Raw genomic sequence first — 56,853 nt, forward strand, 5'->3', positions numbered from 1 at the left:
CCCCGCGGACGGCGGCGGACGCCTCGGCGAGGCTCCGGCGTCCGCGCTCGGTGAGCCGGGCGGGGAGCGCCTTGCCGACCGGAGCCGCGTCGGGGCGGGTGACGACGCCGTCGCGCTCCAGAGTCTGCAGCAGGACGTTCATCGACTGCCGGGTGACGAAGGCGCCCCGCGCGAGCTCCGAGTTCGAGAGGCCCGGCCGCTGGGCGAGGAGCTCGAGGCAGGAGTAGTGGGTGACCGTCATCCCGAGCGGGCGGAGCACGGCCTCCATCGCCGCGCGCAGGGCGCTCGACGCCTCCTTGAGGAGGTAGCCGAGCGAGGTCTCGAGGTCGATGCCGTCTTGACTCATGTCAGTATTCTGACATACGCTCCTGTGTGTCAGAAAGCTGACACAACCGAGGAGGAACCCCATGCCCGTCACCGGCCCCGACTTCGTCTCGCTCCAGGTCCGCGACCTCGCGGCGTCCCAGGCGTTCTACGAGCAGTACCTCGGCCTGGTCCGCTCGCCCGCCGGCCCGCCGCACGCCGTCGTCTTCACGACGACTCCGATCGCCTTCGCCCTGCGCGACCTCGCGCCCGGCATCGACCTCGACTCCGCCTCCCGCCCCGGGGTGGGCGCCGCGATCTGGCTGCACGCGACCGGCGTGCAGGAGATCCACGACGCGCTCGTCGCCGACGGGCACCCCGTCGTCGCGGCTCCGATCGACGGCCCGTTCGGGCGCACCTTCACCTTCGCCGACCCGGACGGCTACCACGTCACCCTGCACGACCGCGCCTGAGCGGGACGGTGCGGACCGAGCCTGAGCTGAGCGGGGCAGAGCGGGACGGGACGGGGCAGAGCGCCTCAGCCCATCGCGCGCAGCTGAGCCGCGAAGAGATGCAGCGAGCGATCGACCTCGGGCAGCGCCGGCGTCCGGTTGAGGTGCCCGTGGGGCATGCCGGCGGCCAGGTGCCCGGTCACGGCGACGCCCGCCTCCGCGAGCTGGCGCAGGAGCAGCTCCGCTGACCCGCGCAGCTCGTCGTACTCGTCCACGAGGACCGTGACCGGAGGCAGACCCGCGAGCGGCGCGGAGCCGGGCAGCGCCTCGACGGGGAGGTCGGAGATCCGCCCGAGGTAGGTGCGCACCATGCCCTCGATGCTCGACGGAGGGAAGCGGAGGACCGGCGGTAGCTCGCGCAGCTCGGCCGCGATCGCGTCGTCGACGGCGGGGTTGGGGAAGTGGGCGAAGGGGTAGGCCAGGAGCACGTGCTCCGGCAGCCGCGCACCGGCGTCGCGCTCGCGGAGGACCGCACCGAGGGCCAGGGCCGCTCCCGCGCTCGCGCCGCCGATCGCGACGGGTGTGGATCCGGACTCCGTGCTGCGGAGGTGCCGCCAGGCGGCGTGCACGTCGTCGAGCGGGACGGGGTAGCGGACGTCGGGGCCGGCGAGCCGGTAGTCGACGGAGACGACCCGGGCCCGCGCCCGGTGGGCGAGCTCCGCCGCGACGACGTGCGACTCGCGCATGTCGATGCTCCCGGCGGCGAACCCTCCTCCGTGCACCCAGAGCAGAGCGCGCTCGGGCGCGGCGGGCGAGTACACGCGCAGCGGGACCGGTCCGTGCGGGCCGGACGCGGTCTCCGTGACGACGTCGATCCCCTCGGGCAGCGACCAGGGCCCCGGATCCTCCTCGAAGGCGGCCATGCGGGCGGCCTGCTCGGCGTCGAGCGGATACGCGAGGCCGGCCAGGAGGGGCAGCCGGGCGGCGAGGTACGGATCGAGCGGCATCGGCGCCTCCTTCGGGGTCGGGATCGCGGACCACGCTAGCCCGGCCGCGGGTCCTCGAGCGGCGCCTGCTCAGCCGCGTCTCTGCAGGAGCAGCACGCCGTCCAGGAGCACGGCGGCCGTGCCGTCGGGAGCGGTCACGGCGCGCTCCCTCGTCTCGACGAGCTCCGCGGTCCACTCGGCGGGGTCGAGGGCCAGCTCGGCGAGCTCCTCCTCGGGGCCGACGAGGTGCATCGCTCCGTGGCGGTGGTCGTCGCCGCTCGCCCACGGCGGGGGCGCGGCGTGCGAGACGACGGCGAGGCGGCCGCCGGGAGCGACGACGGAGGCCGCCCGCCGCAGCACGTCGATCCGCGGGAACTCGGCCATCGAGTGCAGGAAGCTCGCCGTCACCAGATCGAACTCCCCCACGACCGGCCAGTCCTCGGCGAGGTCGGCCTGCACGAAGTCCACGTCGGCGCCCCGCTCGGCCGCGGCCGCGCGCGCCCGGCCCAGCGCCGTCTCGGAGAGGTCGAGCCCGGTCACGCGCCAGCCGAGCGACGCCAGCCACAGCGCGTCCGCCCCCTCACCGGCGCCGAGGTCGAGGGCGCGGCCCGGCGGCAGCGAGCCGACCAGCCCGACCAGCGTCGCGTTCGGCCGGCCCGACCAGATCCGATCGGAGTCGGCGTAGCGCGCCTCCCACTGCTCGCGTGCGGTGCTCATGCTGCTCCTCGTCCCCGGGCGCAGGGGCACCCGCGTCGAGGATGCCGCGCCGCCGCTCCGGCCGCCAGCCGTCGTGCCGAACCGGCACGGGCACCCGTCCCGCGGACGACACGGCCGGACGGAGCCGCGGCGCCGCGCGGACCCGCCGGACGCACTTCCCCGACACGCCCCGCGCCGATTAGCGTCGGTGCATGGCCCTCCGACTCGAAGAGATCATCGTCGACTGCACCGACTTCCGGACCCTCGGGCACTGGTGGCAGGAGGCGCTCGGCTGGGACGTCGTGGACGAGGACGAGGACGGCATCGAGCTGCTCGCCCCGTCGGGCCGCGGGCCGAGCCTCCTCTTCCTCGACGTGCCCGAGCGCAAGACCGTGAAGAACCGCCTGCACCTGGATTTCGTGCCGGACGACCAGGAGGCGGAGGTCGCGCGGCTGGTCGGCCTGGGGGCGACGCGGTCCGACGTCGGGCAGGGCGAGCAGTCCTGGGTCGTGCTCGCCGACCCGGAGGGCAACGAGTTCTGCATCCTCTCCGCTCGGGAGTGAGCGCTTCCACTTTCCAGGACGGTTGTCGGGAAAGCGCTTCCATGCGCATGCATCGAAAAAGATTCTGAAATGTCAAGGGTAGAACGATCGTTCTCGACTCCCTAGCATCGCCTCCGACGCGTTTCCCGACCGGGAGCGCGCGGAGCCGAGGAGTCACCGTGACCACCTACGACAGACCCGTCGCCGCCGTCGGCATGACGCAGTCGCAGCAGCAGGGCGAGCTGCTCGCCGGCCGCGCCCTCGAGAACCGCGCCGTCGGCCTCTACGCGTACGCCTACCGCCTCACGCTGTCGGACTCCGCGGCGAGCGCCGCCCTCCGCCACGCGGCGGTCACCGTCCGCAGCGGACGGCCGCAGGGACTCGACGACACGGGCGCCCTCGACCTGATGCGCTCCGAGGTCGGACGCGCGAGCGTGCAGCGCGGCGGCTCCGCGATGGAGCGCGCCGAGCAGGCCCCGTCGGCGATCCGCGAGGACGACCTGCTGCGCTCGGGCTTCCACCGCCGCCTGCACGCCCTGCCGACGCTCGAGCGCCAGGCCTGGCTGCTCCGGCACACCGGCGGTCACGACGTCGACGCGATCGCGGCGATGCTGCAGGAGCCGGCGGAGCGCATCCGCTCGGCCCTCGCCTCGGCCGCCCGCACGCTGGTCGAGGGCGAGCTGGCCGAGAGCGAGTCCGCGGAGTAGCGCGGCACGAGGTGCCCGAGAGACGCCGGGTCCAGCCGGCGGCGCCCCTCAGGCGTCTGGGACCCGGCCGCGACTCGGCGCGACCGGGAGGACGGGGTCAGTCGAGGTAGTCGATGTCGTCCCACGGCTGGTGGACGTCACCGGTGTCGCGGTCGTCGTCCGGCACCTCGAGCTCCTCGAAGATCACCGGAACACCCGTCGAGATCAGGACGCTGACCTGGCGGTTGCCCACGATCACGAAGTCGACGAGGCCTCCTCCGGCCTGCGTCGCCTCGGTCGCCGACCGCTTCAGCTCGGCGACGTCGGTCCCCTGGGACAGCCCGTAGGTCTTGCCCTCGATGGTGACGGTGGTGCGGATCATGTGGCGCTGCTGCTCCTCGGCTCGATGGGTTCAGCGTACGAATCGAGACAGAGCGCTGCCAGGCCTTGCGGTGGACGCCCGCGGCTGCCACGGGTGAAGGGGCCGGCTGAGGCGAGCGGCGTCCGGAGCCGCGGCCGGAAGCAGCGTGACGGGCCGCTCGGGCGGATCCGCCGCTCCTGACCTCGGTTCCGGACGTCGGGCGGCGGAGTCAACCGGGCGCGCTCCACGGAGCTCCCGCCCTAGCGTGGAATCTGTCCGCACGTTCCGCATCCAGCGACAAGGAGGATCCGATGACCGAGAAGAACACTCCCGAGGACCCGCAGACCACCGACCCCGAGCACGTCGACCCCGAGACGGCCACCGACCCCGAGGGCGACCCGGTCGAGAACCCGTCGGGCTGACGCCCGCACCGGAACGGCCCGCGGCCGCCGGGACACCGCTGAGAAGGCGGCGTCCCGGCGGTCGCGGGCCGTTCCCGTGTCCGGCGCCGCCATACTGACGGAGTGCAGGCCGAGGACGACGAGCGCAGGGATCTCGAGCGGATCCTGTCGGCCCGACCCCGCGACGACGGCGCCGACCGGGACGAGCGGCGCGAGGCGCTGCGACGGCTCGGCGAGCTGGAGGCGGAGGACGCGCCTCCCGGAGTGACGCAGACCGGCGCCGCGCCGTCCGGAGCGCAGCCGGCCGCGGCGCATCCCGGGACGGCGACCGACTCGCGCGCCCCCCTGCCGGCGACCGCACTCCCGCTGTCGGCGACCGCCGGCTCCGGGACTCCGGAGTCGCCCGCCGAGCACCCCGACGGGCCGGCCCCGCGGACGCCGCACCCGCGCCGCCGCCGCCTCGTGCTCGCTGCCGCGATCGTCGGCGGAGCCGCGGTCGGCGCGATCGTCCCCACCGCGCTCCTCCTCCCTCCGCCCGCGGACCCCGTCGCCCCGCCGACCGCCTCCGCGGATCCCGCCGACCGCTTCGCCGCGCTCGTCGAGGGCTGGGAGCCGACCACCGACGTCCCGCCGGGCCTCGCCCTGCTCGCCGGGGAGGCCGTCGTCTACGGCTCCGGGTTCGACACCGCCGAGAACGACCGCCTGCTGATCACCGAGCCGAACGGCACCACGGTGTGCCTCGCCGTGCAGCGCCCGGACGCGTCCTTCTTCGCCGGCTGCACCGGCTCGGAGGCGTTCTTCGCCGGGGAGCCCCTCCGGGTCAGCGGCACGACGCTCCGCAGCGGCGCCCCGGTGTACACGCAGATCCTGCTCCGCCCGGACGGGACGATCGAGGGCGGCTACCAGCTGGTGCCGGAGTCGCCGCAGCCCGAGGCGGAGGACCCCGGAACGGTGGAGTCCGGGTCGGCGGACCCCGCGACCAGCGAGCCCTGAACCGCCGGGCCCGCGACCAGCGAGCCGTGAGCCTGCGGCCAGCGAGCCGCTAGGCGCGCGTCGCCTCCGCCGCGTCCGCGATCACCTCGGCCGCGGAGGCCGTCCGCTCCCACACCGCGCGCTGCCGCTCGGCGCCCGTGCCCCGCGCCAGGACCCGCTCGACACCGCACGCCGCGACCTCCTCGTCGCCCGACTCCGCCAGCGCCCGACCCGCGTGGTCGAGCAGGCGCGCCAGTACCGCGGAGGCGGGGGCCGGGCAGCCGTCGACCGGATGGATGAGGTCGCCGGTCGTGCCGTGGCGGCTCGCCAGCCAGGAGGAGACGGCGATCACCGGAGTCGGCAGCGGCACGGGCGGGACCCCGGCGCCCGCGTCGCGCACGGCCGTCTCGGCGAGCGCCCGGATCAGGACGGCGATCAGCGCCGAGTCCTCGGCGCGCAGCGGGACGTCGGCGATGCGCACCTCGACGGTCGGGTGCGCGCGGGAGAGACGGGCGTCGAAGTAGAGCATCCCCTCGTCCAGCAGCACGCCGCAGGAGGTGAGGGAGGCGACGACGCTCCGGTACTGCTCGAGGTCGCCCCAGATGCCGACCGGGCCGGCGGTGGGCCAGCGCCCCCACGACTGGTAGCGCCAGCTGGCGAAGCCGGTGTCGACGCCGGCGCTCAGCGGGGAGTTGGTGCTCAGGGCGAGGAGGGCGGGCAGCCAGCCGCGCAGCCGGTCGAGGACCGCGATGCCCTCCTCCGGCGACCCGATCCCGACGTGGACGTGCAGGCCGCAGGTGAACTGCTCGCGGGCGACGAGGCCGAAGCGCTCGGCCATCCGGTCGTAGCGCTCGTCGGCCGAGAGGTGCGGCTCGAACGCGGCGGGGCTGGTCGCGACCGCGACGGCGCGGGCACCGACCTCGCGGGCGGAGTCGTCGGCCAGGCGGCGGCCCTCGCGCAGTCCGGCCAGCAGCGCGTCGTGCGTGCGGGCGGGAGCGCCGACCGCCTCGATCTGCTCCGCCTTGAGCTCGGCGGCCAGGGCGACCGCCGCGGAGCCGCGGACGGAGCCGAGCAGCAGCGGCGCCGCGGGCGTCGGGAGGAACGTGCCGGCGTCGACGAGGAGGTACTCCTCCTCCACCCCGAAGGTGCGGGCGCTCATCGGAGCGCCTTCCGCCCGAGTCCCCCGCCGCAGCCCACCCGGTCATCCCACCGTGCCGGGCGCCCGCCGAGCAACCGTCCTCGGCCGATGTTCAGCGTCGGGACGCCCGCGACGCCGGTCCGCGGGCGGGCTGTCAAGGCCGGGTGCAGCGGGGCGCGGAGCGGCAGGATCGGAGCACACCCAGAACCGGAGGTCCCCGTGCCCGACAGCACTCCCGAGCAGGCCGAGTACGACGTCGCCGTCATCGGCGCAGGACCCGCGGGGACGGCCGCCGCCCTCCGCGCCGCGGAGCTGGGAGCGCGCGTGGTCGTGCTCGAGGCCGCGCGCGTCGGCGGCACCTGCGTCAACACCGGCTGCGTGCCCACCCGCGTCCTGGCGAAGACGGCGCGGATGATGCGCGAGACCCGCTCCGCCGGCGACTACGGGATCGAGATCGGCACTCCCGTCCTCGACTGGGCCGCGACCGTGCGCCACGTGCACGAGCGCGTCGACCTGGTGCGCTCGATCAAGCGCGAGGCGCAGCGGTTCGAGGAGGCGGGGGTCGACCTGATCCACGAGGGCCGCGCCCGCTTCGTCGACGAGAGCACCCTCGTGCTCGACAGCGGCCGGCGGATCCGCGCGCGCTCGATCATGGTCTGCGTCGGCGGGCACTCGCGGCGGCTGCCGATCCCGGGCGCCGAGCTCGCGACAGTGCCGGAGGACGTGCTCGGGCTGACCGAGCTGCCGCGCCGCGTCGCCGTGATCGGCGGCGGCAACACGGGCGCCCAGCTCGTCACCGTCTTCAACGCCTTCGGCTCCGAGGTGACGCTCCTCGACGTCGCCCCGCGGATCCTGATGACCTCCGACTCCAGCATCTCCGAGCACGTCGCGTCCGCCTTCGAGCGCCAGGGCGTCCGCGTCCGCACCGGGATCGAGACGGTGTCGGGCATCGAGCGGCAGGACGACGGCTCGCTCGCGATCGCGTGGCGCGAGGGCGGTGAGGACCGCACGGCCGAGGTCGACGTGGTGATCATGGCCACCGGCTGGCCCGCCGACGTCGAGGACCTCGGACTCGAGAACGCGGGCATCGAGGTCGTCCGCTCGGCGATCCCCGCCGACCAGTACTTCCGCACCGTCGTGCCGCACATCTTCGCGGTCGGCGACGCGAACGGGCGCGACATGCTCGTCCAGGCGGCGCAGTTCGAGGCGGAGGCCGCCGCCGAGAACGCGGTGCTCGGCGCGAACCGGCGCACGCCCCAGTTCCTCCTGCCCGCGGGCGGATTCACGGACCCGGACTACGCGGGCGTCGGCTTCACCCAGGAGCAGGCCCGCGAGCGCGACCCGCAGTGCGTCGTCGCCTCGGTGCCGTTCTCGCACCTGGACCGCGCCGTCATCGACGACCGCGAGAACGGGTTCCTCACGCTGATCGCCGACCGGCGCCGCGAGCTGCTGCTCGGCGCGCACGCGGTCGGCGAGAACGCGATCGAGGTCGTGCAGTCGGTGACCACGGCGATGGCGGCCGGAGTCGACCTCGCGACCCTCGCGAACGTCCGCTTCGCCTACCCCACTTACAGCGCGGTGATCGGGATGGCGGCGCGCGCCCTGCTGGCCGAGCCGGCGCGCCCGACCGAGCTGGACTGACGCGCTACCCGATCCTCGGAGGCGGCGCCAGCCCCGAACCGGCGGCCCGCCGCCTCCGAACAACTGGAGACGGGCACTCCGCCCGCCCCGCCGAGAGGAACCCCTGTGCCGATCCCCGCTGTCGACTACAACCACGTCCGACTCACCGTCCGCGACATCGCCGTCTCGCGCCCCTTCTACGACTCCGTCTTCGGCTTCGACGTCGCCTTCGAGGCGCCGCCGGCCGACGCGTCGCCGGAGGAGAAGGAGCAGCTGGCGTTCGTGTTCGGCGGCGTGATCTACCAGTTCCCGGGCGGACTGCTCGGCCTGCGCCCCGTCGCGCCCGGCGACGACCGCTTCGACGAGGACCGGGTCGGGCTCGACCACGTCAGCTTCACCGTCCCCGACCTCGACGCGCTGAAGGCGGCCGCGGCCGTGCTCGACGACCTCGGCATCGCCCACGAGCCGATCAAGGACGCCGGCGGCATGAGCCTCCTCGAGTTCCGCGACCCCGACAACATCGCGCTCGAGATCACGTCCCCGAGCTGATCGGAGCAGCGCGCGTATCGAGATCTCCACGCACGAACGGGCAGGTCTCGATACGCCGCTTCGAGCTACTCGACCAGCAGAAGTCCCCGACATGCTGATCGAGTAGCGCGCTCAGCGCGCGTATCGGGATCCCCGCGCACGCCCGGAGAAGCGGACTACGGACGACGTCGACGGTACGGAGTCGTCGTCGACACCCGGACCAGGCCCGCGCGCTCCAGGATGGGCCGCGAGTACTCGGTCGAGTCGCTGTGCACGAGGGTCTTCCCGAGTGCCTGTGCGGAGGCGGCGCGGGCGGCCGTGACCAGGCCGTAGAGCCCGCGTCCGCGGTACTCCGGCAGCGTCGCTCCGCCCCAGATGCCGGCGAAGGCGGTGCCCGGTACGGGCTCGAGACGGCCGCCGGACGCCATCCGCCCGCCGACCTCGGCGACCCACAGCTCCATGCCGTCGCCGCGCGCGAGGCGGGCGACGAGCGAGTCCGCGATCGACACGTCGACCTCCTCCTCGAAGGCGCCGTCGATCATGGCGCTGAAGGCGCGGACGTCCGGCTCGTCGACGACCCGGCGCAGCACGACCCCCTCCGGGACCGGCCGGTCCGAAAGCAGCGCCTCGACCGGACCGATCATGATCGACTCGGCCTCGTCGGGCGCGAAGCCCTGAGCGACCAGCGCCTCGTGCAGGCCGGGGGCCTCGTCGTGGCCGCGGGTCTTCCACTCGACGCGGGTGATGCCGGGATCGGCGTCGAAGTGCGCGCAGGCCGCGGCGACCAGGCGGGCGATCTCCGCGGAGGAGGCGCCGGCGAGGTCGCGGTAGGTGACGAAGCCGCGTCCGCCGGCGAAGGTCACCAGACGCAGAGGCCCTTCGCGCGTCACGGAGACGGCGCTCGGGGTCTCTGCGTCGGAGCGGAGCTGGTCGTCGTAGGCGCGGAGGTAGTCGGAGCTCATCGCCCCGACGCTACCCCCGGACCCGGGCGATCAGGTCCTGGATGAAGGGAATGACGTCCTTCGCCTGATCGACGCTGGCGAATCCGGTGGCGACGAGCGGCCAGATCGAGCCGATGAGCGTCGCGATCACGGCGGCCACCGCGGCGACCCAGGCGAGGGCCGCGTTGCGGGAGAGGAACGCGACGGCGAGGCAGGCCAGGCCGACCGCGTAGCTGAGGACGATCGAGAGGACGATCGCGCCGACCGGGACGTCGAGCGCCCCGGCCGTGGTGCCGTCCGCCGCGCCGATCAGCCCGAGGACGGGCAGCAGCACGGCGACGACGACCACGAACGAGAGCACGACGCCCGTGCCGAGCGCGATCCAGGCCGCACGCGGCTTGCGTCGCGCGCCGTACGAGCGGGTGCGCACGGGACTACTCCCGACCGGCGGCGGACGACGCGCGGTCGTCCTCGGAGCGGTGGGCGTCGGCGTCGTCGGACGCGTCGTCGCGATCGGCCGCGGCCTCGTCGCGCTCGGACTCCTCCGCCGGAGCGACCTCGACGGTCGCGGTGCGGGGGTCGCCGTCGTCGTCGACCGGCTCGACCTGGACGCGGACCACGAACTCCGCGGTCTCGACGACGGCCGGGGCCGCGTGCGTCTCGACGCGGGGGTCGTCCTCGTCGCGCTCGGCGGCGCGCTCGTCATCGGCCGTCTTCTGGGCGGCTGCGCGCTCGTCGCGCTCGTCGGCCGCGCGGTCCATCGCGTCCGCGGCGTCGTCGGCGGCGTCCGCCAGGCGTCCGCGGGCGGAGTCGACGGCACCGGAGACGGCGTCGCGGGCGTTCCCGGCGGCCTCCTTGGCGGAGTCGCGGGCGTCGGACGCGGCGCGCTTGGCGGTGTCGACGAGCGGCTCCTCGTCCTCCTCCGGCTTCTCGATCGGGTCGAACGGGCCGTGGACGTCGGTCGCCTCGACGTTGACGACGACGTGGCCGCCGGCGACCGGCTCCGCCACGCGCTGCACCTGATCGCGCACGGCGTCCAGGACCTCGCTGACGGGGTGGGGGTACTCGACGACGAGGTCGATGTCGACGGTGGTGACGCCGTCGGCCTTCGAGACCGTGACTCCGGGGACGGTGCTGGTGCCCAGCACGCGGCGGGAGGCGCGGTCGAGGCCGCGGGCGACGGCTCCACCGAGGTGGTGGACGCCGGACACGCGCTGGGCGCTCTCGCCGGCGGCGGTCGCGACCCGGCTCTCGGTCGACTCGGGCTCGGACGGCTTCCCGTCGCGGCGGGCGGACTCGCGCCGACTCTGCTCGTTCGGGGTCGGCTGCTCATCGGTGCGGATGCGCTCGACGGTGCCGGGCTCCATCGGATCGGACATGGGGTGCTCCTTCAGAAAGACTTCCATCCCGCCTGAGCGGGGCTCTCCGGCCCTCCCGATCGGGAGGGCCGGACGGTGGTGCCGGCGGCTACTGCACGCGGGCGGTGCCGCTCATCTTCGTCCGCAGACCGCTGACGATCTGGATGACGACGGGCGTCTCCTCGCCGAGGAGGGCGTCCCACTGGCGGACGGCCTGGTCGACCGTCTGCCGGGTGCGGGCGGGCGAGGCGCCGCGGCGGGTGTGCGCGGTGACGCGCAGCACCTTCTGGTGCTTGATCTCGAACGCGGTCACGTCGACCGCGACGATGGACGGCTCCTGCGACAGGGCCTCCTCGAGGACCTGCTCGGCGACCTTCGCGTCGATGGTGACGGAGCCGCCGGTGGGCGTCCCCGCTCCCTCTCCCGAGCCGACGCGCAGCAGCGTGGAGGTGCGGCCGCGGCCCTGGCGCACGATGAAGCGCACCAGCAGCAGGATGAGGACGAGCGCGACGACCGCGATGACCCAGAGGATCCACGGGGTGCCGCCCGAGAGGGCCTGGCTCGTGGGGTCGGCCGCGTCCTGCGCGGCGGTGGACACGTTCTCCTGGACCTGCGGGAGCAGCGACCCCACCGCGACGGCGCCGCCGGCGAGGAGGAGGACGAGGCCCACGACGAACAGGAGCAGCCGGTTGAGGAATCGGTTCGTGGTGGTCATCAGCGGACCGTTCCCTTCTCGGACAGGCGCACCTTGGAGCGCAGGCGCGGGGTGCAGTCGAACGTGGCGAGCTCGGCGTCGACGGCCTCGCGGATCGGCGTGACGTCGACGCTGCGGCCGGAGGTGCGGGAGACCGTCACGTCGACGACGCGGGATCCGACCGACACCGACACGTTGTCCGGGTCGACGTCACCGGCGTAGCCGGCGGTGCGGGCGACGGCCTGCGCGATGACGCGGTCGTCGACGATCGCCGCGGTGCGGTCGGTGCTGACGGCGCGACGGCCGCGACGGCCGGGCTTGAGCGACACGACGATCAGGACGAGCCCGATCAGCGCGAGCACGGCGCCGGCGGCGGCGGTCAGCGCGATGGGCGCCGCGGCCGCGTTGAGCAGCGAGGACGCTCCGTCCTGCGGGGCCACGAGCAGCGCGGGCTGGCCGAGGACGGCGAGGACCGCCTCCGTGCCCAGCCACGCGAACAGGAGGATGAGCAGGACGGCGAGGACGATCGCCGGTCCGGAGCGGGACGAGTGCGTCTCGCGCCGCACCAGGCGCGGGTAGAGCGCCCGGTCGGCAGTGGTGGGAGTCGTCACGACACCCTCCTTCGTTCTCGGAGGTCGGCACCGGTGATCCGGAGGTCGACCCGGCCGATCGTGGAGCCCGTCAGTTCGAGGCAGCGCGAGCGGATGGTCGTCTGCGCCCGGCTGAGTCGGTCCAGCAGCGTCCCGGAGGAGCGGCGGCCCGTCTCGCCCAGGGGCGTGACGTGGATGGGGGCGTGCGCGACGACGTGGAGGCGTCCTCCCTCGTCGTCGAGCTCGACGGACACGTCGGACGAGTTCACGTCCAGCGCCTCCGCGGTGACGGCCGACACGACTCGGCGCACGGCGCGCGAGCTGATCGTCGTGCGGCCGTGGCTGGCCTCGTCGGCCATCACCGCCGCGGTCACGAGGACCGCCGCCCGCGGAGGGTGTCGCCGAGGGAGCGCAGGTCGAGCTTGCCCTCGACGACCCGCCCGACGCCGTAGCCGATCGCCATGGCGAGGGCGACCCAGAGGAGCGCCCAGAAGCCGAAAACGAGAGCGGTCAGCGCGAGGACCGCGCCGAGGACCAGGCCGATGTGGGACGGAGTCACTTGACGCGGCTCTCGGTCTCGTCGTCCTTGTCGTCCGAGGGGATGAAGACGTCGGAGATGGTGACGTTCACCTCGGCGACCTCCATGCCGACGACCGAGGAGATGGCCTCGGAGACGGCGGAGCGGATGCTGTCGGCGAGCTTCTGCAGCGCGACGGGGTACTCGGCGACGACGGTGATGTCGGCGGCGACCTGCTTCTCGCCGACCTCGACGGAGATGCCCTGGCCGCGGTCCTGCGCGTTGATCGCGTTGCGGATGGCGCCGATGGCGCGGGCGGCGCCGTTGCCCAGGTCGTGCACGCCGGGGACCTCGCGGGCCGCGATGCCGGCGACCTTCTCGACGACGCCGTCGGCGATCGTGTTCTTGCCGGCCGAGGTGGCGGTGCCGTGCTTGGCCGAGGAGGCGTTGGCGAGGCTGGTGGGGGTGACGTTGGTCATGATCTTCTCCAGATGGTCAGAGGTCGTGGCCGGGGCCGCGGTGCTCACGATCCGTGGCACATGATGAAGACGTGGCCCGGGGCCCGGACGTCCCGGTGGCTCAGCCAAGGTGCAGGGAACGTCGAGCGCGGATGCGTTTCGCGGCCAGCGGGCTGCACAGGCCCCCGCGGAGCACTCGCGGAGCGGCCAGCCGAGTGCACAAGAGGTGGAGCACAAGGGGTTCGCGCGAGACGGGTGAGCGGAGTTCGCGGAGCCGGATTGCTCGGTACTCGCCGTGGGCACGCCGCCGCCAGCTAGAAGGCGCCTCCGCAACCGCCACCCGCGCCAAATTTGAGCCGGGAGCGTCCCAAGCACGTAGGGTCTCATCCGAGCGATGCTCAACAGAGCGGAACTTATGCCGATAATTCTGAGGAATTCGCGACGAATGAAGCGCGGAGCCGTTCTCGTTACCCTGCTGCTCTCAATCGTGACGGGTTGCTTCGTTCCAACCGCGACAGCTGCCGCGGCCGACGGAAGCACAATCGTCTTCCAGTGGAAGAATACCGAGAAGCGATCCCTGTTCGTCCGGTCAGGGGCTTGGAACGGAAACAAGGGCTTCGGTTGGGTAAAGATCCAGACCAAGCACAACATTCACAAATTTCAAACGCTCCGCTTCATCTCGAACAACCCAAAAGGTGCGACCTTCCAGGGGTCGGATGCTCTCTACGAGGCATACGCCAATAAGAAGGTCTGTACAGACGGGAAGTGCACCTACACGGACAGCATCCCCGTCAGGCTCGTCATGGCGTTTGAATATGTGTCCAATTACTACGGCGTCGACATCAACGGGACTCTCGGCGTGAAGACGAGCTACTGTATTGCGGACGATCGGTCAGGCGACTGCCCTGACTGGGTGGATCTAGCCTTCGCCGGTACCGTCTTTTCCACCAGTTCGGACAAATACCCTTCGGCGATGACCACCACCGTCGAAATGAGCTATTCGCCTCGAACTCGATTAAGCGACTGAAGGAAGGCAAGGAGAAGCAGGTGACTTCTTCCGACGTCGCCCGGTTCCTCGAGCACTTGCGGGCGCGAGTCGTAGACGTTCGCGATCCGCGCTCTGCAGCCCTCGTGTGGGTACTTGGAGTCGAGGACACGGAGGGTGATGCAGTCGTCCTCTACCGCGAGAGAGCGGGAGGTCCACTACTCGGGCGCCGCTACCGACTTCCTGAGTACGCGGCTCTGTTCGATATCGGGTCCTCGCCGGAGCGATTGGCCGACATTGCCTTCACCGACGATGTTTCTGACCCTACCGGCGGAGGAGTCGAGGATGCGGCCGCAGAAGAGCGAGCCGGGCTAGAGCCGGGCAGCGGGGTCCAGTGGGTATAAAGAACGAGAGTCATGACGTAACCGACGGACGAAACCAAACCGACACTATGCAAGACGGCTCGTAGGCGGCGGACGATCAGAACCCGATAAGCGTAGAAGATCCAACTGAGGTGCCACAAGATATGGCGCTGTGCTCTGGTCTTCGCGGCAGACATACCCGGTTGCCGGACAAGTACATTGTATCGGTTGGCTTCGGTAGACGGCTCAGGGTTATTTCGCCGTGACGGATGGTGGGGAAGAAGTTGCGAATCAAGAGGAGGTCGAACTCGAAGCCCTCGTGAACGGCATCGAGGTCATGTCGGTCTGCTGTGCGGAGGATGCGCGGACGGGATCCCCTGCTACGAGTCCGCGAGTGAGACGTTCTCGACGGAGTGAACGCCTCCTGCCGCGCCGTTCTTGCGTGGAGGCGCGCCGACACGATGCCCCCACCGGCGCCGGAGAGGCCTCGCGCTCCTCGATGAGCGAGAGGACATAAGCTCCCACACGTGGCAGCCGGCGCAGTGATGTACAACTTCGCGATACAGCTGGCTGATGTGGACCGCGGCGTCTACGAGGACATCACGTTGCGAGCCGCTCGGCACCCCTCCGAGACCGACGTGTACATGATGACGCGCGTGCTCGCGTACTGCCTCGAATACGTGGAGGGGATCACCTTCAGCGAGGGGATCTCGTCGACGGCGACCGAGCCGGCGGTGCTGGTCCGCGACCTCACCGGCAGGCTGACCACGTGGATCGAGGTGGGCGCGCCGGATGCCGAGCGACTGCACTTCGGGAGCAGACTGGCCGACCGCACGACGGTCTACACGCATCGCAACCCGGAGAAGGTGATCGCGGCGTGGTCCGGCAAGCGCGTCCACCAGCTCGAGCAGATCACCGTGCAGAGCTTCGACCAGGGGTTCCTGGATGCCGTGGTCGCGGTACTGGAGCGCCGCAACACGCTGACCGTGTCGGTCGTCGAGGGGCAGCTGTATCTCGAGTTCAACGGCGTGACGTCGAGCAGCGACATCCACGTGCATCAGCCGGGCTGAGCCGGCGCCGAGTGTCACGAGGTCCGTGTCCGGAAGACCGGTCGGAGGACACGATGGAGCATGACGGCAGAGCACTCGCCGCCGACGAGACCGATGTGCATCACCGGCCCTCACCTGTCGCGAGCGTGCACGTCCGGGCGGTGGTGACCTGGCTGGCGATCTCTCCTCTGGTCACCATCGGGATGACAGTGCCGGCCCTCGTCGCGGACGAGTGGCCTCCTGTTCTGCGGGCCTTCGTCCTGACCGCCGTCGTGGTGCCGCTCGCCGTCTACCAGGTCGTGCCGCGGCTGCTCCTCCTGCACGGCCGGATCGTCGCCTTCCGCGGACGTCGCCGAGCGGCCCGAGGCTGAGGTCGGACGCTGACGACTCCGGACGCCGAGGGGCTCGAGGCCGCTCCGAGTCGAGTGGGGTCCCGGAAGCCGGTCGCGGGCGATGGTCGCGGGGGATGCCTGCTCCTCGACGCTGCGGGTGTTGAGTTCGAGGAGTCCCTCGGGGGGTGAGCTCGGCGCTGATCGAGTCGATGATCCTTCGCTAACGCCGAGGGCCGCTTCCCTGAGGAAGCAGCGTAAGTGGCGGCGGAGTACCGGGCGCTGTGCCGCGGGTGAATGAGACGCTGCGACGACTGGCCGACCAGTGATCCCCAACGTCGCGTACGGCGGGGACATGGGCGGTCTCGTGCGCTACCTCGCGGGCGAGGGGGGCGCGAACGAGCACACCGAGCAGCACTTGATCGCGGGGAACCCGGCGATCATGGCGATGCACGGTGAGAGCGTCCTCGACCAAGCCGAGGCCGCCGCGATCGCGGCAGAGTTGAACGAGTACAAGAACTTCTTCGGCGTCGAGGTGACCCGCCACGAGAAGGTGTTCGACAAGGACTCCGGCGAGTAGATCGGCAGCAAGCGCGTCGCCGCTGACGTCTGGCACTGCTCCCTCTCGCTGCGTGCGGAGGAGGGGCAGCTCACCGATGAGCAGTGGGGACGGATCGCGACCGATTTCGTGGACCGGATGTGGTCCGCCGGCGAGTCCTCCGCAAAGGCGGACTGCCGGTGGATCGCCGTGCGGCACGGGCTGTCGAAGAACGGCAACGACCACATCCACATCGCTGTCTCCGCGGTGCGCGCCGACAGGACGAAGGCGCACGTCGCGTATGACAAGGCGCTCTCGCAGACGGTCAGCCGTCAGCTGGAGAAGGAGTACGGGCCTGCGGCATGGGCGCGTTGAATGCTCGCCTGGTGTGCGTCGGCAGCCATACGTGCTTTTTCGACCACTCCGGGCGGGAATCGGACGCCTGAGGCGGCCGCCTGGATCACCTGCAGAGGCGCTTGCAGGGTCGGGACCAGGAATGCTCGCTTGTCGAGGAAGAGCTGTGCCGTGGGGTCATCGAGGAAGATACCGTGCTCGATCGAGCGCACACCTGCTCGGAGCGCCCGAGCGATACCTGTCGTTCCCTGCGCGTGTGCGAGGACATACTTGCCCTGCTCCTCGGCCTCCTCCACGATCACGCGCAGTTCTTCTTCGGTGTACTGGGCGTGGCGCGGGTCATCGCTGGGAGTGAGTACGCCACCCGTTGCGCAGACTTTGAGGTGGCGCGGAACAGATCGCCGCCGCGCTCGACTGGGGCGACACCGGAATCTCCTGACGCCACGAGTGGTGCGCCGCGGGCTTCGGGACGGTCAGCACGCCCGAGTCCATGCCGGAAGGATCCCCCCCTCCCCCGGCGCCCGCCGTCGGATTCGACCAGGGTCTTCGATGACATGGAGAGCGTCCACCAGGATGGCAGCGACGGGTACGACAGCCAATCTCATCGGTGGTCGTTCAGTTGAGAGATCGAGAGAGGTTCCGGCAGGTGCCCGATCGCGGCGGCGTTGTGCGCCTCTAGCGCTTGGGAGGAGCGGACAGGTCCCAGCGGACCGGCTCATCCACTCAGAGTCCGACCGGACTTCGGTACTCGTATGAGACGGCGCCGGTCTGTCCTGAAAGCCCATGCCATAGATTCGAGACATGGTGAGCGCAGCCGGATCAGCACCAGGGCAGAGTCCCCTGCTCGTCCTTTCCAAGATCACCGACATCCTCGACGCCTTCACTCTCGAGTTCCCGGTCCTCACGCTCTCGCAGATCCGGGAGGCGACGGGCCTGCCGGTGTCCACCACGCAGCGGCTGGTCGTGAACCTGGTCGCCCAGGGCTTCCTCGACCGAGACGGCGACTCGTTCCGCATCGGGCTGCGGATGGCCTACTGGGCGGCGCCGGCGGTCCGCGGCATCCGCGCGGTCGACGTCGTCGCGCCCCTGCTTCGCGAGTTGCGCGACAGGACCGGAGAGACGGCGAGCCTCTTCCGATCGGAGGAGGACTACCGCGTGTGCATCGCCCTCGAGGAGACCCATCACGAGCTCCGGCAGGACAGCTACGTCGGCAAGGTCGCGCCGTTGACCGCCGGCTCAGCGGGCCGCGTCCTGCTGGCATGGAACGACGCGCTGCGGGCCGAGGTGCTGAACCGCTCTGCCTCGGACCTCGCGCACGAGAGGATCGCAGACCGGACCGACCTCGGAGACCTGCTCTCCGAGACGGCTCGGCTCGGCTATGCGATCACCGGCAATGAGCGCGTCGACGGGCTCACCAGCATCGCCGCCCCGGTGTTCGACCCGGACGGCCGCGTCCGGATGGCGATCAGTGTGAGCGGGCCGGTCGCCCGCATCGCCCCCGACGACCTCGGCCGGTGGACACCCCTGGTTCGGGAGGCGGCCGGGCAGGCGACGCGGCTCCTCGGGGGGCGTCGACCGGCGGCGGTCAGCTGACCGTCGCGCTGTCCCCCACCACCCACGGGAACGCCTCGGCCTTCGAGCGTGCGCCCTGGCGAGCCTTCGAGCGGTTCGGCTCGTCCAGCTCGGTCAAGAGGCTCTCGGATTCGCGCACCAGTCGCCCGAAGGCCGCGGTGTCCAACCACTCCGGGCGCATCGCGAAGAGGAGGTCCTCGGAGGCGGTGTTGCCGCTCGCTCCCGGCGCGAAGGGGCAGCCGCCCAGTCCGCCGAGGGCGCCGTCGACGACCGTCGCACCGGCCTGCACGGCGGTCAGCGCGTTGACGACTCCGGCGCCCCACGTGTCGTGGCCGTGGAAGACGATCTCCCGAGAGGGCGTCTCGGCGAGGACGCGGGAGACGAGGGACGCGACCTGACCGGGGTGCGCCTGTCCGAGCGTGTCGCAGATGACGATGTCCTCGGTCCCCTCGGCCCGGGCGTCGTTCGCGATCTCGATGATGCGGTCCTCCGGAACCATGCCCTCGAACGGGCAGGTGAAGGAGGTGGCGATGCACAGCTGGATCCGGCCGCCGACGCCGTGGGCGAGTGCGACGGCATCGGGCATGGCGTCGAGGCTGGCCTCGGTGGGGCGGCCGATGTTCGCGCGGTTGTGCGAGTCGGAGGCCGAGAAGCAGTACTGGAAGTTGCGCGCCCCGGCCGCCGCCGCCTTCTCGATGTGCCGCGGGGTGGCGACCCAGACCCAGCTCCGCTCGAGCTCCTCGGGAGTCAGCGCTTCGATCACCTCGAGCGTGTTCGCCATCGGAGGCACGACGTCGCCCCGCGCCATCGAGCCGATCTCGAGCTCGGGCACTCCCACGGCGAGGAGCGAGCGGGCGAGCCGGACCTTGCGCTCGACCGAGAGCATCCGTCCGGTGAGCTGGAGGCCGTCGCGGAGGGTGACGTCCCTCAGCCGTGCCGTCATCGGAGGTCCGCCCCGGAGTAGGTGCGAGTGGTGGGGGTGCTGCCCTGGATCATCGCCAGGACCTCCTCTGTGTCGTGCCCCAGTTCGGGAGCGAGGGTGCGGAGAGGGAGGGACCGGCCTCCGAGAACCGGGACGACGCCGGGGAACCCGACGCCCTCGATCGTGCCGGCGCCGGTCTCGACGTCGAACTTCTGGATCATGTCGCGCGCGGCGTACTGCTCGCTCGAGCTGATGTCGGCCGCCGTGTAGATCGGCCCGGAGGGAACGCCGCACTCGTCGAGGATCGCGAGCGCCTCGACGGAGGTCCGCGTCGCCGTCCAGGCGCCGATCGCGGCGTCGAGTTCGTCCCGCCGCGCCCAGCGCAGGTCGTTGGTCGCCAGCCCCGGGTCGGCGGCGAGATCCGCCCGGCCGATGATCTCCATGAAGCGCTGGAAGATCGCGTCCCCGTTGCCCGCGATGACGATGCTCGACCCGTCCGAGCAGGAGTAGGCGTTAGTGGGCGCGATGCCCTCCATCCGACCGCCCACGCGCTCGCGGACGATCCCGTGGGCCTGGTAGTCCGGGATCAGCGACTCCATCATCGAGAACATCGCCTCGTTGAGGGCGACGTCGATGACGCGCTCCTCAAGCGGAGCAGGTCCGAGGCCCGCCGCCCGTCGCGTCTCGCGCTGGAACAGCGCCATCATCACGCCGTACCCGGCGTACAGTCCCGCGATCGAGTCGCCGATCGAGATGCCGACGCGCACGGGTGGGCGGTCCGGGTCTCCGACGAGCTCGCGGAAGCCCCCCATCGCCTCGGCGACGGCGGCGAATCCGGGTCGCTCGGAGAGGGGCCCGGTCTGGCCGAACGCCGAGATCCGTCCGACCACGATGTCCGGGTTCGCCTCGTTCAGCACGTCCGGTCCGATTCCCCACCTCTCGATCGTTCCCGGGCGGAAGTTCTCGAGCACGACGTCGCACTCGGCGGCGAGCCGGCGCACGGCGTCGCGGCCCTCCTCGGTGCGGAGGTCGAGGGTGATCGACTTCTTGTTCCGGTTGATCGCGTGGAAGAGCATCGACGTCGTCGAACCGGCGTGCAGGCGCCACTTGCGCAGCTCGTCGCCGGTGCCGGGCCTCTCGACCTTGATCACCTCGGCTCCGAAGTCGGCCAGCAGCCGGCCGGCGGTCGGCGCCGCGATGAAGTTGCCGAGCTCGAGCACTCGGAGGCCGTCGAGCGGCGCGATGCGGGGTGCGGTGGTCATGATCCGGATTCCGATCGGGTCAGAGGAAGATGCTGAGGACGAGGGTGACGCCGAGGGCCACGATCGAGGCGACCGAGACCCCGACCGTGCACGTCTTGAGAGTGCCCCTCGTCGTCTGGCCGAGAAGCGACTGGAGCAGCCAGAACGTGTTGCTGGTGACATGGACGGCGAAGAGCGAGCCCGCTCCGGCCGCGAGGGCGATCAGGATCGGGTCGAGCCCGATGACGGGGGCGATGGGCGCGAGGATCCCCGCCGCGGTGATCGCCGAGATCGTCACCGATCCGACCGCGATGTGCAGCACGGCCGCGATCGCCCAGACGATCAGCAGAGGCGCGAAGCCGTTGGCGCTGAAGGCACCGCCGAGGATGTCGCCGAGCCCGGTGGCCGCGACGGTCGCCGCCAGAGAGCCGCCCACTCCGGTCAGGATCAGGATCTGGCCGCTCTCGCGGAATCCGCTGATCACCGACTTCTCGACCCGGGGACGTCCGACGGTGAAGCGTCCGACCGCGCTGGTGCCCAGGACCGCGAGCAGCAGAGCGAACACCGGGTCGGTCACCAGCTCGAGCGGAGCGACCGACACCTGTGCGATCTGCAGAACAGCGCCCGCAGCGATGAGAGCGAGGCAGGTCAGAAGCGGCGCGAAGAGCAGGAGCAGGGCCGGTTCGGTCCGGACGGCGTCGCGCTGCGCGGCGCCGACGCCCCTCGGAACGCCGCCGACCTTGCTGAGCCGCTCCCCCGCGGGAAGCGACGAGGTGTCCAGCGGCACGGCTGCGGGCACAGCCTCGTCGGACGCCTCCTCGTAGGGCGCCTCGTCCTTCTCCGGATTCCAGAACCCGAGACGGAAGAGGGTGCTCATAATCAGGATCGAGATGACGATCGTGGGCACGACGACGACCAGGCCGAAGAGGAGCATCGTGCCCAGCGGGACCTCGAGGACACCCGCGAGGGCCAGCGCGGCCACACCGGGGACCATCAGGACGATGCCGCACTCGAGACTGATCGCCATCGCCGTCGCGATGCGCGGAACACCCAGCCGCCCCAGGTGCGGAGCCATCCGGCGCGCAAGAGGAGCCGAGATCACGAGGAGCACGTCGAGGAAGATCGACTGCAGCAGCGTGCCGATCGTGAGCCCCATCGCATAGGGCAGGCCCTTCGCGCCGAAGATCCGGAGCAGGTGGGACACCAGCCGCTGGATCGCGTTCAGCTCGCTCAGCATCGAGCCCAGCAGCACGCCGAACGTGATGAGGAGCCCCACCTCGCTCATGATCGAGCCGAAGCCTCCGGTGATCGTGCTGATGGTCTCCGCCGGACCCAGCCCGGTCGAGAGGCCCAGGAAGATCGAGCCGATCACCAGCGCCACCGCCGGATTCAGGCGGAACCGCGTGATCAGCACGACGACGCCGAGGATGGCGACCGCCGTGATCACGAGGGTGAGAGTGTCTGACGTCATCGTCGTCCCATCAGGTATGTGCTCGACTCCGCCGTCCACGCTCCCCTCTGGAGCGACCCGACTCGGCAGTGCATTACCTACATTATGGACCTGAACCCACGATGTAAGCAACTGAGCGTGTGGCTGACGCTCGGTTGACAGATGCTCTCGACGAGCTGGGCGCGGGCAATGCCGTCTCGGTCCTCGATGCAAACGTCGACGACATCGAGTGCGCTCGCCTGACAATGAACCACCTGTTCGACCTCGGCCACGAGCACGTTATGAGGCAGGAAGCCTCTACAGTCGCGACCGGCGCGAACGCACACTCCGTTCGTCTGGCCGAGTGCAGCTAAGACCGAGGAGGGCGCGACCGGGCGCTGGCCTCGCCCTGAGCCTCGACTATCCCGGTGCCGTCGACGGTTGAGCTCGTCGATGGGCTCGTCGCGAGCAGCCTGGTCGTCCGCGAGACCGATCGGGCCGACCAGCGCGTCCGCCACCCACGCCACTGACCTCGGCCGCCCCGTCGTTCGCGAGCTGATGGCCGCTGGTCTCGAACTGGGCGAGGACGTGCTTTCAGGCCTGTCCCACGAGGAGCTCGAGACAGGCCTACGGACGATCAGCCGCGAGCTGTGTACCGCGCGCGACTGATCCCCGCGAGGCTCACCTGGCCGGCGCGCTGCTGTTGACAGGGGTCGCTCGCCCCATGGTGATCCCGTTTTCATTGAACGCGTCGACGGCGATCCAGTAGTCGTACCCGGCGTTGAGGTTCGGCAACCGGAGCGAGGTCTGTCCGTAGAGAAGCCAGCTGTTGTACAGCTTGTCAGGTGCGATCCCGTAGCGGACGTTGTAGCCCTGGGCGCCGTCACTCGGCTCCCACTCGAGCTGCGCGATGAGCTCATCTACTCGACGGGCAGCGGGAGCCGCGGGTGCCGGCGCGTCTCCGTCCCCGAATCCGAAGACGCGGAGTCCGCCGACGGCCAGCGGGCCGCCGAACGGCATGCGCCCACCGGTCAGGCGGACGTAGCGTGCCGCACGGGCGTCTCCAGGACCGCGAAGGCATGGGGCGCCTCAGCCGAACCCGCACCGTGGTCGACGACGGTCGTCCAGTTCACTCCGTCGACCGAGAGCTCGATGCGGAATTCGGTGGGATGATTCCCCGCGAAGTGACCCCGGTACTGGCAATCGAACTGCTGCCCCGAGTCCGGCAGAGGTGCGATGGCGGCGAGGTCGTCGACCGCGAGGTTCACCTGGATCGCGTGAACGGTTCGCTCCGAGTGAAGCTCGAGGTGTAGCCACTCTCCGGGCGCTGCCGAACCCGCCACCCACCAGTCGCGGATATCCTCGTTGACCGCCGAGGCGGGATTGCAATCCGCCTTCGACGACGAGGCCGTGACCGTTGCTCCGAGCGATTGCAGCATCCACCCCGCGAAGGTGTCCGTCCAGGGATCGACGAGGCCGTTCGGGACGAGTGCGGGGTAGTCACCGAAGTTCTGAATGGAGAACAGCACGCCGTCCGAATCGAACCCACGAGACGAGATCACTCGAGTGCCAGAACCCACCGGACTGCGATGCGAAGAGGAAGAAGCGGTCCTGGAACCACACGATCGACGGGTCCGCCGCTTCAAGGTGCACCGTTCGGCCGACCCGATCAGGCCCGCCTTCGTGGATCTCCTGGAACCGGTAGGCGAGATTCAGCGAATTGCACACCAGTACCCGCGGATCGAGGGGTCGTCCTGTGCTGCTCCTGCGTGCTCATCGGGTGCGGGCCGGAGTGATGGTGAGAGTGATGTCGAGAGGGACCGTCGACGAGGGGCCGATGCCGATGTCGACCGTGGTCGCGTCCTGCGTGTCGGACCGCGTGGCGGCGCTCCAGTAGCGCAACTGCTCGGGGCCGATGGGGAAGGTGACGGTGCGCTGCTCACCGGGCGCGAGGGTGATGCGCTCGAAACCCTTGAGCTCGCGCAGAGGGCGGGAGGACGCACCGTGCCGCTGGTGGATGTAGAGCTGCGCGACGTCGTCCGCGGTGCGATTCGACGTGTTGCGGACGTCGACCGAGACCAGTGCGATGTCGCCGATGGTCATCGTGTCGCGATCGACGCGCAGCTCGGAATACTCAAACGTCGCATACGAGAGACCGTGTCCGAACGGGTAGAGCGGCGTGCTCTCCTCCTCGAAATACCGCTTCGCCTGGTCTTGTGGCGCGAAGGTACGCAGGTGCGAGTGGATGATCGGCACCTGCCCGACGTGGCGCGGCCAGGTGAACGGAAGGCGGCCCGCCGGCGAGTGCTCGCCGAGCAGGGTCGCGGCGATGGCGTCGCCGCCGCGCGTGCCGGGGTACCAGGCCTGCAGGATCGCGGGGACGTTCTCGTTCGCCCAGCGCAAGTCGACGGGACGTCCGGTGACGACGACGAGGACGACGGGTGTGCCGGTGGCGGTGATCCGCTCGAGCTGCTCCTGCTGGCGGCCGGGGAGATCGAGCGTCGACGTGGAAGCTCCTTCGCCGGCCTGGTTCTGCCGGTGGCCGACCACGACGACTGCGACGTCGGCCGCGGCGGCAGCGGCGACCGCGCGCTCGATCTCGCTCTCGTCGTCCCAGTCGTCCGGGGTCGAGGCGATGCTGGGATCCGCCTGGTCCATCGCTGTGGGGAACCTGCGCTCGAGGATTCCCGCGCCGGGCGCGTGGGTCACGGCGTCGCTTCCTAGCCGGGAGCGGAGACCGTCCAGGACGGTGACGGTCTCTGCGGTGTCGTGGTTGAAGACCCACGGCCCGAGCATGTCTCGGGGGCTGTCGGCGAGCTGCCCGATGACCGCGACCGTGCGGAGGCGCTCCGCGGAGAGCGGGAGAGCATGATCGGTGTTCTTGAGCAGGACGAGGGACTGCTCCGCGGCCACGCGAGCGATGTCCCGGTGCTCGCTCGCGCCGAGCACGTCGTCGACGGTCGAGGCGTCGGCGTAGGGCCGCTCGAACAGACCGAGGCGGAACTTGGCCTCGAGCACGCGACGAACAGCGGTGTCGAGGACGCTCTCGTCGATGCGCCCCTGGGCGACGGCCTCGGGAAGACGGGAGAAGGCAGCATCCGAGATGGCCATCTCCATGTCGAGTCCGGCCTCGAGGGAGCGGACCGCAGCGTCTTCCAGATCGCTGGCGAAGTGCTGCGTCTCGAGAGAGCGCACCGCATTCGCGTCGGAGACGACGAAGCCCTCGAACCCCATCTCCTCGCGCAGGACCTCGGTCAGCAGCCACCGGTTGGCCGAGGCGGGGACACCATTGAGGTCCATGTAGGCGCTCATCACGTTCGCCGCACCGGCGTCGATCGCCGCGCGGAACGGGGGGAGGTAGACGTTGCGCAGCTCGGAGTCGGAGACCTCTGCGTCGTCGTAGTCGCGTCCGCCTCGGGCGGCACCGTAGCCGGCGAGGTGCTTCGGGCCGGCGAGGACGCGGTCCTCTCCGAGGTCTCCCTGGAATCCGCGGACCTGCGCTGCCGCGACCTCCGCTCCGAGTACCGGGTCCTCTCCGGCGCTCTCGACGATGCGTCCCCAGCGGGGGTCGCGGGCGATGTCGATCATGGGCGCGAACGTCCAGTGGATTCCGACTGCTCGCGCTTCCCGGGCGGCGACCGTCTGTGCCCGCTCGATGATCTCCGGGTTCCAGCTCGCGGCGAGAGCGATCGGAGCGGGGAAGACGGTGCGGAAGCCGTGGATGACGTCGAAGCCGAACAGCAACGGAATCCCGAGGCGCGTCTGCTCAACGGCGACCTTCTGCAGCCGGGTGGTCACTCTTATGTCCGTGACGAAGAGGATCGATCCCACTGCACCCTTCTCCAGCACGCTGTCGACTGCTCTGGGCTGCTCGAGGAAGGCGCGGTGCTCCGGCGGAAGCGAGTCGATGTCGACGTCCGCGGGCGCCTCGGGAACGCCGAAATAGAAGTACTGCGTGAGTTGCCCGGCCTTCTCCGCGACGGTCATCCGCCCGAGGAGGTCATCGACGCGCGCGGATACGGACGCCGAGGCGTCACGGTACAGAGGAGTGGTCATGTGGGTCTCCAGTAGTGGAACGTCGGTCAGGCGGGAAGGACTCCGCGTCGGGCCTGATTCGAGGTGTTGAGCGCCGACTACGCCTGACCTCCCGGGGGAAGACCGCTGAACTCCGTCGGCTTCGCTGTCGAGGGTGGGTCTGCAGGGCGACCGGTCAGAGCATTCCATTGTCACGTGGCACTAAGTATTGGTGACGGGGGCGTCGCTCCGCAAGGTCGCTCGAGACGTCCTGCCGGAAGCAAGGGCATGCCGGTATGAGAGACTCCCAGCGTGACCATGGAGAGCTCGAGTCCTCGCGCCACGAGCCGAGATGTGGCCAAGCTCGCGGGTCTGTCCCGGACGACGATCAGTCAGATCCTCAACGGCAACGATGCCCGATTCCCGCAAGAGACCCGCGACCGCGTGGCAGCGGCCGCCGCCCAGCTCAACTACCGCCCCTCCCGCGCCGGGCGAGCGCTGGTCTCGGGAGTCAGCGACCTCATCGTGATCGTGGTGCCGAACATCACCTTCGGCACCCGCCTCCAGCAGACGATCGAGCGCTACTCAGCCGAAGCGGAACGGCTGGGTCTCAATGCCGTCGTCCGCTACGTCGGAAGCGACATGGCGGCAACGCTGACCACCATCCTCGACCTCCGCCCCGCAGCCGTCTTCCATCTCGCCGTCTTCGACCGCGAGACGACCGCCGAGCTCGAAGCCGCGGGCACTCCAGTTCTGCCGAGGTCCACCGGGAACCCCGGCGACTCGAGCGGCTTCGATCACCTCGTCGGCCGGATGCAGGCACACGAGCTCCTGAAGGTCCCAGCACGCCGCCTCATCTACGCGATCCTCGACGACGATCGGGTCGGTCCCTTCGGCATCCGTCGTGCCGAAGGAGTCGCAGAGGGTGCGGCGGACGCAGGCGCACCGGCGCCCGAGGTGGTGGCGGTTCCCCTCGATCTGGAGGGCGCCGTTGACGCTCTCGGGCCAGTCCTGCAGCGGATCGACGGACCAGTTGGCATCGCCTGCTACAACGACGAGGTCGCGATCGCCGTGCTCGCCGTCGTCCGCAGCCTGGGATGGAGCGTTCCGGACCGGGTCGCGGTCGTGGGAGTGGACTGCATCGACGTGGGACAGCTCATCTCGCCCCGGCTCACCACCATCGCGATCAACTTGGCCGGAATCGACGCGCAGTTCGTGGTGGAGCTCAACCACCTTCTTGGCCAGCCCGAATCCGACGGAGAAGCCGAGGCGCCGGTCGCGAACGAATCGCTCGTAGCGCTGGTACATGGCGAATCCAGCTGAGTAGCGCGTCGGTCTGGGACGGATCGGACAACAGGGGCGCCCGTCGGTAAAAAGTTTTACATCGAGAAATCTTTTACACCGTGCAATGATGCAGCTGTGACAGAACCCGGGCGCCGAGAACGCAAGAAGCAGGCCACTGCCGTGGCGATCCAGAGGGCGACCCTGGAGCTGGTCCGTGAACTCGGGCTGGAGGAGACGACGGTCGAGGCCATCAGCGATCGAGCGGACGTGACCAGCAGGACCTTCTTCAACTACTTCACCGGCAAGGAGGACGCAGCCCTCGGGAACATCAGGAGTGCCGGAGCGCACTTCGATCGCGATGCCATCCTCGCCCGTACCGGCTCCGCCTTCGATCGCGTGCGGGAGACGATCCGCGAATCGCTCGCCGACACCGGACCAGGAGAGGCGGAGCGGACGTGCCTCCGCCGAGAGGCCATGGGCCGCTACCCGCACCTCATCGCCCGTGACCACCGTCGGATGAGCGACGTCAGCGACGAGCTGCTCGCCATCCTCGAGGGGCTGCTCTCCGTCGAGGACCCCGACGCTCTGCCGGCCACCGTGCACCTCCGGGCCGTCACGATCATCACGGTCATCGGCGCCGCGTACAGCATCGCGGCGCAGCTCTGGAGCGGTGACATCGCGGGAACGAGGACTCTGGCCGAGCACTTCGACACCGCCTTCGACTCGATTGCCGAGATCGGGTCGCGGGTGCGCGCATCATGACGTCTCGGACTGTCGCCCCGAACCTTCCCGGCGACCAGGAGGCGCCCCGGCCTCGAGTGGTCTGGGTGTTCGTCGCCGTGCTGGTCACCATGCTCCTCGCGGCGCTGGACCAGACGATCCTGGGCACTGCGCTGCCGACGATCGTCGGAGAGCTGAACGGCGTCGATCACATGCTGTGGGTGGCTACCGCTTACATCCTCGGGGTTACCATCACGATGCCGATATACGGCCGGCTCGGCGATGCGATCGGCCGGAAGGGCCTCTTCCTCGCGACCATCGCGATCTTCGTCCTGGGATCGGTGGTGGGCGGCTCCGCGACTTCGATGGAGATGCTCATTCTGGGACGAGGGATCCAGGGCGTGGGCGGCGGAGGAATGATGCTCCTTTCGCAAGTGATCATCGCCGACGTGATCCCCGCCCGCGAACGAGGCAAGTACGGCGGCTACATCGCAGCGGTGTGGGGCCTGTCGTCGGTCCTCGGTCCGCTTCTCGGCGGCTGGTTCACAGATGCTCTGACGTGGCGCTGGGCGCTCTGGATCAACATCCCCCTGGGTTCCGCGGCCTTCCTCATCTCCTGGCGTCTCATCCGGCTGCCGGAAAAGCCCCGCCGACGGCCGCGCATCGATGTCGCCGGAATCACGCTGCTCGCTGTCGCCGTCTGTTGCGTCGTGCTCGTCACCTCCTGGGGCGGAACGCAGTACGCCTGGGGCTCCCCCGTCATCCTCGGCCTCGTCGCCGCATTCGTCGCCGCCGCAGCGCTGTTCGTCTGGGCCGAGCACCGAGCGGCGGAGCCGGTCGTCCCGCTCTCGCTGTTCCGGACACGCGCCTTCACGCTGCCCACCATCGCGGGCCTGATGTTCGGGCTCACCATGTTCGGCGCGCTCGGATACCTCCCGACGTTCCTGCAGATCGTGAACAGGATCGATGCGACCGCGTCCGGGATGCTGATGCTCCCCATGGTCGGCATGCTGATGATCACGAGCATCGTCGGCGGCACCCTCGTGACGCGGACGGGTCGCTACAAGTGGATGCCGATCGCCGGCTCCTTGACGGTGATCGTCGCGCTTCTGCTCTTCTCCACGATGAACGCGGCGACTCCGCCGGTGCTCGCCGCGGTCTACGTCGGGATACTCGGCGTGGGGATCGGCCTCGGCATGCAGGTCCTCGTACTGATCGTCCAGAACTCGCTGCCGGGCTCGATGCTCGGAGTCGCGACCGCGTCCAACAGCTTCTTCCGTGAAGTCGGCGCCCTCGTCGGGTCGGCGCTCGTCGGTAGCCTCTTCGTCGCGCGGTTGACCACGAACCTGCAGACCGGCTCGAGTGGCTCCAGCCTGCCCGAGGCGAACAGCCTCACGCCCGCCGCCATCAACACGCTGCCGGCCGCTCAGCATCTGCTCATCGTGGATGCGTACACCGACGCGCTCGCACCGGTGTACCTGTTCCTCGTCCCGCTGATGGCGCTGTCCGCCTTACTGATGTGCTTCGTCAAGGAGATCCCGCTCTCTACCCGCGTGCCCGACGAGATGACGGATTCGTCCGACAACCCGGTCTGAGACCGGATCTGGAGCCGAGCCCGGATCCGTCCTCAGAACCCGAGAGAGAGCAGGAATCGGAGCCCGCGCTCGACCTCCGGCACCGGATTCCCGTTCATGAAGACGTGGTTCACGCCGGGAAGGAGCACAAGCTCTGTCGACACTCCGCGCGCGATGAGCGCTGAGGCCAGGGCCTCGCTCTGCTGCGCCGGGACGATCCAGTCGCTGTCGCCGTGCACGAGCAGGAACGGCGGCGCGTCGGCTCGCACGTGACTGAGGGGGGAGGCGACCTGCCGACCCCGCTCGAGGACGAGCGCCGAGCCCTCGAGCAGTGTGCGCATCGGATCCGCAGCGTCCGGACCGGGATCCGGAAGCAGGGAGCGGTACTCAGCGGGGAACGCGTCACCGAACCGCGGCATGGTCTCCACATCGGAGACGCCGTAGAAGTCGATCACGGCAGCGACAGCGCTCGACACGTCGGTGACACCCGTGACGCCTTCCAGAGCGGAGTCGTTCTGAACGAGTCCGAGAAGCGCAGCCAACTGTCCACCGGCAGACTCCCCCCACGCAGCGATCCGGGTCGAATCGATGCCCAGCCGCTCCGCGTATCGGCGCACATACCGGACGGCAGCCTTCACGTCGTGAAGCTGGGCGGGGAAGGGGGCTTCTTTCGCGTGCCGGTAGTCGATGGAGACGACTGCGATGCCGGCGTCGATGAGCGGCTGGAACAGCACGCCAGGCGCCCACTCGAGCGGAGGATGCTGTCGACTGCCGGTGAGGAAGCCTCCCCCGTGGATCCAGACGACGGCGGGAGACGCGCTCTTCGCGTCAGCGGGTACGAACACGTCCAGCTCGATCGGCCGGTATCCCTCCACGACGGAGTAGATGAGGGAGCGGTGCTCGAGGGCGCCGTTCGGTCGCTGAGCGTCGATCGCTCCGGGCGGGAAGTGAGTCGACGGCGCCGACGCCGCGGGCGTCGTTGCGGAGCCGTCTCGGAAAGACGGCGAAGACGGCCGACCTGCGCGGGAGGACTGCATTTCGGTCATCGGATCTCCGCAGCCAGTCGTCGGCGCGCCTCGCGGCGCTCTCTTTGTCGGTCCGGGTCGGCCGTCGGCGCGGCCAGCACCAGGCGACGCGTGTAGTCGTTCTGCGGTGTGTCCGTCACCTCGGCGACCGGTCCGGTCTCGACGATCTCGCCCTTGTAGAGCACCGCGACACGGTGACTGATGTGGCGCACCACCGAGAGGTCGTGGGTGATGAACAGATAGGCGACGCCGGTGCTGCGCTGCAGCTCGATCATCAGATCGAGGACGAGGGCCTGTGTCGTCAGATCGAGAGCCGAGACGGGTTCGTCGCAGATGACGAGTCGCGGCTTCAGCGCCAGTGCCCGCGCGATGGCGACGCGCTGGCGCTGCCCTCCACTGAATTCCCTCGGGTAGCGGTACGCAGCATCCGCGGGCAGCCCCACGCGGGCCAGGAGTCCACCGACCGAGGCGCGGGCTTCCTTGGGGTCGACTCCCTGCCCGATCAGGGGCTCGCTGAGGATGTCGTCGATGCGCAGCGTCGGGTTGAGCGACGTGTACGGGTCCTGGAAGATCACCTGCACGTCCGTGGCCAGACCACGCCGCCCAGCGGCGTCGAGGCTGGTGATGTCCCTGCCGTCGAAGGCGATCCTGCCCCCCGTCGGCTTCGCCAGGCCGAGGATCGCGCGGCCGAGTGTCGTCTTGCCGGATCCCGACTCGCCGACGAGGCCGAGCGTCTCTCCAGCGGCGATCTCCAGTGAGATGCCTTTGAGCACCTCAGTGGCCTGGGACCGGAAACCTCGGCCCGGGTAGCGCAGTCGAAGATCCTCGACCGTGAGCAGTGGGTTCATTCTGTGCTCCCTGTGGTCTCCGTCTGAACGCGCGGAGGATCGGTGCGAACGGTGTCCTCGTCGAGAATCGCCCCGATGAGCTGCTGGGTGTACGGGTGCTGCGGGTGGTGGAACATCTCCCGCACGCCCCCGGACTCGACGAGCTCGCCCTCCCGCATCACGATCACGCGGTCGCAGAGGTCCGCGACGACTCCGAAGTTGTGAGTGACGAGGAGCACGCCCATGCCGTACTCGGCCTGCAGATCACGCAGGAGATCCAAGATCTCGGCCTGCACGGTGACGTCGAGCGCCGTCGTGGGCTCGTCGGCGATGAGGAGCTTGGGACGCGAGGCCACCGCGCCGGCGATCAGGGCACGCTGCGCCATGCCGCCGGAGATCTGGTGCGGATAGGAGTTGTAGGTCCGCTCGGGATCGGCGATGCCCACCCGGGCGAGCAGACCGATGATCGTGTCCTTCGCCTCCTTGCGCGACATGCCGGCGGAGATACCGGCGATCAGCTGATTGCCGACGGTGAACGACGGGTCCAGGTTGGACATCGGCTCCTGCGGGATGTAGGAGATCACGCCGCGTCTGAGCCGGCGCATCTCCTTCGAGTCCTTGCTCAGCAACGACTCTCCCGCGAGCTCGAGGGCGTCCGCGACGACGGTGGCCTGCTTGGGGAGGACACCGAGGATCGAGAAGGCCGTCTGCGTCTTGCCCGAGCCCGATTCGCCGACGAGTCCGACGATCTCGCCGGGCGCGACGTCGAGGGAGACGCCCCGGACGACGTCCTTCCTGCTCCCGTCCGACTGCGGATAGCTCACGCGCAGTCCCCGCACCGAGAGCAGACCGTGCGTCGGCGGGGTGTCGGACGCGGGTGCCTTCGCCTTCTCGACGACGGCCTCCCCCGTCTTGACGCGCTTGCGCTTGGCCTTCGCCTGCGGAGCGGAGAGGACGTCGCGGTAGGCGTTGGCCAGCAGGACGAGTGAGCCGTTGAGAAGGGCCAGGAAGCCGGCGGACCACAGGAGCTGCTCGGGGGCGACGTAGATGTTGACGAAGGCGTCCGAGGTCATGCCCCCGAAGCTCGGCTGGCTGACCGCGCCGAAGCCGAGGAAGGCGAGGCCCGCCTGCACACCGATCGCCGCTGAGGCGAGGAAGGCGAGGGCGATGACGATCGGACCGCGCACCACGTAGAGGACGTGGCGCGTCAGGATCCTGCGGTTCGACAGACCGGCGACGCGCGCCGCATCGACGTACAGCTCGTTGCGCACGCCCTGGACGAGGTTGCGGACGAGCCGGAAGATGCCGGGCGACAGCAGGAAGCCGAAGACGAACATCGTCGCCTGATAGGTGCCACCGGTGACCGGGAACAGCACGATGAGCAGAACGATCCCGGGAAAGCTCATGACGAGGTTGAAGACCCAGGACGACGCCGCATCGGTCCGCTTGCCGACGTATCCGGCGATGAGGCCGAAGGTCGTCCCGACCACGACGGCGATGCCTGCACCGAGGAGCGCGGAGATGAACGACACCTGCAAAGAGCTGAGTGCTCGCGCCCAGATGTCGCGACCGTACTGGTCGGCGCCGAGAGGCCACCCCGGTGTGCCCACGGGGGCGTTGATCTGCTCGAGGGAGGCGTAGGCGGGCGAGTGGGTGCTGAGCACGGGGGCCAGGATCGCGAGGACGATCAGCACGACCAGGATGAGGAGCGGGATGACCCCCATCGGCTTGCGCAGAAGGCGGATGAACGCCCCCGCCGGGCGTCGGGGGCCGGACGTGTCGGGTAGAACGGTTGCGAGGTCGGCTGCGGTGGTCACTGGGTCCTCACCTTGGGATTGAGCCATCCGTTGAGGATGTCGACGACGAGATTGACGATGACGAGGAGTCCGACGGCGAAGAGCGCGACGCCCATCATCGCGGGGAGGTCACCCTGGATCGACGACTGGTATCCGAAGGTTCCGAAGCCCGGGAGCGCGAAGACCTTCTCGATGAAGAGCGCGCCTCCGAACATGCCGATGAACTCGAGCGAGAAGACGGTGAGCCCCGGGGCGGCTGCGTTGCGGAGCGCGTGCTTGAGGAGGATCTTCCGCTCCGAGACGCCTCGGGTCCGGAGGGTCCGGACGTAGTCCCGCTCGAGCTGGTCGGCCATCGCTCCACGGATCTGGGCGCCGAGGGACGCGACTCCGCCGATCGCGAGCAGAAGGGAGGGGAGCGCGATGGACGCGAACCAGGCGGACGGCGACTCGGCGAGCGGAGTGAATCCCACCGCCGGCACCCATGCCAGCTGGATGGCGAACACGTAGACGAACACGATCGCGAGGACGATCCCCGGGAAGACGAACGCGATCGTGGAGATCCCCTGGAGGATCGTGTCCACGATCCCGCCTCGAGCCGCGGAGACCACTCCGAGGAGCGTGCTCAGCAGGATCACGAGGACCGACGCGACGAGGACGACGGAGAGGGTGACCGGCAGCCGCGTCGAGAGGGATGCGACCACCGGCTCGCTCGTGAAGTACGAGGTGCCGAGATCTCCTCGGAAGACTCCGGAGAGCCAGTTCCAGTACTGCTCGAGCACGGGGCGATCGAGACCGAGCTGACCGTTCAGCTGCGCGATCTGCTCGGGCGTCGCCGAGGGGCCGAGGATGTTGTACGCGACCGGCAGGTTCGCGCCGTAGGTCATGAAGAACGTGATGCCCGTCACGATGAAGATGAGGATGAGCCCGTCGCGGAGGCGACGCAGCAGATATGTCAGCATGATGACTCCCGGAGTGGTGCGGGGAGGACCTCCCGCACCACTCGATCGGAATGAGTGCTACTCGCCGGCCGGCGCGTAGGGCAGCAGGTTGAGGTTGTACTGCGTGGGAGCGGTGTACGTGACCTTCTTCGAGGCGACCCAGGAACCGTTGACCTGGTTGAGCGGCGCGTTCCAGAAGTTGTTCACCAGGTACGCGTTCACGTCCCCCCAGGCAGCGCCCTGCTCGTCGTCGGGGGCAGCGTCCGCCGTGGCGATCAACTGAGTGAGCTCGGGCGTGGCGGTGCCGAAGGGGTCGAAGATGCCGCCGAGCGAGGTCTTGACGTCGACGGCGTTGTTGGACGCCATTCCGTTGTACATGAAGTACATCGCGTAGTTCTTCGTGAACACCTTCGTGAAGAAGTCGGTCAGCGCGACGGACTCGTAGTTGACCGTGATGCCGATGTCCGACATGGACTGGCTGATGATCGAGTCGTACTGGGCCGAGTAGGGGGTGCTCGGCATGGTGACGGCGAACCCGTCCGCGTAACCCGCCTCGGCCATCAGCGACTTCGCCTTGTCGAGGTCGTACGACGCGACATCGAGGAGGTCTTCTGAGAAGGCGGAGTCGATGTCGCTGACGACCTGATTGGTTGCCGTGGATCCGTTGCCGATGAGCTTCGATGCGATCGTGTCGCGGTCCAACGCGAGGTTGATCGCCTGGCGGACGCGCACGTCCGCCAGGGCGGGCACGATCGTCCCCGCGCGGTCGGAGAGCCACAGGACGGCGAGGGAGGTCGGCTTGTTCTCTCCGGTGTCGAACTGGGCCGCGGGGTACTGCTCGACATCGTCGGCCGAGGGCAGTACGTCGAGCTGACCCGAGCGGAGTGAGTTCTGCTGAGCCGTGGGGTCGGCCAGGATGGAGACCTCGAGGTGCTCGAAGGGGTAGGCGGCGACGTTCCAGTTGTCCGGGTTCCGGTCAAGGACGTACTTCGAGCCCGCCACCGTCTTCTCGGTGTTGAGGATGTACGGTCCGGAACCGACGGGCTCCAGCTGGGAGCTCTCGGCGGTCAGAGCTTCGGGAGCACCGATGGCGCCGTTCGAGTTGGTCAGAGCGGGGAGGAACGCGGCGTCCGGAGCCGAGAGGTTGACGACGACGGTCGAATCGTCCGGGGCCTCCACCGAGGAGACTCGCGCCCACGCGGCCTGGCTCACCGTCCCCACCCTGAGGGCTTCGAGTGAGGCCACGACGGCTTCGGCGTCGGCCTTCTCGCCGTCGGTGAACGTCATGCCGCTGCGGATGTCGAACGTCAGCTTGGTGCGGCTGTCGTCGTACTCCCACGACTCGGCCATCCCAGGGATCAGCGTGCCGTCAGTGTCCATCGTGACGAGCGTGTCGTAGACCGCTGTGGAGAGCAGGTTCTCACTGCCGCCCCACTGCCCGACTGTGAAGTTCGACGGAGTTCCGCCCTGCGACAGGTGCAGAGTCTGCTCCGCGCCGCTCGATCCTTCCGGGGATCCGCCGGCGGTGCAGCCCGCCAGTGCGATCGCGACGGCGGCAGTGACCGCCACCGCCTTGAGTGCTGACGCAACCTTCATTCGTTGACTCCCTTGTCATGGTGTGGGTGTTGCTGCCTTCGATCACCGGGGTTCGGGGTCCTCCGGCGAGTTAGTGACACGCGACACTGGATGCTAGCCGACACGTGACAATAAAGTCCAGGATCGGACGTCGTCCGGATCGTTGGCGCTTGAGACGAGCGACTCCGGCGCTGATGTGACCGACCAGGAGAGCCTCCCGGCGACTGGTCCAGGGCGGAGGTCGACGAGAGCGGCCGTGGCTCGAGCCAGTCGCTCGACGTCGGTCGTCTCAGTCTCTGCCAGGTCAGGTCGCTAGGGCTCGTCGAGTAAATTCGCCGCGAGCCTGCTGCGACGCACGAGAGATCGCGGCGTGCGGCGCGATCAGGTCGGACCCGTGGAACGCGCCGACGCAGACGTAAAGGTCGCATCCTCCTCTCGTCGAAATGCCCTCGTTTGTCGCGAATCCGACACCAGTTGTTCGTCCTCTGCCAGAGCGGCAGCCTGCGGGGCGAACTGGTCGCTCATCGGAGTCGGGCGCGCAGGAACGTACGGACCTGGAGGACGTGCTCGTGGTCCTCGGGGGCGCGCCCCATGAAGAAGCCGTGCGGAGCACCTTCCCAGACGTGCAGTTCCGTCGTCACGCCGGCTTTCACAAGCTTCCTGTGGAGGCGAACGGCGTCGGAGAGGAGCATGTCGCGAGTGCCGGAGGTGATGATCGTCGGGGGGAAGCTGTCGTCGTAGTCGCCGAAGAGCGGCGAGATGTACGGGTGCTCCGCCGGGTACTCGCCCTTGTACAGAGCGAGCATGTTGGCGAAGCTCTCGGCGGTCGTGCCCTCGGCGTTCGTGTACCAGCTCTCTCCGCGGAAGGTGAAGTCCGTCGGCGGTGAGACGAGGGCGAGACCGGCGGGTGTGGGAAGGCCTTCCGCTCGTGCGCGCAGGACCAGAGCGGCTGCGAGATTCGCACCGCCCGACTGCCCCATGACGACGATGTCCTCCGGCGCGTGGTCCTCGAGGAGGAGACGGTAGACGGCCGTGCAGTCGTCGAGCCCGGCGGGGAAAGGGTGGTGCGGAAGCTGCCGGTAGTCCATCCCCCAGGTGGTCAGGCCCATGTTCCCCGCCACCAGCTGGGTCGACCGACGCGCGGTCGCGCCGCCGCCGAAGGTGAAGCCTCCGCCGTGCATGTTCAGCAGCACTCGGCGGTCGTCCCGGTCCGAGGATCGGGGCGTGGCGACGATGAACGTCGCGTCTCCGACGGTGCGCTCGACGAGGTCGACCTGCTCGTCGGACGGCACCGCTCCGACGGTGGCCATGGCCATCGTCTCCAGGACCTCGGGGACCGTCGACGCGGCAAGCGCTTCGAGGTACGCCCAGCCCTCGGCGTCGGACGGGGCGGGGGTGGGCAGCGCGGGTTGCTCGTGAACCGCTGCGAGGACCGCCTGCGCTTCGGGCGAGAGAGTCGACGGGATCGGGAATCGTGCTGCCATGAGGTGCTCCTAGAAAGTGGGATGAGGGGGTGGATGAAGAACGAGCATCGAGGGGCCGCTCCTGTGGGGAGGGGCTCCCGGGTGTCCGAGTGGTTACGAGTCGGCGGCTGTCACCAGTCGCAAGCACCAGGACCACCGGTACTCATGGTCGGTCAGTCGGAACTCCGGCCGCGTGTCCGGTCCGAGCTGGGCGGTGCCCAGGCCTCGGTGCGCGATGTCGAGCTGCACGATGGTGCGGCGGCTCTCCGGCAGCTCCCACCAGTGCGCGGCCGCCTCGAGCTCCTGGACGGTGTGGCGACCGACCGTCAGATGGAGAGGCGAGTCGTGCGTCGTGGTCACGACTCCGGCCGGGCCGGTGAGGCGCATCGACCGGACGTCGCCGCGTCCGCCGTTCTCCTGCGGGAGCACGTAGGGCACCGCTGCGTCGTCGATGCTCGAGCCCCATCGGCCGAGCAGCGCGGAGGCTCGGCGATCGGGATAGTTCTCCCACGGTCCGAGCCCCACCCACTCCAGGTCGTCGAAGGCGCCGACCAGCTCGAACTCGACCCCGACGCGCAGCCCGTCCACGGTGCCCGCGGGCAGCTGGACGGTCTCGGCGAACTCGAACTCGTCGCTCGAGACCTGGAGGATCCGCTGGGAGTGAAGGACCTCGTCGCCGAAGGCCGTGCGGTAGTGGTTGCGGATCAGGACGGCGCCGTCCGGCTCGTCGTCGACCGACGCGGACTCCCGGGTCAGCTCGAAGAAGCCGGTCCGGACGAAGCGCTGGTCGAGGAAGAAGGACGTGTCGTTGTCGACGAGCGCGCGCCACAGGTTCAGTCGCGGCGGAACGGCCAGCAGGGGATGCGCGAGCCGTCCGTCGGCGCCGACCGGACGACCCGAGGACGCACGGTGGGCCGAGCCGCGAGTGGTCCGCGCCGGCGTCGTCAGCTGGTGCTGAGCCAGGACGGTTCCCGCCGGAGCCCACACGGTGCCCTCAGCGGTCAGGACGTCGAGCGTGAGAGCGAGCGCGTCGTGGGAGCCGAGTCTGTCGCGCAGCGCCCGGGGTACCTCGACGCTCGCCGTCTCCCCCGTGCCGGCGTGGACCGGCACCGAGAACCGCTCCGTCGGCCCCTCCGTCGACTCGACGGCGAGCGCGAATCGGAACGAGGACAGATCGGTGAACGTCCAGCGGTTCAGGAGGCGCACGGTCCCCTCGAGCGCCTCCTGCATCGACGAGACGATCCGCACCGGGCTGAAGAGACCGCGGGCTTCGTAGAGCGCGGGCTTCGGTGTGCCGTCGGCGAAGACGACGCCGTTGAGCACGATCGGTCCGTCGTTCGGCTCGTCGCCGAAGTCGCCCCCGTACCGGTAGTGGCCGTCGCGGTCGCGGTCGAGCGCATGGTCCTTGAACTCCCAGATGAATCCACCCTGCACGCCGGGGAGCGATTCGATCGAGCGCCAGTAGTCGGCCAGGCCTCCAGTGGAGTTGCCCTGCGAGTAGGCGTACTCGCACATGATCAGGGGCCGGTCCGCTTCCGCATGCGCGGAGAAGGCCTCGAGGGCGGAGACGGGCGGGTACATGGGGCAGACGATGTCGGTGGCGGCGCGTCCGCCGTGCCAGTCGGCCGAGATCGCCCCCTCGTAGTGCAGCGGACGGGTGGGGTCGTATCCGCGCACCCAGCCGGCAGCCGCATCGTGGTTGGCGCCGTAGCCGGTCTCGTTGCCCAGCGACCAGGCGATCACCGAGGGGTGGTTCTTGTCGCGGATCACCATGCGGGAGACGCGGTCGACGAACGCCTCGAGGTAGCGGTGGTCGTCGCAGAGCTGGTCGGCGAACGCGTGGCCTTCGATGTCGGCCTCGTCGAAGACGTAGAGGCCGAGCTCGTCGCAGAGGTCCAGGAGCACCGGGTCGTTCGGGTAGTGCGAGGTGCGCACGGCGTTGACGTTGAAGCGCTTGAGCAGCGACAGATCGGCGAGGTGGTCCTCGCGAGTGAGGACGCGACCGGTCTCCGGGTGGAAGTCATGGCGGTTGACCCCCTGGATCCAGATCCGGCGGCCGTTCACCAGCAGGTCCCGCCCGACGATCTCCACTCGGCGGAAGCCCGTGCGGATCTCAGTGCGATCTACGACGGCGCCGTCGCGGTCGAGGAGTTCCACGAGGAGGCTCTCGAGGTGGGGTGTCTCCGCCGACCACGGCTGGACAGCGAGATCGGCCAGTTCGATGATCGCGGCGCCGGGGCGTTCGGCAGGGTGCATCGCCGCGTGGGAGGCGGCGGCGCCGGCCGCAGCCTCGGGTGACAGCGTCGCCCCGGCGGCGTGCAGGCTCATCAGGTCCATGATCCCGTCGGGGATCTGCGCCGCCGGGGGCCGACTCCGGTCCGGTGAGCTCAAGGGGATGGTCTGCGCCGTCCGGCGCGCACCGACGGGGCGCTCGACAGACCTTCCCGCGAGAACCGCTCGCACGGAGTGCGTTCTCTCGAAGCTCTGCTCCGCACCGCTGACTGTGGCGACGATCCTGGCGGAGCTGAGTCCGGTGCCGGGGTCGTGGTCCGCGACGACCGTCACATCCTGGAGCCGTACTCGTGGGAGCCTGTGGAGCTGCACCGAACGGCTCAGGCCCGACTGCCACCACTGATCCTGGTCCTCCAGGTAGCTGAACACGGACCACTTCGCGACGCGCAGCTCGAGCTCGTTCACGCCCTCCTGCATCTCCGCGGTGATGTCGAACTCGGCGGCGAGGTGCGAATCAGTGCTCTCCCCTACCGGCTCTCCGTTCACGCGGACCTGCAGGTACCCCTCTGCCGCACCCACGTGCAGTACGACATGGTCATCCCCGATTCCACTCAGCTCGAACGACCGGCGGTACACACCGGTCGGATTCGCGCTGGGGACGTGCGGGGGAACCAGATCGAACGGCATCGGGATGTTCGTGTAGTGCGGAGGGTCGCTCGCCTCGCGCATCGTCCACAGCTCCGGCACCGAGACCTCCTCCCATGCATCGCCCGGGCCGGCGTCCCAGGACGGGAGGAGCTGGAAGGACCAGCGCCCGTCCAGATCGAGGTACGGCGCACGTCGGATCGCCGTCATCGGGAGACGGCGGTACGAGACCACGCCGGCGTCGGGTCCGAGAGGACCGCTGTCAGGAGTTGTCATGGTCGTCATTCCTCCGAGTTCGGGCGAGTCGCGGGTAGGGGTCGGCTTCGGCCTGCGGGCGGGGAGAAGGCACGAGCTCCCTCCCCGCCGGGATTCCTTCTCAGACGACGCCGGAGGAACCGATGATCTCCACCTCGGAGGTCGCACGGATGTCGTCCGAGGCGAAGCCCACGGTCAGGGTCACGCGTCCGGCCTCGATGACGCGCCGGCCATCGAGACCGGAGAAGGCGAGCCGCGCGACCGGAGCCGAGAGCTCGATCGTCGTCTCCTCGCCGACGTCGAGTCCGACTCTTTCGAAGGCGATGAGCTGGCGCACGGGGCGCACGACCGATGCCTCCTCGTCGCGGGCGTAGAGCTGGACCACGGTGTCGCCGGCTCGGGACCCGGTGTTGCGGACCGTGACCGTCAGTGCCAGCCTGCCGTCGGGCTGCACGGTCGGCTCGGACGCTTCGGAGGTGAGGTCGAACTCGGTGTAGGACAGCCCGTGCCCGAAGGCGAACAGCGGACTCTGCGAGGCGAGGTCGTTGTAGCCGTGACGGATGCCGGTCGGGTGGTCGTAGCCGCTGCCGAAGTGGTGCCCGTGGTAGATCGGGATCTGCCCGATCGAGCGCGGGAAGGAGCTGGGCAGCTTTCCGCTCGGGTTCCTCTCGCCGAACAACGCGCGGGCGACCGCCTCCCCGCCCTCCTCACCGAGCAGCGGGGCGAGGAGGACGGCGCTCGACTGCTCCACGAGGTCCGTGAGCAGCAGAGGCCTTCCGGTGACGATCACGCTGACCACGGGGACTCCCGTGCCTGCCAGGAGTGCGACGAGCTGCTCCTGGTTCCCGGGGAGCCGGGGCTCGCTGGTGGACTGCCCCTCGCCGGCGGTGTTGTTGCCCACCCAGCCGGTGCGCTCGCCGAGCGCGGCGATGACGACATCCGCATCGCGGACGGCGTCCACCACCGCGGCCTCGTCGAGCGGGGTGGCCTCCGGATTCAGATCGCCGAGTCCGACGAAGACGACGTCGGGACGCCGCGCCTGAAGGGCCTCGAGCAGCGTCGGGGCGTCCGGGTGGAGCCGCTTTGCGGCCGCCTCGAACGTCGGCTCGATCCCCGGCATCCGCGCTTGAAAGATGTCGGTGAAGATGGCCTCCTCGGCCGTGATCCCGGGGATCTCGCCGGCCCGGAGCGCCATCGAGCCGCGGAACATCTCGATGTTCGACACCGACGTGTAGGCGCCGAAGTGGATGCGGAGCTCGTCGGCGGCAGGACCGACGACCATGATCCTCGCCCGGTCCTCGGAGAGGGGCAGCGTGCCGTCGTTGCTGAGGAGGACGAGGGACTGATCGGCGAGGGTCCGACGGATCTCGGCGGCGTCCTCTCGGTCCACCTCCGGAGTGCTGCTCGGCCGACGGAACTCCGGAATGAGCCCGGCCCGCGCCTTCGCGACGAGAGTGCGCTCGACCGCGATGTCGACGACGCGCTCGTCCAGGCGTCCGGACTCGACCTCCTCGACCAGTGCCGCGTACTCCTCGCCTCCGGGGAGATCCGCGTCGAGCCCGGCGGCGAGCGCCTGCCTGGCTGCCTCGCCGGCGCGCGGAGCGGTGTGATAGACGGTGCGCAGCATCGCGATCGACGAGTAGTCGCTGACGACGGGTCCGGGGAATCCGAGCTCTCCGCGCAGGAGGTCGGTCAGCATCCACCTGTTGGCGGCGGCGGGCACTCCGTCGACCTCGTTGTACGAGTTCATCACCAGCCCGAGGTCGGCTTCAGCGATGGCGCGGCGGAACGGCTCGGCGTACTCGTCGACGAGCGCTCGACGACCCAGCTGCGTGACGGCCTGGTTGAGACCGCCCTCGGAGGCGCCGTAGCCGAGGAAGTGCTTCCCCGTCGCAAGGATCGGCCGCTCGCCGTCGCCGCCCTGGATGCCCTGCACGAACGCCACGGAGCACTGCGACACGAGTTCGGTGTCCTCGCCGTAGGTCTCGTGCACCCGGCCCCAGCGCGGATCGCGCGCCAGATCCATGACCGGGGAGAACACGGCGTGGCCGCCGATCTGCTCGGTGAGCGCGGAGCTGACCGCGGCGGCACGGCGGATGAGCCCGGGGTTCCAGGAGGCCGCCTGAGCCCAGGCCGTCGGGAACTGGGGGCCCGAGTCGTGTACGACGCCGTTGATCGCCTCGAAGTGCACCATCGCGCCGATCCCGAACGGGGACACCTCGCGCACGTGCTCCTGGATCGCGTCGAGCTGTGAGCGCAGCTCGTCAGCCTTCTCGGCGAGGAACCAGGCCATGGAGATGTGGCCGACCCCGTGCGGGCGGACGACCGCCACGCGGGCGGGGTCGAGCCCCTGGATCTCCGGCGTGGCGACGAAGAGCTCGGTCGCGAACAGGCCGCGGAGCTGGGCGACCTTCTGCTCCAGGGTCATCTTCCCTACGAGGCGGGCGGCGTCGACCGTGCTCATGAGAGGTCCTTGTCCGTGGTGAGGGCGAACGAGACGGCGAGCACGCTGGTCGGCTCCAGCAGGAGCTCGACGGAACCCCGGCGGACCTCGAGGCCGATGTCGCGCGGTTCGACCTCCATCCGCGGCTCGCCCTCGAAGGCGAGTCGGTTGACGGCCTCGAGCGGACCGCCGAGGACGGTGCCGATCGTGGTGCCGTCCTGCGCCCCCTCGATCGCGAGGGTGAGCGGGACCGGGGCGGCGCCGATCGAGACGAGCTTCAGGTGCAGGACTCCCTCGCCGAGGCTGGCGGAGGCGAAGACACCCTCGGGCAGTGCGCCCTCGAGCGGCACGACGTGCTCGCCGATGCGGGTGGTGAACAGCTGCTGCACGAGGTAGTTGGCGGTGCGGACGACGCGGCTCGGGCTGAAGTCGATCAGGCAGTGCGGCCACTGCCCGTGCTCGACGAGGTTGAGCAGCGGGGCGTAGCAGCTGAACGCGACGAGGTCGGAGTTGCGCTCCACGCCGGTGAGGAAGGCCGCCTCGGCCAGCGCGCTGAGCCAGGTGTTCGGCTCGGGCGCGAGCATGCTCTCCGGAACAGCGGGGTGGCGGTCGCCGAGGTCGTAGCCGAGGTAGGCGGCGTACTCGCCGAGGAAGAGGCGGGCACCACGGCGCGGGTAGGAGTCGTAGCGCTCTGTCGCGTTGAACAGCCACGCCGGCGAGTTGTAGAAGTGCTCGTCGACGAGGACGCTCTCGTCCTCGCCGTAGATCTCCCACGCGGGGTCGGCGGTCTCCCCCGGCCGGATCACTCCGCCGTTGACGATGACGGTCAGCCCGGGGTGCGCGCGGTCCACCGCGTCCCTGATCCGCTGGAAGTGGGCCAGGTACTCGGGGCCGAAGTTCTCGTTGCCGATGCCGAGGTGCTGCAGCGGGAACGGCTCAGGGTGGCCGGCTGCTGCGCGGAGAGCGGCCCAGTGGCTCGTGGTCGCGTCACCGGTCGCCCACTCGATCAGGTCGAGGGTGTCCTGGACCACGGCGGCGAACTCGGCGCTCTCCAGCGGCAGGTGCTCGTCCTGCCGGGTCTGGCAGCTGTCGCCGGCCCACACCACGGGGATGGGCGCCATGCCGAGGTCCTCGCAGAGCAGGAAGTACTCGTAGAAGCCGATCTGGTTGCTCTGGCTGTAGTCGCCGTCGGTGCGCGACTGACCCCAGAGGTTGTACTCGGCGCGGCGGGTGATGAGGGGGCCGACCGTCTTCTTCCAGTCGTAGTGGCTGCCGTCGCCGCAACCCTCCACGATGCAGCCTCCGGGGAAGCGGAGGAAGCGCGGGGCGAGCGCGGCGAGCGCCTCGACGAGGTCGCGGCGCAGCAGACCCTGGCTCCAGCGCGGGTCGCCCGCACCCCAGTGGTCCTCGTGCACCAGGCGCACCTCGTCGAGATCGACCGTGCCCGTTCCGGTGGCGATGATCTGCAGCGATCCGAGCGCCGTGCCGGCGGGGACGAGCCGGACGCGGCACTCCTGCCACCCGCGAGCGGTCTGCTCCAGCGCTCCGCTCGCCAGGACGGTGCCGTCGGCGGCGACAAGACGCGCTTCGAGCGTCCCGTCGAACGCGGCGGTGCGGAGCAACAGGCTCAGCAGCATGGGACGTCCGGGGTCGAAGGCCATGCCCGGCAGCCCGCCCGGGTAGCCGTGGTTCTCGAGCACGCCCTGCTCCTCGTCCAGGCGCAGTCGGGCGAAGGAGGCTCCCGGCGCGGCGGCGGCGCTCCGCGAGGCTTCCAGGCGTCCGCCGGTGACGCGCCAGTGCCGCAACCGGTCCAGGTGCCGGCCGGCCGGGGTGGTCGCCTCGAGCGGCAGGTCCTCCGGCGCCATGGCGGCCAAGCGCTCGCGCACGCCGTCCGGGATCAGGTCGAGCGGCGCATAGGGCAGGGTGCCGTTGGTGAGGTAGACGCCCTCGAAGCTGTGGTTGTTGACCAGGTTGGCGGAGAGCCCGCCGTCGCAGCCGAAGTTGATGTCCTCGAGGAAGAGGCCGTACAGGGTCGGGCTGATCGCGGTCGTCGGCCGGCCAGTGCGCAGGCGCAGGGGGGCGGTGTCCTGCCCGAGGGTCGACAGGGCGGGTGCAGTGGTGTCAGTCATGCGGGTGGATCTCACATTCGGGTCGGTGTGTCACGGTGTCGCCGTCGGTAGTCGGCGGGGCGCTGAGTTCAGGGGCGGTGCGTGACCTCGACGGTCGCGAGGAGGGGGCGCTGATGCGACCAGTCGGCCGTGGGGCCGCTCGTGGTCACCGTCGCGCGTTGCCGGATGTCGTCGGAGGACGCGCCGACCAGGAGGTCGATGTCGCCCGCCTCGAACACGAAGGTGCCGTCGAGACCGAGGTACGCCAGCTGGCCGGTCGAGAAGGCGACCTCGACCTGGGCGGATTCGCCGGGTTCGAGCTCGACCCGCGCGAAGGCGACCAACTCCTGCGCTGGTCGGGTCACCACCCGTGCTCGGTGCGAGGCGTAGAACTGGACGATGTCCGAGCCGTTCCTCGTCCCCGTGTTGGTGACGGTCAGCGTGACCTCGACGGTCCCGTCGGTGCTGATCGCGGCGGCGCCGAGCTGCAGCTCGGAGTACTCGAACGTGGTGTAGCTCACTCCGTGACCGAACGGGTACAGGGGTCGCGACGGCATGTCGGTGTAGCCCTTGTGTGCATCCGTCTCGGTGCGCCGGTACCCGGAGCCGGGGTGCTGACCTTGGTGCACCGGCACCTGGCCGCTGTGCCGTGGGAGGCTGACGGGCAGCCGACCGCCGGGGTCGACGTCGCCGACGAGGACCTGGGCCACCGCGGCCATGCCGGACTGTCCGCCGTAGGGCACGTGGAGGAGCGTCGGCACGACCTTTTCCAGTTCAGTGAGGGCGAAGGGGCGCCCGGTGAAGACCACGCCGACGGTGGGAGTGCCGGTCGCGGCGATCGCGCGGGCGAGCTCGACCTGGACCGACGGGAGGTCGATGTCAGCGCGGTCACTGCCCTCGCCCTCGGTCATGGCCGCGCCGAACCATCCAGGGCGACCGCCTAGTGCCAGCACGACGACGTCGGCGTTCTCGGCCGCGGCCACCGCGGCGGCGAGGTCCGACGGCTCCGAGTCGAGGACGCCGGTTCCCGCGACGCCGACGATCTCGGCGTCCGGGGCGGCATTGCGGAGGGCCTCGACCAGCGAGCTCGCGCCGTAGACGGTGCGGGCGTACTCCTCGAGTCCGTGGTCAAGGTGCGAGCCGGACTGTGCGGACAGGACATCGCCCATCTCTCCTGCCGCGGCGGCCTCTGCGTCCTCTGCGCCGGCCATGTTCGTCTTCTCGCCGGCGACGATGCCACCGAACATGGCAAGGGCGGCGAAGTAGGTGTAGCCGGGGAAGCTCGTGGCGACGACGTCGGCGTGGGGGCCGATGACGGCGATCCGGATCGTCGTCTTCGCGAGAGGGAGGAGGTCGTCGTCGTTGCGCAGGAGCGTGACGGACTGGCGGGCGAGGGTCAGCGCGAGGTCGCCGCCCTCGTGCGCGATGGCAGTGAGACGCTCTTCGTCCTCGTCCACGTACGGGTTGTCGAAGAGGCCCAGTGCGAACTTGTCGCGCAGCACGCGCAGGACCGAGCGGTCGACCAGCGATTCGGCGACCAGGCCCTCGCGGACAGCCTCGACGAGAGTCGGGCCGTAGCCCTTCGCGTCGGGGAGCTCGACGTCGAGGCCCGCCTCGAGGGCGAGGCGCCCGGCATCTTTGAGGCTCGTGGCGACGCCTTGGCGGTCGAACAGGTGGCCGATGGTGCCGTAGTCGGAGACGACGGTGCCGCTGAAGCCCAGCTCGTCGCGAAGGAGCCCTTCGAGGACCGAGCCGCTGGCTCCGACCGGGACCCCGTCGACGGTGGAGTAGGAGTTCATCACCGACGCGAGACCTGCTTCGCGGATCGCGGCTTCGAACGGTCGCGCGTAAACCTCTCGGATCTCGCGCCCGCCGACGCCGGTGGCGGCCATGTGCTGGCCGCCGTCGGTCATTCCGAACCCGAGGAAGTGCTTGCCAGTGGCGATGACGCCGCTCGTGAGGTCGGAGCCCTGCATTCCCCGGGTGAACGCGACGCTCATCTCGGACACGAGACAGGGGTCCTCGCCGTAGCTCTCGTGCACCCGTCCCCAGCGGGCGTCGCGGGCGACGTCCATCACCGGGGAGAGGGCCTGGCCGTGACCGATCGAGCGCATCTGACGGGCGAGAATCCCCGCCATCTCCTGGACTCCGGCCGGGTTCCAGGTCGCTGCCAGAGCAATGCCGGTCGGGAAGGTGGTGAAGCCGGCTGCGACGAGACCGTTCAGCGCTTCCAGGTGGAACATCGCGGGGATGCCCAGCCGCGTGTTCTCGACGAGGTACCGCTGCACCGTGTTGACCACACGCGCCAGGTCGGCGGGGAAGAGGTGGTTGAACATCGAGTACATCGAGATCTGCCCGATGCCGATGCTCAGCTCGCCCTCGAGCTGCTGGGGCGTCGGACCGCCGAGCCCCATCAGCCCCATGGGCATGATGGAGGTCAGCTGCTGTGCCTTCTCCTCGAGGGTCATCTGGGCGAGCAGCTCGCGCGCCCGCACATCCGGGGTCCTCGAGCGGTCGCCGACAGTCGCGTTCGTCATCACTGGACCGACCAGCCGCCGTCGGAGGCGAGCACGACGCCGTTGACGTTCGCGGAGTCGTCGCTCAGCAGCCAGGTGATGGAAGCGGCCATGGTCTCGGCCGTTGCAATCGGCGGGATCAGCGCGAAGAAGGGGCCGAGTCGTCCGATTCCGAACTCTGAGGCCGCGGATCCCTCGATGCCCGTGGCGGTGGGCCCGGGGGCGATCGCGTTGGTGCGGATACCGGAGGGGCCGTAGAGGAACGCGGAGCTCTTTGTGATGCCCACGACCGCATGCTTGGACGCGGTGTAGGCGGTTCCGGCCGCATTGCCGCGCAGGGCGGCCTCCGAGGCGATGTTGACGATCGAGCCGCGGCCCCGCTCCAGCATCGATGGCAGCACGGCGCGGCTGAGTGCGAAGGTGCCGTCCACGTTCACGGCCAGGACCCGGCGCCAGAGCGAGTCGTCCGTCTCGTGCAACGGCGTCATCCCGTCCATGATCCCGGCGATGTTCGCGAGGCCGTCGATGCTCGGCCCCGCCGCTTCGACGATCGACGTGACGCCGTCTGACGAGGTGATGTCGGCGGTGACAGTGACGACCGAGCCTTCGGCGGCGGCCTCGGCCAGCGCGTCGATACCCGCCGGGACGACGTCGACGGCGATCACCCGGCCGCCCTCGGCGAGGATGCGTCGGGCGGTGGCCCGTCCGATGCCGGAGCCGGCTCCGGTGACGATGATCGTCTTTCCGGCGAAGCGCTGGGCGGCGGTCGCGGCGGTATCGTCTTCGGCCTCCGGCGGAGTGAGCGCCTCGTGGTCGGTGGTCGTGGGCGTGAGTGCCATGTCGTTCTCCTTCTGCGAATGGGAGGCGACGTTCCTTGCGGACGCCGCCGAGGGTGTGCCGCTGCTCAGTGCGCGGGCATCAGGCTCCGGTCGACGGCGGCCGGGCGCGGGACGAGGAGGGACAGCAGCACCGGGACGAGGGAGATCCACGCGCCCCACACGAACGCCGTATGCACGCCGGAGACCTGGGCGGCGACGGCGTCCGACCCGGCGGTCGTCGCGGCGACGATCCCGGTGGTCATCAGCGTGATGAACAGGGCCGTGCCGGCGGCGCCGGCGACCTGCTGGAGGGTGTTCACGATCGCCGACCCGTGGGAGTACAGGTTCGTGGGGAGCGACCCGAGAGCCGAGGTGAGCAGCGGCGTCAGCATGAAGCCGAGGCCGATGTTGAGCGCGACGTGGACCGCGATCACCAGGGCGACGTCGGTCGTCTCGGTCACGGTCGTCAGTCCCCAGAGCGAGGCGCTGAGGAGCACGGCGCCGGGGGTGACCAGCGGCTTGGGCCCGAACCGGTCGAAGAGCCGGCCGACGATCGGGGCGGCGACGCCCATCGCGACTCCACCGGGGAGCAGCGTCAGGCCGGTCTGGAGGGTGTCGAGGCCGAGCACGTCCTGGAGGTAGATCGGCAGCAGGATCAGTGACCCGAACAGAGTCGCCATGCTGACGATGACCAGGAGCGTGGAGATCGAGAACGCCCGCGAGAGGAACGGGCGGAGGTCCATCAGCGCCCTGTCCCGCTTCTGCAGCGCCAGCGAGCGGAGCACGAAGACGACGAGGGCGAGGGCCCCGACGGCCACGGGCACCGCCGGCGGGAGCAGGACCTCGCCGGCCGCGGCCTCCCCCAGACTGCTGAGCCCGAAGATCAGGCCGCCGAAGCCGACCGCCGCGAGCAGGATCGAGAGCACGTCGAAGCGGCTCCGGCTCGTCTCCGTGACGTCCGTGATCAGGATCGCGCCGAGGACCAGCGCGACGAGCGCGATCGGGAGGACGACGATGAACAGCCACCGCCAGGACAGCGAGTTCAGGATCAGGCCCGAGAGGGTCGGGCCGACCGCCGGAGCTACCGCGATCACGATCGAGATGAGCCCCATCATCCGGCCGCGGCGGGACGCCGGGACGAAGGTCAGCACGGTGGTCATCAGCAGCGGGATCATCAGCGCCGTGCCGCTGGCCTGGACGACGCGGCCGGCCAGCAGCACCTCGAAGCCGGGAGCGACCGCGGCGAGGAGGGTGCCGAGGGTGAACAGCGTCATCGCGGCGATGAAGACCGACTTCGTGCCGAACCGCTGGAGCACCTGCCCCGTGGTGGGGATGATGATCGCCATCGTCAGCAGGTAGGCGGTGGTCAGCCACTGGGCGGTCGCGGCGGTGATGCCGAGGTCGCGGATGAGGCTCGGGAGTGCCACCCCCATGATCGTCTCGTTGAGGATCACCACGAACGCCGAGGCCAGGAGCAGCCCGATGATCAGCTTCGCCCGCTTCGGGAGGCGCTCGTCGACGGCGATGCCGGCGGTGCCGGGTGAGAGCTCGGAGGCGGACGCGAGGTCCTCTCGGTCGGCTGCGGTCGTGCGCCGAGTCCCAGCCGTCAAGAGGCGTCCCTCTCGGCGGCGGCGCGCCGACCGAGCCAGGCGAGGCTCGGCTTGGGGGTGCGCACGAAGGTGGTCCGGTCGACGGCGATGAGTCCGAAGGTCGGTCCCCAGTGGCCCCACTCGTAGTTGTCGAGGATGCTCCAGTGCAGGTAGCCGCGGACGTCGATGCCGTCGGCGACGGCGTCCGCGAGACCGGCGAGGGCGCCCTCGGTGTAGTCGATGCGGCGGGAGTCGTCCGCGGTCGCGATGCCGTTCTCGGTCACCAGGATCGGGACTCCTGCGACCTCGGCGGCGTGGCGCACCGCGATGCCGAGCGCGTCAGGACGGTAGGCCGCACCCGACAGCGTGTTGTCGGGGTGCGGCGGGTGGGCGACGAGGCCGTTCTGGTCGACGGCCTGCGAGGAGTAGGCCTGCACGCCGAGGAAGTCGTCCTCGCGGGAGGCCTCGAGGTAGAGGTCCTCCCAGACGTAGCGGACCCGCTCGAGGGCGTCCTCGTTTCCGCCGGGCGCGGCGGTGAGTGCCAGGCAGGCGACGCTCCAGCCGACCTTCGCTCCTGTGCGCTCGCGGAGTGTGTCTCGCACGGCGTGGTGCAGCTCCGCGAGGCGGCGGCCGATGTCCGGGTCGGGGTCGGGGAGCTTCGCGGCGCGCCCGGTGTTCTCCTCCTCCTCGGCGGTGTCCTCGACGGTGGGGCTGACCCAGTCGCCGGCATCGGCGTTCGCGAACATCTTCTGGGCGTTGATCATCATCGAGAGCATGTTCGGCTCGTTGAAGGTGATGATCCACTCGACGCCGGTGAGGATCGGAACGACGGTGTCGATGTAGCTGGTCCACCGCTCGTGGGCGGTCTCGCCGGCCCAGCCGCCCTCTTCCGCGAACCACTGGGGGATGGTGAAGTGGTTGAGGGTGATGACCGGAGTGAGGCCGAGCTCGAGGGCGGCGTCGATCATCCGCCGGTAGTGGGCGAGCTCGGCGCGCGAGACGTGACCGGCGCGGGGTTCGATCCGCGCCCACTCGATGCCGAAGCGGTAGGAGTCGAGCCCCGCGTCGGCGAGCAGCTGCATGTCCTCGCGGTAGCGGTGGTAGCTGTCGACGGCGTCGCCGCTGGGCTCCATGCCGGGCATGCGCCCTTCGTTCGTCCACCAGTCGCTGGCGAGGTTGTTGCCCTCGATCTGGTGGGGGGCGGAGGAGGCTCCCCAGAGGAATCCGGGACGGAAGGTGGTCATGTGCTTCTCCTGAAGACTCATCGGCCGGTGGCCGGGATGAAGGTGTCGGTGCGCGAGGGCTGCCGGGGGGTCACGAGAGCGTGGCGGCCTCGTGATCGCGGACGTCCTCGGGGCGGGGGTCGGTTTCGGCGGAGGCGACCTCGAGGGTGATCGTGACGGGCTCCAGCCCCTCGGCGGTCACCGCGACGGTGACGGCTCCGGCACTGGCGGGCCGGACGACGGCGAGCAGGCGGCCCTGGAAGGTGGTGTGCTCGTCCGCGTCGTACTTCTCCGTGGGGTCGGGACGTCCGCTCCCGAGGGCCTGGAGGGTCGCCGCGCCGCTGACCTCGATGCGGACCGGGCGGTCGGCGCCGCTGACGAGGACGCCGTCGGTGTCGCGCAGCTCGATCGTGACGAAGGCGAGGTCGGCGGAGTCGTCGATCAGGCGGTCGCGGTCGGCCGTCACCTGCAGCCTCACGTCGCCGGTCGCGGTTCGGAGGCTGGTCCGGCTCACCTCGGATCCGGCGGTGCGGGCGACAGCGGTGAGTTCGCCGGGCGCGTACGGGACCTCGAACAGCGCACGGAAGCCGTGGTCACGGCCGGCAGGTGCGCGGCCGATGCTGTCGCCGTTGAGGAGCAGCTCGACCTCGTCGGCGTCGCTGTAGACCTCGACGGTGGCGGGAGAGCCGACCGGCACGTCCCAGCTCCAGTCGGCGACGGCGTCGGACCACGCCCAGGGGCTCGGGAACGCGACGGCGCCGTGGTGCTGCGGGGGCTGGACAGCGAGGTAGGGCTCGTGGCGGAGCCCGAAGACGGTCTCCCGGTAGTAGGACATCGGTCGGCGGACTCCGGTGATGTCGAGATCGCCGCACCAGGCGGCGAGCCAGGGGTAGGGGGCTGCGAAGGCGGGCATCTCACCCTCGGCGAGGTGCTGGACCCGCCCGATCCCGACCTCGCCCAGGTAGTCCCAACCCGTCCAGGTGAAGTCCCCGATCACGTGCGGGTTCTCCTCCACGAGTCGCCAGCTGACGTCGATGTTCCGGGGGAACGTCTCGGTGCCGACGATGATGCGGTTCGGGAACGCCTCGCGGTCGGCGACGTAGCGGGTCTCGCCGTAGTTGATGCCGGCGACGTCGACCGCGGCGAAGGACTCTGCGGTCCGCTGCGTCACCATGTCGGAGGCGTTGATGGCGCCCATGAAGTCTCCCGCCGCATTCACGCCGGCGGGCGCCTCGCCCTCGCGCTGCGCCGCCATCATGCGGGCGACGTCGGTGATCGCGGCCACGAACCCGTTGATGCTGTTCGTCACGAAGCGGGTCTCATCCAGCGAGCGGATCTTCTCCGCGATCCTCCGGCCCCAGTCAGTGCCGAGCGGGTTCCCCGTCTCGGGAATCTCGTTGCCGATCGAGTAGAAGATCACCGACGGGTGGTTGAAGTCCTTCGCGACGAGCGCTTCGACGTCGCGCTCCCACCACTCGGGGAAGGAGAGGGAGTAGTCGAAGGCGGACTTGCCGATCGTCCACATGTCGAACGTCTCGTCCATCACGAGCATCCCGTGGCGGTCGCACGCGTCGAGCATCGCCTGGCTCAGCGGATTGTGCGAGCTGCGGATCGCGTTGAACCCGGCGGCCTTGAGCAGCTGCACGCGGCGCTCCTCCGCGCGGCCGATCGTGGCGGCGCCGAGGATGCCGTTGTCGTGGTGGACGCAGGCCCCGCGCAGCTTCACGGCTGTCCCGTTGATCCGCAGGCCCTCCATCGGGTCGAGCTGGAGAGTACGGATGCCGAAGCGCGTCTCGCGCTCCTCCACCGCCGTTCCCGTGTCGACGAGGGTCGTGACCGCCGTGTAGAGCGAGGGACTGTCGACGTCCCACAGCTGAGGAGCTACGACGTAGAGCCGCTGTCGGGCCACGGACGTCGCCCCGGCGCGCAGGGTGATCGGAGCGGTGTCGGTGGCGACGGTCCGCCCGTCGGGGCTGCGCAGGACGGTGGTGACGGAGCGCTGTGCGGTGCCGGTGCTCTCGTTCTGGACGGTGGTGACGACCTCGACGACGGCGCGACGGGCGTCGATGTCCGGAGTGGTGATCCGCACGCCGCCCTCGGGAGTGACGTGCACGAGCTCGGTGACGTGCAGCAGCGCGTCGCGGTGCAGGCCGACGCCGGTGTACCAGCGGGAGTCCTCGTGCGCGCGGGCCTCGACGCGGATCGTGTTGGCGGCGCCGTAGTGCAGGTAGGCGTCCAGCTCGACGAAGAAGGTGGAGTAGCCGAACGGGCGCTGCGCGGCGAACTCCTCGTTCACGTAGACCATCGCATCGCGGTGGACGCCCTGCAGCTCGAGGGTGACGCGCTTGTCCCGGTACTCCTCCGGGACGTCGAGGACCCTCGAGTACTCGACGACCGCGCTGGGGAAGTAGCCCGTGTGCGAGGTGCGCCCCGGGGCGCCCGAGCGGTCGCGGTGAATCAGCGCGTCGTGCGGCAGCCGGACCGTCTCCGTCTCGGCGGCTCCCTGGAGGCTCTCGAAGATGCTCGTCTTGTCGCGCACGCTCCAGCCGTCGTTGAATGCGGTGGTCGTCATGGGTGTGCTCCTTCGTGCGGGGTCGTCGCCCCGGTGGCCGGCTGGGCCGGTTCGTGGTGGCGGAAGTGTTCAGGCGGCTCGGGCGGCGGACCGGACCCGGTCGAGGACGGCGAGGGTCCGGATCGAGTCGTCCAGCGTGTGCAAGGGATGCTCGAGTGCGCCCTGCGCGACGGCCTCGGTCACGGCGCGCAGCATCGGCACGTAGCCGTGGCCCTCCGCCTCGAGGACGGTCGTCACCGGTGATCCGAGCGCCTCCGGGATGCTTCCCGAGTGGGTGCTGAACCGGGTGGTCGCCCAGAACGGCGCTGCGACGTCGATCCAGCCGTTCATGCCGTTGATGGAGGCGGTGGGGTCGATGTACTCGACCATCGAGGCGGCGAGGTCGGCGAACCGTCCGCCCGCGTACTCGAAGCTGGCTCGGGTGGTGAGGTCGACGCCGTCGTGGCGGAGTGTCCGGTCGGCGCGGATGCGCCACGGAGCTCCGAGAAGGTCGAGCGCGAGCGTGACCGGGTAGATCCCCTGATCCAGCAGGGTGCTGCTTGCGCGATCGGCGGACCATCGCGTCGATTCCGCCACATCGAACGGGAGCCCGAAGGAAGCGCGGATGCTGCGCACCTCCCCGATCGAGCCGGCACGCACGTCGGCCACCAGCCGTCGGTAGGCGGGAGCGAACTTCATCCACATCCCCTCCATGGCGAACCGGCCCGCTCGCCGGGCGGCGTCCGCAATCACCCGCGCCTGGTCGGAGTCGACACCGATCGGCTTCTCGATCAGGACGTGCTTGCCTGCTTGGAGCGCGGCGAGCGCGATCGGCAGATGAGTCGCGTGCGGTGTGCCGATGTAGACGATGTCCAGTTCGTCGTCGTCGAGCATCCGGTCGAGGTCTCCGTACGCCCGTTCGACCCCGCGCTCGTCGCCGAACGCGGTGGCCGTGGCGAGGCTCCGCGAGCACACCGCGAGCAACCGCACCGTGTCCAGCTGTGCGAGATCGGAGCAGAGGAACCGCGAGACGGCTCCGGTGCCGACGATCCCCCAGGCGAGTCGGCTCGAGGACGCGGTCACCCCGGTCAGTCCATGACCTTGATGCTGTGGGTGGCGAGGTCGGCGCGTCGGCCGGCGGTGATGGGTGCGATGGCGATCGCGCCGAGCACGGCGATGGCGGCGCCGGCGAAGTAGACCACCGTGTAGTCCCCGGAGCCGAGGGCGAGGACGAGACCGGCGATGAAGGGTCCGATCGCCTGCGGCAGAGTGCTGCCGATGCCGATGATGGCGAGGAAGCGGCCGTTCTCGTCGGTGTCGCGCGGGAGGACGTCCAGGGCGAGCGCCTGGTCGACGGCTCCGTAGCAGCCGACGGAGAGAGCGAGGATGAGGCCGCCGATGACGTACTGCGGGATCGATGTCGAGGTGCCGGTGACGATCATGCTCGCGCCGAGGGTGACGGCGCTGAAGATCAGGAACGGCTTGCGGGTCTTGAGCTTGTCGGAGAGGTAGCCGGACCCGACCGCGCCGAGGATGCCGGCGATGACGCCGGGGATGCCGATCGCGGCCAGGAGGGCACCGACCTCGGCCGGGGCGAGTCCGAGGCGGGTTGTGAGGAGGTAGACGCCGTAGAGCCCGGACATCGAGATGGCGAGGAAGACGAGGGCCTTGCTGATCCACACCCAGGCGAGGTTGGGGTAGCGGCGCGGGTTGAAGTAGAAGCCCTGGAACACCTTCCCCAGATTCAGCGGAGGACGCTCGCCGGTCACCTGGGGGTCGCGCATCACCAGGGTGAAGAAGACACCGCCGACGAACGCGATGCCGGCCGGCAGCAGGAACAGGCCGATCGGGCTCTCCACGAACCCGCCCGCCACGGTGATGCCGAGGATCGGTGCGATCTGGGTGATCGCGCCGAGGATGCCCATGACCCGTCCGCGCTGCAGCGCCGGCAGGGAGTCGCCGAGGTGGGTGTTGAGCATCGAGGAGACGATGCCGTAACCGGTGTACGCGACACACCAGCCGATGACGAGTCCCGGGACGCCGTCGATGAGGGCGATCGCCGCGGATCCGAGGAGACCGAGGAGGCTTCCGAAGAGGAGCCAGGGACGACGGCGACCGAAGCGGGAGCGGGTCCGGTCGCTGAAGATGCCGACCAGCGGAGTGCCCAGGACCACGAACAGACCCGGAAGGCCGACGGCGATGGCGAGGACCGAGTCGCGGTTGTCGGGGGCAACCTGTGCTACCCGGATGGCGAGCGAGAATGCGATGGGGACGATGAACGCGACGTACAGCGTCAACTGGGCGACGTAGATGGCCAGCAGGTATCCCGCGCGCAGCTTCGGCAGCTTGGCGTCGGCTTCGCCGGCCATCGCGTCCGCGATGCGCTCCGCTCCGACCTGGATCGTCGCAGGCTGATTGAGCGGGATCTCGTCGAACCGAGGGTCCGGAGCGGAGGGCGACGACGCGCCGTCGGAAGACTTTCCAGTCATAGATCAGAACTCCATTGTCGTGAACGCCGAGCGGGACGCGCGGCCAGAATGTGGCTACCTCTGACCGTCGCCGAGGATTGTTACGAGACAATACCGTGCCTTGCGGTCATTGTCACGCGGCAACGCGCTCAGGCGCTGTGCGCCATCGGTACCCTGAGGGAACGCCTGCACCGGAGAGGAAGGAGAGCGCATGCCGATCACCAGTCGCGACGTCGCCCTCTATGCCGGCGTGTCCCGCTCGACCGTCAGCGAGATCCTCAACGGGCGTGGCGCGAAGTTCGCGGCAGCCACTCGCGAGAAGGTCGAACGAGCAGTACAGGAGCTGAAGTATCAGCCGTCCGCGGCCGCGCGGAGCCTCGTGCGCGGAGCCAGCGACCTCGTGATCGCGCTCATCCCCGACACGACCTTCGGCGTGAACCTGCAGGACATCCTCGAGAAGGCGACCGAGGAGCTCGCCGGGCACGGCCTGACCCTGCTGCTGCGCTTCTCGACGCCATCGTCCGAGATGTTCGACCGCATGATCACGACGGCCAGTCCGCGCGGCGTGCTCTCGTTCATGCCCTTCTCCACGAAGGAGCAGGAGATCATGCGGTCGCGGGGAGTGCAGTTCATCGCATCCTCCCCCCTCGACAGCCATAGCGGAGCCAATGTGGACATCGGACGGCTCCAGGTGCGTCACCTCAGCGAGCGAGGACATCGCCGTATCGCCTTCGCTCGCCTGCGTGACACACGTCAAGATGTGTT

Annotated in this window: 51 protein-coding genes and 1 pseudogene (2 of these 52 only partly in view); 16 read left to right on the forward strand and 36 right to left on the reverse strand. The window is 69.9% G+C overall.

Features of this window, described 5'->3' with window-relative positions; all coding sequences use genetic code 11:
- On the reverse strand, nt 1-346 hold the 5' portion of the coding sequence (locus C5C10_RS04390; protein WP_104328622.1) for a MarR family winged helix-turn-helix transcriptional regulator. Its footprint begins 104 nt before the window's first position; the window shows 346 of its 450 coding nt (coding positions 1-346); it begins with the start codon at nt 344-346; its stop codon lies beyond the left edge, outside the window.
- 61 nt (nt 347-407) lie between these two features.
- Between C5C10_RS04390 and C5C10_RS04395 the strand changes: the two genes are divergently transcribed.
- Complete coding sequence (locus C5C10_RS04395; protein ID WP_104328623.1) at nt 408-776, forward strand: VOC family protein; 369 nt, start codon at nt 408-410, stop codon at nt 774-776.
- A 65-nt stretch (nt 777-841) separates the two neighbouring features.
- Here C5C10_RS04395 and C5C10_RS04400 read toward each other — a convergent pair whose 3' ends face one another.
- On the reverse strand, nt 842-1,762 hold the full coding sequence (locus C5C10_RS04400; RefSeq protein WP_104328624.1) for an alpha/beta hydrolase fold domain-containing protein: 921 nt from the start codon (nt 1,760-1,762) through the stop codon (nt 842-844).
- A gap of 69 nt (nt 1,763-1,831) precedes the next feature.
- On the reverse strand, nt 1,832-2,458 hold the full coding sequence (locus C5C10_RS04405; RefSeq protein WP_104238133.1) for a class I SAM-dependent methyltransferase: 627 nt from the start codon (nt 2,456-2,458) through the stop codon (nt 1,832-1,834).
- Nucleotides 2,459-2,649: 191 nt separating this feature from the next.
- Between C5C10_RS04405 and C5C10_RS04410 the strand changes: the two genes are divergently transcribed.
- Both C5C10_RS04410 and C5C10_RS04415 read left to right on the forward strand, forming a co-directional pair.
- Nucleotides 2,650-3,000 (forward strand): VOC family protein, encoded by a 351-nt coding sequence (locus C5C10_RS04410; RefSeq protein WP_104224051.1) that lies wholly within the window; start codon nt 2,650-2,652, stop codon nt 2,998-3,000.
- A gap of 158 nt (nt 3,001-3,158) precedes the next feature.
- The gene (locus C5C10_RS04415; protein WP_104328625.1) at nt 3,159-3,686 is read left to right on the forward strand and encodes a sigma-70 family RNA polymerase sigma factor; all 528 of its coding nucleotides are present in this window, start codon (nt 3,159-3,161) and stop codon (nt 3,684-3,686) included.
- 97 nt (nt 3,687-3,783) lie between these two features.
- On the opposite strand, the gene C5C10_RS04420 is transcribed toward C5C10_RS04415, so the two are convergent.
- Entirely contained in the window at nt 3,784-4,047 is a 264-nt protein-coding gene (locus C5C10_RS04420; RefSeq protein WP_104224053.1) for a hypothetical protein, read from the reverse strand.
- Nucleotides 4,048-4,550: 503 nt separating this feature from the next.
- Between C5C10_RS04420 and C5C10_RS04425 the strand changes: the two genes are divergently transcribed.
- Complete coding sequence (locus C5C10_RS04425; RefSeq protein WP_104328626.1) at nt 4,551-5,420, forward strand: hypothetical protein; 870 nt, start codon at nt 4,551-4,553, stop codon at nt 5,418-5,420.
- A 49-nt stretch (nt 5,421-5,469) separates the two neighbouring features.
- On the opposite strand, the gene C5C10_RS04430 is transcribed toward C5C10_RS04425, so the two are convergent.
- Nucleotides 5,470-6,558, reverse strand: a complete 1,089-nt coding sequence (locus tag C5C10_RS04430; protein ID WP_104328627.1) for a glutamate--cysteine ligase — start codon at nt 6,556-6,558, stop codon at nt 5,470-5,472.
- A 198-nt stretch (nt 6,559-6,756) separates the two neighbouring features.
- On the opposite strand from C5C10_RS04430, the gene C5C10_RS04435 reads away from it, so the two are divergent.
- Both C5C10_RS04435 and C5C10_RS04440 read left to right on the forward strand, forming a co-directional pair.
- The gene (locus C5C10_RS04435) at nt 6,757-8,178 is read left to right on the forward strand and encodes an NAD(P)/FAD-dependent oxidoreductase (protein ID WP_258060409.1); all 1,422 of its coding nucleotides are present in this window, start codon (nt 6,757-6,759) and stop codon (nt 8,176-8,178) included.
- A 105-nt stretch (nt 8,179-8,283) separates the two neighbouring features.
- Nucleotides 8,284-8,706 carry a VOC family protein gene (locus C5C10_RS04440; protein ID WP_104223996.1) on the forward strand — a complete coding sequence of 141 codons (423 nt, stop codon included), beginning with the start codon at nt 8,284-8,286 and terminating at the stop codon, nt 8,704-8,706.
- A 155-nt stretch (nt 8,707-8,861) separates the two neighbouring features.
- Here C5C10_RS04440 and C5C10_RS04445 read toward each other — a convergent pair whose 3' ends face one another.
- The 8 genes from C5C10_RS04445 to C5C10_RS04480 all read right to left on the reverse strand — a co-directional run bounded on the left by C5C10_RS04445 (nt 8,862) and on the right by C5C10_RS04480 (nt 13,264).
- Nucleotides 8,862-9,647, reverse strand: coding sequence for a GNAT family N-acetyltransferase (locus tag C5C10_RS04445; RefSeq protein ID WP_104328629.1), 786 nt, complete (start codon nt 9,645-9,647; stop codon nt 8,862-8,864).
- A gap of 10 nt (nt 9,648-9,657) precedes the next feature.
- Nucleotides 9,658-10,056, reverse strand: a complete 399-nt coding sequence (locus tag C5C10_RS04450; protein WP_104223994.1) for a hypothetical protein — start codon at nt 10,054-10,056, stop codon at nt 9,658-9,660.
- 4 nt (nt 10,057-10,060) lie between these two features.
- Complete coding sequence (locus tag C5C10_RS04455) at nt 10,061-11,005, reverse strand: Asp23/Gls24 family envelope stress response protein (RefSeq protein ID WP_181073392.1); 945 nt, start codon at nt 11,003-11,005, stop codon at nt 10,061-10,063.
- An 88-nt stretch (nt 11,006-11,093) separates the two neighbouring features.
- Nucleotides 11,094-11,699 carry a hypothetical protein gene (locus tag C5C10_RS04460; RefSeq protein ID WP_104238125.1) on the reverse strand — a complete coding sequence of 202 codons (606 nt, stop codon included), beginning with the start codon at nt 11,697-11,699 and terminating at the stop codon, nt 11,094-11,096.
- A complete protein-coding gene (locus tag C5C10_RS04465; RefSeq protein ID WP_104328631.1) occupies nt 11,699-12,289 on the reverse strand; it encodes a DUF6286 domain-containing protein in 591 nt (196 codons plus the stop codon). Before C5C10_RS04465 ends, C5C10_RS04460 begins: the two co-directional genes overlap by 1 nt.
- On the reverse strand, nt 12,286-12,642 hold the full coding sequence (locus tag C5C10_RS04470; protein WP_244230558.1) for a hypothetical protein: 357 nt from the start codon (nt 12,640-12,642) through the stop codon (nt 12,286-12,288). Before C5C10_RS04470 ends, C5C10_RS04465 begins: the two co-directional genes overlap by 4 nt.
- Nucleotides 12,639-12,827, reverse strand: coding sequence for a DUF2273 domain-containing protein (locus C5C10_RS04475; protein ID WP_104223990.1), 189 nt, complete (start codon nt 12,825-12,827; stop codon nt 12,639-12,641). Before C5C10_RS04475 ends, C5C10_RS04470 begins: the two co-directional genes overlap by 4 nt.
- A complete protein-coding gene (locus tag C5C10_RS04480) occupies nt 12,824-13,264 on the reverse strand; it encodes an Asp23/Gls24 family envelope stress response protein (RefSeq protein WP_104223989.1) in 441 nt (146 codons plus the stop codon). Before C5C10_RS04480 ends, C5C10_RS04475 begins: the two co-directional genes overlap by 4 nt.
- A 424-nt stretch (nt 13,265-13,688) precedes the next feature.
- On the opposite strand from C5C10_RS04480, the gene C5C10_RS04485 reads away from it, so the two are divergent.
- From C5C10_RS04485 to C5C10_RS18425, 5 genes are all read left to right on the forward strand, one after another.
- Nucleotides 13,689-14,270 carry a hypothetical protein gene (locus C5C10_RS04485; protein ID WP_104328632.1) on the forward strand — a complete coding sequence of 194 codons (582 nt, stop codon included), beginning with the start codon at nt 13,689-13,691 and terminating at the stop codon, nt 14,268-14,270.
- A gap of 847 nt (nt 14,271-15,117) precedes the next feature.
- Nucleotides 15,118-15,660 (forward strand): YaeQ family protein, encoded by a 543-nt coding sequence (locus tag C5C10_RS04490; protein WP_104328633.1) that lies wholly within the window; start codon nt 15,118-15,120, stop codon nt 15,658-15,660.
- Between the two features lie 53 nt (nt 15,661-15,713).
- The gene (locus C5C10_RS18160) at nt 15,714-16,010 is read left to right on the forward strand and encodes a hypothetical protein (protein ID WP_104328634.1); all 297 of its coding nucleotides are present in this window, start codon (nt 15,714-15,716) and stop codon (nt 16,008-16,010) included.
- Between the two features lie 313 nt (nt 16,011-16,323).
- Nucleotides 16,324-16,548: a hypothetical protein gene (locus C5C10_RS04500; protein ID WP_146082101.1), complete on the forward strand. Its 225-nt coding sequence runs from the start codon at nt 16,324-16,326 to the stop codon at nt 16,546-16,548.
- Nucleotides 16,549-16,596: 48 nt separating this feature from the next.
- A complete protein-coding gene (locus C5C10_RS18425; RefSeq protein WP_374953339.1) occupies nt 16,597-16,881 on the forward strand; it encodes a relaxase/mobilization nuclease domain-containing protein in 285 nt (94 codons plus the stop codon).
- On the opposite strand, the pseudogene C5C10_RS17525 reads toward C5C10_RS18425, so the two are convergent.
- Nucleotides 16,839-17,219 (reverse strand): annotated as a pseudogene (locus tag C5C10_RS17525) (amidohydrolase family protein); the annotation flags it as partial. The gene C5C10_RS18425 and the pseudogene C5C10_RS17525 sit on opposite strands and share 43 nt — an antisense overlap.
- A gap of 442 nt (nt 17,220-17,661) precedes the next feature.
- Between C5C10_RS17525 and C5C10_RS04510 the strand changes: the two are divergent.
- A complete protein-coding gene (locus C5C10_RS04510; protein WP_104328637.1) occupies nt 17,662-18,453 on the forward strand; it encodes an IclR family transcriptional regulator in 792 nt (263 codons plus the stop codon).
- On the opposite strand, the gene C5C10_RS04515 is transcribed toward C5C10_RS04510, so the two are convergent.
- From C5C10_RS04515 to C5C10_RS04550, 6 genes are all read right to left on the reverse strand, one after another.
- Complete coding sequence (locus tag C5C10_RS04515; RefSeq protein WP_104328638.1) at nt 18,446-19,375, reverse strand: hydroxymethylglutaryl-CoA lyase; 930 nt, start codon at nt 19,373-19,375, stop codon at nt 18,446-18,448. The genes C5C10_RS04510 and C5C10_RS04515 overlap by 8 nt on opposite strands.
- Complete coding sequence (locus C5C10_RS04520) at nt 19,372-20,616, reverse strand: CaiB/BaiF CoA-transferase family protein (protein ID WP_104328639.1); 1,245 nt, start codon at nt 20,614-20,616, stop codon at nt 19,372-19,374. The genes C5C10_RS04515 and C5C10_RS04520 overlap by 4 nt, the downstream gene beginning before the upstream one ends.
- 19 nt (nt 20,617-20,635) lie before the next feature.
- Nucleotides 20,636-22,066, reverse strand: a complete 1,431-nt coding sequence (locus C5C10_RS04525; RefSeq protein WP_104328640.1) for a GntP family permease — start codon at nt 22,064-22,066, stop codon at nt 20,636-20,638.
- A 639-nt stretch (nt 22,067-22,705) separates the two neighbouring features.
- Nucleotides 22,706-23,044, reverse strand: a complete 339-nt coding sequence (locus C5C10_RS04540; protein WP_104328643.1) for a fibronectin type III domain-containing protein — start codon at nt 23,042-23,044, stop codon at nt 22,706-22,708.
- Between the two features lie 11 nt (nt 23,045-23,055).
- Nucleotides 23,056-23,553, reverse strand: coding sequence for a discoidin domain-containing protein (locus C5C10_RS04545; RefSeq protein ID WP_104328644.1), 498 nt, complete (start codon nt 23,551-23,553; stop codon nt 23,056-23,058).
- Between the two features lie 244 nt (nt 23,554-23,797).
- Nucleotides 23,798-26,080, reverse strand: a complete 2,283-nt coding sequence (locus tag C5C10_RS04550; protein ID WP_104328645.1) for a glycoside hydrolase family 3 N-terminal domain-containing protein — start codon at nt 26,078-26,080, stop codon at nt 23,798-23,800.
- A 276-nt stretch (nt 26,081-26,356) separates the two neighbouring features.
- Between C5C10_RS04550 and C5C10_RS04555 the strand changes: the two genes are divergently transcribed.
- From C5C10_RS04555 to C5C10_RS04565, 3 genes are all read left to right on the forward strand, one after another.
- Nucleotides 26,357-27,361, forward strand: coding sequence for a LacI family DNA-binding transcriptional regulator (locus C5C10_RS04555; RefSeq protein WP_258060419.1), 1,005 nt, complete (start codon nt 26,357-26,359; stop codon nt 27,359-27,361).
- 141 nt (nt 27,362-27,502) lie between these two features.
- Nucleotides 27,503-28,084: a TetR/AcrR family transcriptional regulator gene (locus C5C10_RS04560; protein ID WP_181073393.1), complete on the forward strand. Its 582-nt coding sequence runs from the start codon at nt 27,503-27,505 to the stop codon at nt 28,082-28,084.
- The gene (locus tag C5C10_RS04565) at nt 28,081-29,637 is read left to right on the forward strand and encodes an MDR family MFS transporter (protein WP_104328648.1); all 1,557 of its coding nucleotides are present in this window, start codon (nt 28,081-28,083) and stop codon (nt 29,635-29,637) included. The genes C5C10_RS04560 and C5C10_RS04565 overlap by 4 nt, the downstream gene beginning before the upstream one ends.
- Before the next feature lie 32 nt (nt 29,638-29,669).
- Here the strand turns inward: C5C10_RS04565 and C5C10_RS04570 are convergent, their stop codons facing one another.
- The 16 genes from C5C10_RS04570 to C5C10_RS04645 all read right to left on the reverse strand — a co-directional run bounded on the left by C5C10_RS04570 (nt 29,670) and on the right by C5C10_RS04645 (nt 56,109).
- On the reverse strand, nt 29,670-30,653 hold the full coding sequence (locus tag C5C10_RS04570; RefSeq protein WP_181073394.1) for an alpha/beta hydrolase: 984 nt from the start codon (nt 30,651-30,653) through the stop codon (nt 29,670-29,672).
- Nucleotides 30,654-30,658: 5 nt separating this feature from the next.
- Nucleotides 30,659-31,489, reverse strand: coding sequence for an ATP-binding cassette domain-containing protein (locus C5C10_RS04575; protein WP_104328650.1), 831 nt, complete (start codon nt 31,487-31,489; stop codon nt 30,659-30,661).
- On the reverse strand, nt 31,486-33,285 hold the full coding sequence (locus C5C10_RS04580) for a dipeptide/oligopeptide/nickel ABC transporter permease/ATP-binding protein (protein ID WP_258060411.1): 1,800 nt from the start codon (nt 33,283-33,285) through the stop codon (nt 31,486-31,488). Before C5C10_RS04580 ends, C5C10_RS04575 begins: the two co-directional genes overlap by 4 nt.
- Nucleotides 33,282-34,223, reverse strand: a complete 942-nt coding sequence (locus tag C5C10_RS04585) for an ABC transporter permease (RefSeq protein WP_104328651.1) — start codon at nt 34,221-34,223, stop codon at nt 33,282-33,284. Before C5C10_RS04585 ends, C5C10_RS04580 begins: the two co-directional genes overlap by 4 nt.
- Before the next feature lie 57 nt (nt 34,224-34,280).
- The gene (locus C5C10_RS04590; RefSeq protein ID WP_104328652.1) at nt 34,281-35,798 is read right to left on the reverse strand and encodes an ABC transporter substrate-binding protein; all 1,518 of its coding nucleotides are present in this window, start codon (nt 35,796-35,798) and stop codon (nt 34,281-34,283) included.
- 500 nt (nt 35,799-36,298) lie between these two features.
- Nucleotides 36,299-37,261: an alpha/beta hydrolase fold domain-containing protein gene (locus C5C10_RS04595; protein WP_104328653.1), complete on the reverse strand. Its 963-nt coding sequence runs from the start codon at nt 37,259-37,261 to the stop codon at nt 36,299-36,301.
- Between the two features lie 93 nt (nt 37,262-37,354).
- Nucleotides 37,355-40,393 carry a glycoside hydrolase family 2 TIM barrel-domain containing protein gene (locus C5C10_RS04600; protein ID WP_104328654.1) on the reverse strand — a complete coding sequence of 1,013 codons (3,039 nt, stop codon included), beginning with the start codon at nt 40,391-40,393 and terminating at the stop codon, nt 37,355-37,357.
- 100 nt (nt 40,394-40,493) lie between these two features.
- Complete coding sequence (locus C5C10_RS04605) at nt 40,494-42,836, reverse strand: glycoside hydrolase family 3 N-terminal domain-containing protein (RefSeq protein WP_104328655.1); 2,343 nt, start codon at nt 42,834-42,836, stop codon at nt 40,494-40,496.
- Nucleotides 42,833-44,944: an alpha-L-arabinofuranosidase C-terminal domain-containing protein gene (locus tag C5C10_RS04610; protein WP_104328656.1), complete on the reverse strand. Its 2,112-nt coding sequence runs from the start codon at nt 44,942-44,944 to the stop codon at nt 42,833-42,835. Before C5C10_RS04610 ends, C5C10_RS04605 begins: the two co-directional genes overlap by 4 nt.
- A 68-nt stretch (nt 44,945-45,012) precedes the next feature.
- On the reverse strand, nt 45,013-47,460 hold the full coding sequence (locus tag C5C10_RS04615; RefSeq protein ID WP_104328657.1) for a beta-glucosidase: 2,448 nt from the start codon (nt 47,458-47,460) through the stop codon (nt 45,013-45,015).
- Nucleotides 47,460-48,278, reverse strand: coding sequence for an SDR family NAD(P)-dependent oxidoreductase (locus C5C10_RS04620; protein WP_104328658.1), 819 nt, complete (start codon nt 48,276-48,278; stop codon nt 47,460-47,462). The genes C5C10_RS04615 and C5C10_RS04620 overlap by 1 nt, the downstream gene beginning before the upstream one ends.
- 65 nt (nt 48,279-48,343) lie before the next feature.
- Nucleotides 48,344-49,867: an MDR family MFS transporter gene (locus tag C5C10_RS04625; RefSeq protein WP_104328659.1), complete on the reverse strand. Its 1,524-nt coding sequence runs from the start codon at nt 49,865-49,867 to the stop codon at nt 48,344-48,346.
- A complete protein-coding gene (locus C5C10_RS04630) occupies nt 49,864-51,090 on the reverse strand; it encodes a family 1 glycosylhydrolase (RefSeq protein ID WP_104328660.1) in 1,227 nt (408 codons plus the stop codon). Before C5C10_RS04630 ends, C5C10_RS04625 begins: the two co-directional genes overlap by 4 nt.
- A 70-nt stretch (nt 51,091-51,160) precedes the next feature.
- Complete coding sequence (locus C5C10_RS04635) at nt 51,161-53,641, reverse strand: glycoside hydrolase family 2 TIM barrel-domain containing protein (RefSeq protein WP_104328661.1); 2,481 nt, start codon at nt 53,639-53,641, stop codon at nt 51,161-51,163.
- A gap of 69 nt (nt 53,642-53,710) precedes the next feature.
- A complete protein-coding gene (locus C5C10_RS04640; RefSeq protein ID WP_181073395.1) occupies nt 53,711-54,703 on the reverse strand; it encodes a Gfo/Idh/MocA family protein in 993 nt (330 codons plus the stop codon).
- A gap of 5 nt (nt 54,704-54,708) precedes the next feature.
- Nucleotides 54,709-56,109 (reverse strand): MFS transporter, encoded by a 1,401-nt coding sequence (locus C5C10_RS04645; protein ID WP_104328662.1) that lies wholly within the window; start codon nt 56,107-56,109, stop codon nt 54,709-54,711.
- A 190-nt stretch (nt 56,110-56,299) separates the two neighbouring features.
- Here C5C10_RS04645 and C5C10_RS04650 point away from each other — a divergent pair, with 190 nt between their 5' ends.
- On the forward strand, nt 56,300-56,853 hold the 5' portion of the coding sequence (locus C5C10_RS04650; RefSeq protein WP_104328663.1) for a LacI family DNA-binding transcriptional regulator. Its footprint extends 406 nt past the window's final position; only the first 554 of its 960 coding nucleotides appear in the window; it begins with the start codon at nt 56,300-56,302; its stop codon lies beyond the right edge, outside the window.

It is taken from the genome of Rathayibacter sp. AY1A3 (assembly GCF_002930975.1).
Taxonomy (GTDB): Bacteria; Actinomycetota; Actinomycetes; order Actinomycetales; family Microbacteriaceae; genus Rathayibacter.

Excerpts from the sequence above, each read along its gene's own strand:
- C5C10_RS04395 (WP_104328623.1), top strand. The coding sequence starts at position 408 with ATGCCCGTCACCGGCCCCGACTTCGTCTCGCTCCAGGTCCGCGACCTC.
- C5C10_RS04400 (WP_104328624.1), bottom strand. The coding sequence starts at position 1,762 with ATGCCGCTCGATCCGTACCTCGCCGCCCGGCTGCCCCTCCTGGCCGGC.
- C5C10_RS04405 (WP_104238133.1), bottom strand. The coding sequence starts at position 2,458 with ATGAGCACCGCACGCGAGCAGTGGGAGGCGCGCTACGCCGACTCCGAT.
- C5C10_RS04410 (WP_104224051.1), top strand. The coding sequence starts at position 2,650 with ATGGCCCTCCGACTCGAAGAGATCATCGTCGACTGCACCGACTTCCGG.
- C5C10_RS04420 (WP_104224053.1), bottom strand. The coding sequence starts at position 4,047 with ATGATCCGCACCACCGTCACCATCGAGGGCAAGACCTACGGGCTGTCC.
- C5C10_RS04430 (WP_104328627.1), bottom strand. The coding sequence starts at position 6,558 with ATGAGCGCCCGCACCTTCGGGGTGGAGGAGGAGTACCTCCTCGTCGAC.
- C5C10_RS04445 (WP_104328629.1), bottom strand. The coding sequence starts at position 9,647 with ATGAGCTCCGACTACCTCCGCGCCTACGACGACCAGCTCCGCTCCGAC.
- C5C10_RS04455 (WP_181073392.1), bottom strand. The coding sequence starts at position 11,005 with ATGTCCGATCCGATGGAGCCCGGCACCGTCGAGCGCATCCGCACCGAT.
- C5C10_RS04460 (WP_104238125.1), bottom strand. The coding sequence starts at position 11,699 with ATGACCACCACGAACCGATTCCTCAACCGGCTGCTCCTGTTCGTCGTG.
- C5C10_RS04480 (WP_104223989.1), bottom strand. The coding sequence starts at position 13,264 with ATGACCAACGTCACCCCCACCAGCCTCGCCAACGCCTCCTCGGCCAAG.
- C5C10_RS04485 (WP_104328632.1), top strand. The coding sequence starts at position 13,689 with ATGAAGCGCGGAGCCGTTCTCGTTACCCTGCTGCTCTCAATCGTGACG.
- C5C10_RS18160 (WP_104328634.1), top strand. The coding sequence starts at position 15,714 with ATGGAGCATGACGGCAGAGCACTCGCCGCCGACGAGACCGATGTGCAT.
- C5C10_RS04500 (WP_146082101.1), top strand. The coding sequence starts at position 16,324 with ATGGGCGGTCTCGTGCGCTACCTCGCGGGCGAGGGGGGCGCGAACGAG.
- C5C10_RS04510 (WP_104328637.1), top strand. The coding sequence starts at position 17,662 with ATGGTGAGCGCAGCCGGATCAGCACCAGGGCAGAGTCCCCTGCTCGTC.
- C5C10_RS04515 (WP_104328638.1), bottom strand. The coding sequence starts at position 19,375 with ATGACGGCACGGCTGAGGGACGTCACCCTCCGCGACGGCCTCCAGCTC.
- C5C10_RS04520 (WP_104328639.1), bottom strand. The coding sequence starts at position 20,616 with ATGACCACCGCACCCCGCATCGCGCCGCTCGACGGCCTCCGAGTGCTC.
- C5C10_RS04525 (WP_104328640.1), bottom strand. The coding sequence starts at position 22,066 with ATGACGTCAGACACTCTCACCCTCGTGATCACGGCGGTCGCCATCCTC.
- C5C10_RS04540 (WP_104328643.1), bottom strand. The coding sequence starts at position 23,044 with ATGCCGTTCGGCGGCCCGCTGGCCGTCGGCGGACTCCGCGTCTTCGGA.
- C5C10_RS04550 (WP_104328645.1), bottom strand. The coding sequence starts at position 26,080 with ATGACCACTCCTCTGTACCGTGACGCCTCGGCGTCCGTATCCGCGCGC.
- C5C10_RS04555 (WP_258060419.1), top strand. The coding sequence starts at position 26,357 with ATGGAGAGCTCGAGTCCTCGCGCCACGAGCCGAGATGTGGCCAAGCTC.
- C5C10_RS04565 (WP_104328648.1), top strand. The coding sequence starts at position 28,081 with ATGACGTCTCGGACTGTCGCCCCGAACCTTCCCGGCGACCAGGAGGCG.
- C5C10_RS04570 (WP_181073394.1), bottom strand. The coding sequence starts at position 30,653 with ATGCAGTCCTCCCGCGCAGGTCGGCCGTCTTCGCCGTCTTTCCGAGAC.
- C5C10_RS04575 (WP_104328650.1), bottom strand. The coding sequence starts at position 31,489 with ATGAACCCACTGCTCACGGTCGAGGATCTTCGACTGCGCTACCCGGGC.
- C5C10_RS04585 (WP_104328651.1), bottom strand. The coding sequence starts at position 34,223 with ATGCTGACATATCTGCTGCGTCGCCTCCGCGACGGGCTCATCCTCATC.
- C5C10_RS04590 (WP_104328652.1), bottom strand. The coding sequence starts at position 35,798 with ATGAAGGTTGCGTCAGCACTCAAGGCGGTGGCGGTCACTGCCGCCGTC.
- C5C10_RS04595 (WP_104328653.1), bottom strand. The coding sequence starts at position 37,261 with ATGGCAGCACGATTCCCGATCCCGTCGACTCTCTCGCCCGAAGCGCAG.
- C5C10_RS04600 (WP_104328654.1), bottom strand. The coding sequence starts at position 40,393 with ATGACAACTCCTGACAGCGGTCCTCTCGGACCCGACGCCGGCGTGGTC.
- C5C10_RS04605 (WP_104328655.1), bottom strand. The coding sequence starts at position 42,836 with ATGAGCACGGTCGACGCCGCCCGCCTCGTAGGGAAGATGACCCTGGAG.
- C5C10_RS04610 (WP_104328656.1), bottom strand. The coding sequence starts at position 44,944 with ATGACTGACACCACTGCACCCGCCCTGTCGACCCTCGGGCAGGACACC.
- C5C10_RS04615 (WP_104328657.1), bottom strand. The coding sequence starts at position 47,460 with ATGACGAACGCGACTGTCGGCGACCGCTCGAGGACCCCGGATGTGCGG.
- C5C10_RS04620 (WP_104328658.1), bottom strand. The coding sequence starts at position 48,278 with ATGGCACTCACGCCCACGACCACCGACCACGAGGCGCTCACTCCGCCG.
- C5C10_RS04630 (WP_104328660.1), bottom strand. The coding sequence starts at position 51,090 with ATGACCACCTTCCGTCCCGGATTCCTCTGGGGAGCCTCCTCCGCCCCC.
- C5C10_RS04635 (WP_104328661.1), bottom strand. The coding sequence starts at position 53,641 with ATGACGACCACCGCATTCAACGACGGCTGGAGCGTGCGCGACAAGACG.
- C5C10_RS04645 (WP_104328662.1), bottom strand. The coding sequence starts at position 56,109 with ATGACTGGAAAGTCTTCCGACGGCGCGTCGTCGCCCTCCGCTCCGGAC.